A 57,671-nucleotide genomic window follows, 5' to 3' on the forward strand; every position below is an offset into this window, starting at 1 on the left:
CGACGAGCGGGACGCGGCCGAAGTCAATACCCTGTTCGACGCGCCACGTCGCGGTAGGCGGTCGGTCACGGAACCGCCTCACTGGACCGCGGGGCGAGAGCCGCTCGACCATTCCGACGTCGGTGACGTAGACGCTCTCATCGATGGCGACGCCCGCAAACCCGAACCCGTCACCCCGGTCGATTCGAAACCGCAGGTCGCCGTCGCGTGTGTACGCGACAGTGCCGCCGTTGAACGGGACGAACGGTCCGGTAGACGACGGGACGACGCAGTACGGGTTCGAGGGGATGTCGGACGACCACTTGACGCTACCGTCGTCCAACGAGACGGCTCGGAGCGTCGACCCGGCTAAATACCCGATTTCGTCACCGGGCCTGACCGTGGCGGTCACTGCGTCCGGAGCACGCCACAGTTCGGTGCCGTCGGGGTGGTGGGCGCTGGCACCTTCGTACCCCGCCACGATTAGACGACCGGGTCGGCCGCCGACGACCAGTTCCGTCGCGTTGTCTACCGTCGAACGCCGCGTACTGCTCGGGTCCACCGGTGGCGAAGCACCGACGGCGTGAGCGGTGTTCTGTGGTCCGTACCGCGGCAACGGCCACGTGCCCCGCTCTGGCTCGATAGCTGCCGCCTCCCGTTCCGCGAGACAGCCCGCCAGACTGGCAGTGCCGACCGCCGAGAGAGCGCCCACCAGCTGTCTGCGCGTGCAACCGGCGACAGGGTCGGAGGGCATGTCGGTTGGTCCACAGACCACCAGCAAATCCTTTGTGACCGTCTCGGGCCCGTGCGAGTGACGTCTACCGCTCGACCACGATAGCCTCGTAGGGACGGTAGGTACGTCGCAGGGCCCGGTTCGAGGTGTCGTCGTAGTTCGAAATCAGTACCCTCGGATCGGCGACGTCGACGTCGACGGAGTCGAGCGAGGCCGCTTCGCCGGACCAGTTGAGGACGACGATGAGCGTCTCTCCCTCTAGCGTTCGGGTGTAGGCGTACACTTGTTCGTGGGCGGGACACAGCAGGTCGTAGTCGCCGTACACCAGCACGTCGCGGTCGTGCCTGAGGTCGATGAGCCGACGATAGTGGTGCCATATCGAGTCCTCGTCTGCGATTGCGGCAGCGACGTTGACGTCCGAGTAGTCGGCGTTGACCGCGAACCAGGGGTCACCCTCGGTGAAGCCAGCGTTCTCGGTGTCGTCCCACTGCACGGGGGTCCGCGCGTGGTCACGACTCACGTAGTTGACGAACTCCCGGACATCCCCGAAGGAGTCGATGGCATTGGCCTCGAGGAGGTCTTCGATAGCGCCGATCGTCTGGGGGTCGTCGAGGTCCGCCAGACTGTCGAATTCGGCGTTGGTCATCCCGATTTCGTCACCCTGATAGACGAACGGGGTCCCCCGGGAGGTCAGGAGGAAGGTCGCCAGGAGTTTCGCGCTCTCCGTGCGGTACTCGCCGTCGTCACCGAACCGAGAGACGATTCTGGGCTGGTCGTGGTTGCCGAGGTACTGCGCGTTCCACTCGTCTTCGCCGAGGTCGCGCTGCCAGCGCGACATGATTCGCTTGAACTCCGTGAGGTCCCACTCGCCCCAGCCCTCGGGGTCCCACCGACCGCCGGGACCGGCGTCGACGCCCATATGTTCGAAGTGACATATCATGTCTATCCCGTCGCCGCTCTCGCCGAGGTACTCGTGGGCCAGTTCGACGCTCGTGTCGTTCATCTCGGCGACGGTCATCACGTCGAATTTCGCGAACGTCCGCTCGTACAACTCACGCAGGTACTCGTGGATGTGTGGCCCGTGACTGAACTGCTCGACCCCGGTCGGCGACCGTTCGGGGTCGCCGTCCGGTAGTCCCTCGGGCTTCGAGATGTAGTTGATAGCGTCGATGCGAAAGCCGTCGATGCCTTTCTCCAGCCACCACTCGACGAGCGAGGCGACATCGGCACGTACGTCGGGGTTGCGCCAGTTCAGGTCGGGCTGTTTCTCGTCGAAGAGGTGGAGATACCACTGTCCGCGCATCTCGTCGTAGGTCCACGCGGACCCGCCCATGAACGACCCCCAGTTGTTCGGTGGCTCGTCCGGGTCGCCGTCCCGCCAGTAGTAGTAATCCGCGAAGCCGTCCTCGCGCCGCCGAGACTTCTGAAACCACTCGTGTTCGTCGGACGTGTGGTTGACGACGAGGTCCATGAGCAGCCGCATGTCACGGTCGTGGAGCGCATCGAGCAGTGCTTCCCAGTCGGCCATCGTCCCGAACTCGTCCATGATGGCCCGGTAGTCGCTGACGTCGTAGCCGTTGTCGGCGTTCGGAGATTCGTACACCGGACACAACCAGACGACGTCGACGCCGAGGCTATCGAGATAGCCGACCTTCTCGGTGAGACCGAGGAGGTCACCGACGCCGTCGTCGTCGCCGTCGTAGAAGCTCCGCGGGTAGACCTGATAGACGACGGCTTCCTTCCACCACTTCCGTCCCTCATCCTCGTCGGTCGGCGTGTTCCCCGATGGCATGGTCGAACAGACGGTGACCGTCCCTGTAGTGTTTTCTCACAGACCAGGCAATCCCGGTAGAGTGGCCGTCGCCCGTTCGGACCAGCTCTTTGCAGCGCACGTCCATCTCTGAGTAACATCGGCTTGCGTCTCCGTACAGACTCTTCTGGCTGACACCACGCAGTGCTAAACTTTCTCCCTCTCGTCGACACCAAACGGGGTGAGGTTCAGGTGAGTAACACGTGATTTCCGCAACCGAGACAGCCAGCGTCACCACTTGCCGACTGTCGTCTCCCAATGATCGCTTTCAGACCCGATCCTACCGGCAGTCCTGTCTTGTTTCGGCCGCGAAAACGAGCTGGGTAATTCCGACTTACCGTCGTGTTCACGGTTCGACGGCGGGGCTTACGGACAGTCTGGTCAAATAAAGGACGCAATACAAAGTGCGCAGTGGCGATTGGTCATCTCAGTCGATGGCCTCCACATATCGACGTCGCCACAGTCCGTTTTCGAGACGGAGCGCGGTTGAGGGTACGGTCCTGAGACGATGAGACGACTCCTCACTATCTCACTCACCCTGCTCCTGGTGTCGGCGCCAGTGGCAGTGGCGACCGCCGCTACCACGTCGACCACCGTCTCGGCCGGAATGTGCGGTGACGACGACTGCCACGACGACGGTGGAGACGGTGACGGCGACGAAGGAGGTGACGATAACGGAGACAGCGACGACAGTGACGATACCGACGACGAGGTGACCGAACCATCGGGCTTCCGACTGGTCGACGTCGACAGGGACCTGCAGGTCGGCGAGAACGGGACCGTGTCGGTGAAGCTAGAGAACGAGGACCTCGGCGATCTCACTGACGCGACGGTGGTCCTCCAGTCTTCGAATCCAGAGATTCGCGTTGGTGCCGGCCTGAACGGCAGCCGGTTCGTCGGCGACTGGGACGAGGGAGAGAAGGAGCGGGTCGAGTTCGCGGTGTCGGCGACGGCAGCGGCGCGGTCACAGCGGTATCCGCTCACTGTACGGGTCCGATACACCGACCCCGAGGGGAACACCACGCGGTCGGCCCCGCTCTCGTTCGGTATCAAACCCGATCGTGCACAACGGTTTTCGATAGACGACGTGGACGGGTCATTGCGGGCCGGTGACGACGGCGACATCGAGGTCACCGTCGAGAACGACGGTCCGAAAGACGTCGAGGACGCGGTACTGGTCGTCCGGGAGACGGCCGACGGCGTCACCGCCCTCAAGTCGGAAGTGGCGCTCGGTGAGTTCGATGAGGACGAGGACGAAACCGTCGAACTCCCGTTCAGAGTGGCGCGTTCGGCAGAGCCGACAAAGCGACAGTTCGAGTTCGCAGTGTTGTACACTACGAAGGACGGCAACCGTCGTGAGAGCGGCCCGCTGTTCGCCGACGTCAAGATTCGTGACCGGCAGGACGTCATCGCCGTCGAGGACGTCGCCTCGGACGCACAGGTCGGCGCGAGCGGAATAGTCGAGGTGACGCTCGTGAACGAGGGGGACGAGGAGCTGACCGACGCCAGAGTGACCTTCTCGTCGCTGGACCCCGGGCTCCGGTTCGGCACGGCTCGGAACACGTCGCGGTTCGTCGGCGAGTGGGACGCCGGCGACGAGCAGACCTTCGAACTGAAGGCGCGACTCTCGAACGACACGGTCACCGACGAGTATCCCGTGTCGGTCACCACCAGATACACCGACGAGGACGACGACGAGCGCGTCGCCGACGACGTGCAGTTCGGCGTCGAACCGGACGACGAGCAGTCGTTCGACGTCGACGACGTCGAGGGGAATCTCCGGGTGGGCGACGACGGGACCCTCGAAGGGACCGTCGAGAACGACGGTCCGAGAGACGTCGAGGACGCGGTACTTATCGTCCGGTCGCCGGAGGACGGTGTGACCCCGCTAAAGACCCAGGTCCCCCTCGGCGATTTCGAGGACGGCGAATCAGAGGACTTCGAGTTCCCGTTCCGCATCGCCGACACCGTCGAACCGACGGAGCGGCAGTTCGAGTTCGCGGTACGTTACACGAACGCTGAGGGCGACCGGCGGACGAGTGCCCCGCTGTTCGCAACAGCATCGATTCGCGAGGCGATCGACGTAGTCGAAGTCGTCGAGGTGGACTCGGACGCCCAGATAGGTGATCGCGGTACCGTGAGGGTCACGCTCGTCAACGACGGCGAGGAAGACCTGACGGAGGCCCGCGTGACGTTCTCCTCGACGGACCGCGCGCTCAGGTTCGGCACGGCGGCGAACACGTCGCGGTTCGTCGGCGAGTGGGACGCCGGCGAGGAGCGGACCTTCGAACTCCCGACGCGAGTCACCGCCGATGCCGCGACGGACGAGTATCCGATACTGGTCACGACGAGGTACACCGACGAGGACGGTGACGAACAGGTCGCAGACGACGTCCAGTTCGGCGTCACGCCGGCGGCCGAACAGCAGTTCGATGTCCGGTCGCGCGAATCCACCCTCCGTGTCGGCAGAGACGGCACCATCGAGGGCGTCGTCTTCAACGACGGCCCCCAGGACGCTGATTCGGCGGTCCTTCGGGTCGTCCCGCCGAACGATGACATCGTCGCACTCGAATCGGAGTACGTCCTCGGGAACTTCGACAGTGGAGACCGTGCGTTCTTCGAGTTCCCGACTCGCGTCCTCGACAGCGCACGACCCGGGCGCAAGCAGTTCGAGTTCGTTGTCGAGTACCGCAACCAGGACGGCGACGTCGTCGAGAGCAAGCGCCTCCCCGCACGCTACGCCGTCGTCGCCGAGAGAGGGCAGTTCCGAATCGTCGACGTGGACAGCGACGTCCAGGTCGGCGAGGACGGGACAGTGGCGCTCAGGCTCCGCAACGTCGGCGGGGAAGACTTGACCGACGCTGTGGTTCGGCTGGAGTCTGTGAGCCGTGACCTGACGGTTGGTGCGGCAGGGAGGCGCAACGACAGTCGTGCCGTGGGGACCTGGGACGCCGGCGACCGCGAGACAGTGCGGTTTCAGGTGGCCGCTCTCGCCGACGCGGCCCCACAGAATTACCCCTTCGACGTTCGGGCCGTCTACGAGGACGAGGACGGCGACCGACAGCAGTCGGACCCCATCTCCATCGCACTCACACCAGACCCAGAACAGGCGTTTTCGGTCAGTGGTGTCGGCGGAGACCTCGAAGTCGGGGCCGAACGCGATCTCACCGGACAGGTGGTCAATGACGGTCCCCGTGCAGTCGAGGACGTCGTCGTCGAGATCACCTCGACCACCGAGTCGCTGCTGCCACAGGAGACGGAGTACGCAGTCGGGAACCTGTCGACCGACGACTCGGCTCAGTTCCGACTCCCGGTCCAGATTCCGTCCGATGCCGAGGCGATTCCACGGCAGGTCCAGTTCGTCGTCCGCTACACCGATGCCGATGGGGACCGTCGGGAGAGCAAGCGCCTCTCGTCGCGACTCTCAGTCGACAGAGAGCGGGATACCTTCCGAATCGTGCGCGTCAGGCAGTCGGTGCAGGCCGGCGACGACGGCAACGTCACGCTCACACTCGAAAACGCCGACGACAGACCGGTCCAGCAGGTACTCGTCTCCTTGCGCTCCCGGAGCGGGGAACTCGACGTGGGAGACGCTGCGAACGCATCGCGGTTCGTCGAGGAACTGCGACCCGGAGAGCGGCGGACCGTCTCCTTCCGTGTCAGAGCGGCCGAGGACACGGGGGGGCAGCGTTTCCCGCTCCGTCTCAACGTCGATTACGAGGACCGGACCGGCGACAGTCAGCCAGCAGAGACCAGGCTCCTCGGGGTACAGACTGCACGGGGACAATCCTTCGCGGTCAGGAACGTAGCGGGCTCGCTCCGGGTCGGTGCAGAGGGGACCATCAGGGCGCGAATCAGGAACCGTGGCCCCGCGCCCGTGACGGGTGCGTTCGTCAGACTCGCCGTCGGCAGCGAGAACCTGAAGCTACAGGAGAGCGAGGCGCCCATCGGGCGGTTGGGTGCGGGGGAGACGTCGACTGTCACGTTCCCCGTCGAAGTACTCGACGAGACCGAGCCCGGCGAACGTCGGGTCTCGTTCGTCGTGGAGTACCAGAACGTCGAGGACGAGACGCGCGAGAGTGACTCGTTGCCGGGGTTCGTCCCCGTCGACGAGCGCCGACCCGTCTTCGTCGTCAGGGCCGGGAACGCTACGCTCGACGTCGGCGGGAGCGACGTCGTCACGCTCGTCGTCACGAACAACCTCGACATCACTCTCAGTGAGGTCGACGCGAAGGTGTTCGTCAACGACCCGCTGGGTACCGACGACGACCAGGCGTTCGTCGGTCGCCTCGAACCAAACGAGACGGTGGAACTGGAGTTCGCGATGAGCGCCGCCGGTGGCGCCACGCCCAAGGATTACCCGCTCTCGATCGACTTCCAGTATCAGGAACCGGACGCGGAGACGAAACTGTCGGACACGTACCGCGTTCCGGTCACGGTTCGGGAGCAGACCGGTGACGGAATCCCGTGGCTCCTGTTGCTGGGCCTGCTGGTACTGCTCGCCCTGATCGTCGCCGCAGTGGTTCTCTATCGGCGAAGACAGGGCGGGCGTGATGTCGGCGAAGAGGTGCCGACCGAATCGAATCCATCAGACCAGTCGGTCGAGGAGGACTCGGATACGGTGGGTGGGTGAGGCGTGGCCTCACAGGACCGCTTCTTCCGACGTGTCAACGACCTCGTCGTCGGCCGGCCCAGAGCCGTCGTCGTCGCCTTCCTGCTCGTGACGGTGCTGTTCGTCCCGGGTCTCGCGACCATCTCGACAGAGGCAGGGACGGAGCAGTTCACACAGGAGAGCCCGGCACAGACGGCACTCGAACGGGTCAACGAGGACTTCGGGCCGACCTTCGACACGTCCGGCGGCAGTACGCAATTGATCCAGCGCGGACGGAACGTGCTCGCCAAGCCCGAACTCCTGCGGATGCTCGATGCCCTCGAACAGTTGGAGTCCCGCGACGAACTGCGTGTGGCATCGACCAGCAGTGCAGCCAGCACCGTGGCCCGCACACTGGACCCGTCGGCGACCACCCTCGACGCGCAGATTCGAACACTCGAGTCCGCCTCACCCGGTGAAATCGACCGCGCGATACGGACGGCGGCAGACCAGCCCGCGTTCAGGAACCAGGTGAGTGATGACTTCAATCGGCAGTCGGCCAGCGCTTCGGCGACCATCGCTGTCGTCCAGCACCGCATCCCCGGCGGCGTCGACGAGGCTGCGGGGATGGGCGGTGAGAATCCGCTTGTTCCCATCCAGCGACAGAGCCAGCGTGTGGTCCAGTCCGTGGGTGGCAACATCGTCGTGTTCGGGTCCGGACTCGTCGCCGACGAGTTCTCCTCTGTCATCTTCGACTCGCTGTTCATCGTCGTGCCGGCCGCGGTGATACTCATATTCGTCTTCCTCATGGCGGCTTACCGGAACCCGGTGGACCTCGTTCTCGGTCTCGTGTCGTTGCTCATGACCATCGTCTGGACGATGGGGTTTCTCGGGCTGGCAGGCATCCCCTTCACACAGTTACTTATCGCTGTGCCGCCGCTGTTGCTCGCCGTCGGTATCGACTTCGGGCTCCACGCTATCAACCGCTATCGCGAGGAGCGGGCGTCGGGATTCGACATTCGCGAGTCGATGGCCACGGCGAACCGACAGTTGCTCGTCGCCTTCTTCATCGTCACTACGACGACAGTCATCGGGTTCAGCGCCAACACGATCAGCGACCTCGGACCCATCCGTGACTTCGGTATCGTCGCAGCCGTCGGCATCGTGTTCACGTTCCTCATCTTCGGCATCTTCCTGCCGGCAGCGAAGGTCTCTATCGACGAGTTGTTCGACTCACTCGGTATCCCGATGCCGTTCCAGCGACCGCTCGGGCGGTCGGGGACCCTTCTCGGGAGCGTCCTCTCGCTGGGCGTACTCATCGCTCGCCGGGCTCCAGCGGTGTTCGTCGTCCTCGTGCTTCTCGGGTCCGTCGGTGTAGGGTACTACGGTACCGGCGTCAGCACGGAGTTCTCACAGGACGACTTCCTCCCACCGGAGGAGACGCCCGACTACCTCGAGCGCCTACCGGAACCGTTCCGACCCGGGGAGTACACAGTCACCGAGCGGACGAACTTCCTCGAAGAGAACTTCGAAGCGGCGCAGGGCGAGAACGTCGTCGTCTACGTACAGGGTCCGCTGCGACAGGACGACGCACTCGAGTCGATCCAGCGCGCCAGCCAGAACCCCCCGGATACGTTCGTCACCGAGAATCGTGAAGCGGACGCCCAGAGCATCATCGGCGTCATCCGTACGCATGCGAACGAATCGGCCTCGTTCGCACGGTTGGTGGACCGCAGCGACGTCGACGACGACGGCGTCCCGGACGACAATCTCGAAGCGATATACGACGCCCTTCTCTCATCGTCCGCCCGTGACCGGGCGCTGTCGTTCATAACCAAGGACCTTCGAAGCGCTCGCGTCGTCTATTCGACAGAAGCCGACGCCGGACAGGGCGCAGTCGTCAGCGACGCACGCGTCGTCGCCGACCGCTACCGGTTCGAGGCCACCGCCACCGGCACGGCCGTAGTCTTTCAGGACGTGGCCGACACGATACTCGCATCGGCGATTCAGAGTCTCCTCATCGCTCTGGGCCTCACTGCGGTCTTCCTCGTCGTCATCTACCACGCCCTCGTCGACCGTGCATCGCTCGGTCTAGCCAACCTCGTCCCGATTCTGGTGACCATCACGGTCCTCGCAGGGACGATGCGGCTGCTCAACCTCCCGTTCAACGCGCTCACGGCGACCATACTATCCATCTCGCTTGGACTCGGCATCGACTACTCGGCGCACTTCGTGCATCGGTTCGCCGACGAGTACGAGGCGCGTCTGAACGACGACGCAACACCCGCGGACGTTCCCAACCAGGCTGTCATCTCGGCGCTCACGGCGACGGTGACCGGGACTGGCGGTGCCCTGACCGGGAGTATGGTCACCACCGTGAGCGGTATCGGCGTCCTCGTTCTGGCGATTACGCCAATACTCGGGCAGTTCGGCGTGCTCACAGCCCTCTCTATCTTCTACTCGTATCTCACCGCGATGGTGGTCACACCGAGCGTCGTCGTCCTCTGGGCCCGCTATACTCGGTGGGCGTCGAGTGTGTGAGACACTGCCGTCCGGATATCTGCTCCTGCTTTCAGTTCCGTCGTTCGAGAACGGTCCCGTCGGGTCCGACGCCGACGGCGAGCGTTTCGGTCGCTGCGACTCCGTCGATCGCGGCTGTGGCGGGGGTGAGTGCTCGCTCCCACTCCTCATCGACCACCCACTCGTAGAGCGTCCCGTCTTCGCCACCTATCAGCGAAGCTCGGTCCCCGCCAGCTATCGACAGCAGTCCACAGTCGGCCACGCTCCGAGGCGTCCACGTATCGCCATCGTAGTGGCACACGGAGCCACTGTCGGTTGTCACCCAGGATTCCTCGCCAGTCGCCGTGACGTCGGTCATGGTTCCGGGAACAGCATCAACAGGAATCTGCTCGAACGTCCGGCCACCGTCGGTAGTCCGGAAGACCTTCTGACTCGTGTCACAGGCCCACCCGACCGAGTCGTCCACCAACGTGATACCCGCGATACTGGACCCACTTCCGGGAACGGCTGGGTCGGCCCAGACCATCTCGCCGCCCTGATACACCCCCCGGCGGATACGTCCCGAACCGTCTGCGAGAACCACGACTTCACCGGTTTCCCCGGCAGTCGCCGCGACATCGACGAGGTTCGACGTATCGCTCGCCGGCTCGGAGTGGTCTGTCTGCCGCTCCGTCTCGGCATCGATACGAGCCACCGTCCCGCTCGCACCGGCCACCCAAACACCGTCGTCCCCAGCACTAGCCACCGCTCGGAGTGAACTGGATTGGGCTCTGGGTCCGTTCGACAGCAGCGACGACCAGCCCGCATCGTCGCCGACCAGAACAACGCCGTCCTCTCCGACCGCGTATGCGGACGTACCGGCGATAGCGACGTCGTGGAGATGGGCATCGGTCGGAACTGTTTCGAGCGTCCACTCCGCTGGAGGTGTCGAGCCTCCGGCGGGCTCGGACTCTGTCGACGAGGTCGACGACGTCTCGATGGTCCCACGGAAGTACAGTACGATCGGGGGCAGCGTGTACGCCGCGATTGCTACCGCGGCGAAACGCGGGTCGATGAAGGTCAACGTCCCGAAGGCAGTCAACGCTGCGGTCGCGAGGGCGTGTATCCACGTCTTGGTGTAGCGGCGGATGAACGCCGTCGGGGACGCCCGGCCGGACTGAGAGGGCATCAGCGACCGGTTGGCACTCCCGACGGTCGTGTCTTTCGCCCGCCTACTCGAGGTCGAAACGGTCGAGGGTCATCACCTTATGCCAGGCGTCGACGAAGTCCTGCACGAACTGCTCCTCGGCGTCCTCGCTCCCGTAGACTTCCGAGATGGCTCGAAGGCGGGAGTGCGAACCGAAGATGAGATCTGCGCGGGTCGCCGTCCACTCCAGTTCGCCGGTGGCACGGTCGCGGATCTCGTAGCGGTTGTCTCCGGCCTGTTCCCACTCCGAGTCCATCCCGAGGAGGTTCACGAAGAAGTCGTTGGTCAGCGTCCCCGGCCGGTCGGTGAAGACCCCGTGGTCAGCCTCGCCGTACGTAGCGTCGAGCGTTCGCATCCCGCCCACCAGCACGGTCATCTCCGAGGGCGTCAGGTTGAGCAGGTCAGCCTTATCGACCAGCAGTTCCTCGACCGGTCGGTCGGTCTCCGCACTTCGGTAGTTACGGAACCCATCAGCCTTCGGTTTGAGTGCCTGGAAGGACTCGACGTCGGTCTGCTCCTGAGAGGCGTCTGTGCGACCCGGTTCGAACGGGATCTCGACGTCGTAGCCAGCTTCCTGTGCCGCCTGCTCGACGGCCGCGTTGCCGCCCAGCACGATGAGGTCTGCCAGCGAGATTTTCGTCCCGTCGGAGCGAGAGGCGTTGAAGTCCTCCTGGATGTCCTCCAGCGTCTCCAGCACCGTCGTCAGTTTGTCGGGCTCGTTGACCTCCCAGCTTCTCTGCGGTTCGAGCCGAATCCGGGCCCCGTTCGCGCCACCGCGTTTGTCGCTGTCGCGGTACGTCGAAGCCGATGCCCACGCCGTCTTGACCAGTTCTGAGGTAGACAGGTCTGATTCGAGTACCTCGGCCTTGAGATCCGCAATCGCGTCCTCCCCAACCAGACCGTAATCTGCATCGGGTATCGGGTCCTGCCACAGCATCTCTTGGTCGGGCACCTCCGGACCGAGGAACCGGGTCGGCGGACCCATGTCTCGGTGGGTCAGCTTGTACCAGGCTTTGGCGAAGTTGATGCCGAACTCCATCGGATTGTCCTGGAACCGCTCGATAATCTCCCGGTAATCCGGATCTTTCTTCAGAGCGATGTCCGTCGTCAGCATCATCGGCGTCCGCGTCTCCGACGGGTCGTGGGCGTCAGGGACGGTGTCCTCCAGCTCGTCGTCTTTGGGCGTCCACTGCCACGCGCCGCCGGGTCCTTTCTCCGGCTCCCATTCGTAGTCGAGCAGGTTGTTGATGTAGCCCATGTCCCACTCGATGGGCGACTGCGTCCACGGGCCCTCGATGCCGCTTGTGATGGTGTCGGCACCCTTACCTGATTCGTAGTCGCTCTCCCAGCCGAGGCCCTGCTGTTCGATGGGCGCGGCTTCGGGCTCGGGACCGAGGTTCTCGGGATCGTCGGCGCCGTGGACCTTGCCGAACGTGTGACCACCAGCGATGAGCGCGGCCGTCTCCTCGTCGTTCATGGCCATCCGGCTGAACGTCTGCCGGATGTTCTTCGCCGAGGCCTCGGGGTCGGGCTGACCGTCCGGACCCTCGGGGTTCACGTAGATGAGTCCCATCACGGAGGCACCGAGGCCCTCCTGGATCTCACCGGCAGCGTCGAACCGTTCGTTGGTCTCCATCTCGTCTTCCGGGCCCCAGTCGACGGCATCGTCGGGCTCGAACGCGTCTTCTCGCCCGCCGGCGAAGCCGAACGTCTTGCCACCCATCGATTCGATCGCGACGTTCCCGGCCAACACAATCAGGTCCGCCCACGACAGCTTGCGGCCGTACTTCTGTTTGACGGGCCAGAGCAGTCGGCGAGCCTTATCCAGATTCGCGTTGTCCGGCCAGCTGTTGAGAGGGGCAAACCGCTGTCGACCGCCATCGGCGCCGCCGCGGCCATCACTCGTGCGGTACGTTCCCGCGCTGTGCCACGCCATCCGAATGAACAGCGGACCGTAGTGGCCGTAGTCGGCCGGCCACCAATCCTGCGAGGTGGTCATCACCTCTTCGATATCCGCCTTCACTTCGTCGAGATCGAGTTGCTGGAACTCCGACGCATAGTCGAACTCCTCGCCCATCGGCCCGGCCTGGCGGGCGTTCTGGTCGAGAATATCCAAGCTCAACTGATTCGGCCACCAGTCCTTGTTGGAGCCTTTCATCAACGGGGCTTGTCGCCTTCGCCTGATAAAATTGTCCACTCCGGAAATAAAATATTGCCGTACCCCAAATCGAACTTTCGCATTTATCAATATCTGTCGTCTGTAGTTCTGAATCCCTCGATCAGATAAATCCGATGTGTCCTTCCCTCGACGTACCAGCGCGGCAAACGTTTGCGATTCATGTTCTCACAGATCTCGCCTACCAGGCTTCCAACGTGCCAGACAGATGCATCGAGCAGGACCACCGCTACTACCCGGTAACACTCACGTCAGCACGTATTGAAGTAGCTTCGACGCCTACACTGCGTAATGGCAGACCCAACCCCCACACCGGGCATCCACCACGTAACGTGCATCGCTGGCGACCCACAGCGAAACATGGACTTCTGGGTCGAGACGCTCGGGCTGCGTCTCGTGAAGCGGTCCATCAATCAGGACGACCCTGGTACCTACCACTTCTTTTTCGCAGACGCCGAAGGGACGCCGGGGACGAGCATGACCTTCTTCCCGTGGGAAGACCTCACACAGGGGAAGGTCGGTTCAGGACAGGTCTCCCGGACCGCGTTCCGTGTCCCGGAGGGCAGTCTGGACTACTGGGAGAGGCGGTTCGAGGAGTACGACGTCGACTACGACGACCGCATCGAACGGTTCGGGGAGACAGTCCTCCAGTTCCGTGACCCGGACGGCCTGCCGGTCGAACTCGTCGAAAGCGACATTCCCGACGACGACCCGACCGTACCGTGGACCGAGTTCGTTCCGGAGGAGTACGCCATCCGCGGGTTCCACTCGGTGACGCTATGGCTGGCCGACCCCGAGCCCACCGAGGACCTGCTTCGGACGATGGGTCTGGAAGAGGTCGGGACGGAGCAGGCACAGGGCGACACACCGGGCGACGAGCGGACCCGATTCGCCGCCTCGGGACCCGTCGGCAAGTACGTCGACGTCCTCCCGACCATCGAAGGGGGGCGTCAGGGCCACGGGACGGTCCACCACGTCGCCTTCCAGACGCCGACCGACGAGGACCAGCAAGCCATGCGCGAAGCCGTCCAGTCCGCGGGGCTGCGACCGACCCAGCAGATAGACCGCCACTGGTTCCGGTCGGTCTACTTCCGTGAGTTCGGGGGCGTGTTGTTCGAACTCGCGACCAGCGGCCCGGGCTACACGGACGACGAACCACTCGAGGAGCTCGGGGAGCGGCTGGTCCTCCCCGGGAAGTTCGAGGCCCAGCGTGAGCAAATAGAGACAGGGCTCACCGACGTCACTGTGCCACGAGCGTCGCGAGCCGAGGCAGACGACTGAGCACCACTCGTACAGTTCAACACCAATCGTGAGGCGGTACTGTTTCGTTCAGTTCGCCAGAATCTCTGAGAGCCGCGCCTCGCCCAGCGTATCGACCAGCTGGGCGAGTTCGACGACGCGTTCTTCCCCGAGCACGTCTACCAGTTCCCGAATCTCCTCCGGGTCGAACGTCCGAGCGACGTAGCCGAGGTTCTCGACCATCTCCGTCGTCCGTTCGACCACGTCCTCGTCGGGAACGAGGCTGAGCGGCCGATTCGTGAACCGACCGTCGTCGTTGTAGTAACAGAACCGGAGTTGCGCCTCGTCGGCGTCGTCCGGTTTGACGACCTGGAGGACACCTGTTCCGTCCTCCCACTCGTCCAGTTCCACTTCGAGTAGCGTCTCGTAGCGAGTCATAGCAGGCCGTACCAATCGATTGCACGTATCTCTTGGGACTGCATCCTTGGGAACGCTGGGTTTCGTTTGGGAGACGCAACTGTTCTCCATGTATTGTTCAGGCCGCATTGCCGTCACGGTCCCCCATGCGTTGGCTCGTCGGCTGATTCCCGGAGCAGAGGTGTACTCAGTTGCCGAAGCGGTGCTGGAGAACCAACATCTTTGCCTGCCGGGGTTCACGTCAAGAGTAGATGGCCCGGACGAACACCCGGCCGCCGACGCCACCGACCACGCCGATGGTCGGGCATACGGCGGCCTTCGTGCGCGACCCTTTCGGCTTCATAAGACAGTCTGTGGACTCTACTGGCGACGCGTTCCGGATGCGGCTGCTCGGCAAGGATGTGTTCGTGTTGGCGCATCCGGACTACGTCGGGACGGCGTTGTCCGACCCGGAGAAGTTCGCCAAGCCGGACGATTTCGAGGTAGCGTTCGGAGATGCCCTCCTCGCGGTCGACGGTGACCAGTGGCGGCGGCAACGTCACTCGATGGAGCCGTTCTTCAGTCCGCGACGTATCGCCGACCACACCGATACGATGGCGGACATCGCCGAGGCGAGAATCGGTGATTGGGCCGCCGGCACGTCTGTGCGTATCGACGAGGAGATGAAGGCAGTCGCTCTACAGAATCTGTTTCAGGTGGTACTCGGACAGTCACTCACGGACAGCGAAATCGCGGAGCTTTCGACTGCCGCTCGCGACCTCAATCTGTGGTTCAAACCGACGTCGTGGGCTCTGCCCGAGTGGGTGCCGACACCGGCGCGCTGGAAGTTCAATCGCGGCAGCACAGAGTTGCGGAACCGAGCGCGAACCCTGCTGTCAGATACAGGTCAGGCGCCGCGAACGGAAAGTCTACTCGCCACGCTGGCCGAGTTGCGTGATGACCCGGACTCGGCGTACGACGAGGCGGAAGTGCTCGATCAGGTAGTCGGGATGCTGTTCGCCGGCCACGAGACGACGGCCCTCGCCATGACGTACGCGCTCCACCAGCTCGCGACACACCCACAGGTCGCCGAGCAGTTCCACGCCGAAATCGACGCTGTCGTCGATGGGTCGCCGACGTTCGACCAGTTACAGGAGTTGGAGTATCTCGACCGGATCGTCAACGAAACGCTCCGCCTGTATCCTCCCGTCCACGCGATTCCACGGGTGACGACCGAACCGGTCGAGGTCGGCGACTACACACTTCCCGAGGAATCGACCGTCTTGCTCAGCGTCTGGTGCCTCCACCGCGATGCGCGGTTCTACGACGACCCGCTCACGTTCGACCCCGAGCGATGGGCCGGAACCTCACCGAGAGACCGGGGCTACGCGTTCGTTCCGTTCGGGGCGGGGTCACGCATCTGTATCGGCCGACACTTCGCTCGCCTCGAAGCGAAGACCGTCCTGGCCGAGGTCGGCCGCCGGTATCACCTCGAGGCGGCGGACGGTATCGAGGTGAACCCCCAGATGACGACCCAACCAGCGGACCCGGTACGTCTCGGAATCTCCGACCGGACCTGAGCATCGCGACCCAGAGGTTCGACCCCGAGTCGAGAATCTGGGAGGTCCTCTACGTCTGTCGGAGGGTCCCGGGTTCGACAAGGTGACAGGCCGCTCGATGGTCGTCGGTCACCCAGACCTCCCCTGGATTCTCTTTGGCACAGACCGTCGGGAACGATGCTTCGAGACGGTGGTGTGCGCCGGACACATCGCCGTCCAGGACCTGCGACAGCGCTGTGTCAAGAACGTCCTCGGCATCCGGGTCTCCGAGCGCGTCCGGGAGGTCGAACTCCGCTCGGATGGCCGTCCGGACCTGGTCGTCGGTCACCGCCTCGACCGGTCTGTCCGATTCGGCAGCGACGAATTCCCGGACAGTGTCTGGGTCGACGCCGTCCGTGGCGAGGCGACGGCGGAAGTCGAGGACCGCCCGCCACGTCTGTTGGTCGATGTCGTATTCTGGCGGCGGGATGACCTTCGGACAGCGGGTGTGGAACCGACAGCCGCTGGGTGGGTCGCTCGCGGACGGTACATCACCACGTAGCTCGACCCGAGTGCCGCGTTTCCGGGGGTCCAGCGTCGGTATCGAGGCGACGAGCACCTGCGTGTACGGGTGCTGTGGCGAGTCGAACAGGCTGGTCGTCGAGGCACACTCGACGATCTCGCCCAGGTACATCACGGCGACTCGGTCGCAGATTTCCCGGACGATACCCATGTCGTGGGTGATGACGACGATACCGAGCCCGAACTCCCGCTGCAGGTCCTCCAGTAACCCGAGAATCGCCGACTGGACGGACACGTCGAGTGCGCTGGTCGGTTCGTCGGCGATGAGGAGGTCCGGGTTGAGCACGAGTGCTCTGGCCAGGGCGACGCGCTGTTTCTGACCGCCCGAAAACTCGTGTGGATACCGGTCGACGTCGTCCGCCGACAGACCGACGCGTTCCAGAAGGTCGGCTACCACCTCCCGCCGGAGTTCACGGTCGGTTACGCCGTGTATCACGAGCGGTTCGGCGACTGACTCGCCGATGGTCATCCGCGGATCGAAACTGGCGCTCGGGTCCTGAAATATCATCTGAGCCTTCCGGCGGAACGCCTTGAGTTCGCGTCCGGAGAGGTCGGTGACCTCCTCGCCCTCGAAGCGTATCGACCCAGCGGTGGGCTCTTCGAGGCGGAGCATCGTCCGCGCCGCGGTCGACTTCCCACAACCGGACTCGCCCACGAGGCCCACCGTCTCGCCGCGTCGGACCGAGAGGTCGATGCCGTCGACGGCTTGTACCGTCCCGACCTGTCGCCTGAGCACGCCCTCGGTGATAGGGAAGTGTTTCGTCAGGTTCTCTACCTCGAACAGTGGCGGGTCACTCATCTGAATCACCGGCGCTGTGACCGTCTCTGAGCACCGACTGGTCACCGGTGGGGCCGTAGTAGACACACGACGCGGTCTGGGACTGTGTGTCGTCGACGTGGTAGAGCGGGGGCTGGTCACCAGTGTGACACTCGTGGCGCGCGTAGTCACATCGGTCGGCGAACCGACAGCCTTCGGGAGGATTGTGGAGGTCAGGGAGCCGCCCCTGGATACTCCGCATGGGTCGGCCTCGACCGGGCAGACAATCGAACAGCACCTGCGTATACGGATGCGCCGGGGCGTCGAACACCTCGTAGACGCTCCCGCGCTCCATTACTTTCCCAGCGTACAGCACGACAACACGATCGGCGAGTTCGGCGACGACGCCGAGGTCGTGGGTGATGAGCAGGATCGACATGTCGTACTCGGTCTGCACCTCTTCGAGAAGTGCCAGTACCTGCGCTTGAATCGTGACGTCCAGCGCCGTCGTCGGTTCGTCGGCGATGAGGAGGTCCGGGTTGGCCGCGAGTGCCATGGCGACGACGATGCGCTGTTTCATGCCGCCGGAGAACTCGTGCGGGTAATCGTCGTACCGCGTCGTCGCGTCCGGAATCCCGACCTGGTCAAGGAGCGTGAGCGCCCGCTCTCTGGCCGCGCCGTCGCTCACGTCCTCGTGGACCTGTATCGCCTCGCGGATCTGCCAGCCGACGGTGAAACAGTGATTGAGCGCGTGCTGTGGGTCCTGGAAAACGTGCGCGATCCGGTCGCCCCTGACCTTTCTGAGTTCCCGTTCGGAGAGCGAAAGCAGGTCGCGGCCGTCGAGTTCGGCCACGCCGCGGACGACACGACCGGGAGGCATCCGTATCAACTTCGTGATCGTCTCGGCGGTGACGGTCTTCCCGCTGCCGCTCTCGCCGACGAGACAGACCGTCTCACCCCGCTCGACGTCGAAGTCGACGCCGTCGACCGCTCGAAGTGGCCCCATGTCGGTATCGAACTCGACGGTGAGGTCACGGACGGACAGGAGCGGGGTCCCCTGTTGGCTCTCGGTCCTTCGGTCGTGTTGCTGTCGCATCACTCTACCTCCGAACGTGGGTCGAGCGCGTCCCGCAGTGCGTCACCAACGAAATTGAACGCTAGAATCGTCAGGAACAGAAAGACACCGGGGACAGTGGAGATCCACCACGCAGTCCGGAGGTCCGAGCGCCCGGCAGCAATCGTCTGACCCCAGGAGGGTATAGTCGGATCGCCGAGCGAGAGAAACGCCAGACCCGCCTCGAACAGGATGAGGCCGGGAATCAGCAACGTCAGGTTCGTGATGACCGTTCCGGAGACGTTCGGCAGGATATGCCGCCTGATGACGTGTGCGGTGCTCGCGCCGCCACAGCGCGCTACATCGACGTACTCGTCCTCGGACCGTTGGAGGGCCGCGCTTCGCACGAGTCTGGCCGTCCCGCCCCAACTGAGGAGACCGAACACGAGGATGAACATCAATAGACTCCCGCCGAAGAGGTAGATGAGGAGGAGGTACAGCAGGAACGATGGGAAGACCTGCTGGATGTCCACGTAGCGCATCAATACCTCGTCGACGAGGCCGCCGACGTAAGCGGCGACAGTGCCGACCGTCGCACCGATACTGATGATGAGAAACGAGGTTATCAGGCCGATTCGAATCGAGACACGCATCCCGAGGACGACCAGCGAGAGGATATCCTTGCCGTCACCCGTCGTCCCGAGGGGGAACTGCCAGCTCCCGTGACAGCGACCCCCGGCCACGTCACCGACGCAGCTGAGGGGGACAGTGCTGTCGACGCCGAGGCCGACCGGCGGTTGATAGCTCTGTGGGAGCGCGACCTGTGGTTTGCCGACGAAGAGCGGCCCGACCAGTCCCAGGGCGAAAACGCCGATCAGGAACCCCAGACTGACCACGGCAGCCCGGTTCTTCCGAAACTCTCGCCAGTAGTGGGCAGTCATCCGGCGATGGGTCGCTAGCGGGACGAGCACGTAGAAGACGAACAGTGTCAGCGAGACCACGAACAACCAATCCAGCTGGGTCAGGTCCCAGCCGTCGCTGAACAGTGGGTTCGGCGAGAACAGCGGGGCCTCCCGAACGTAGTCGAACGCGAAGACGACCCCGAGGGCCGCTAACGTTGTCAGGAACCCCGCTGTCCGTCGGCCCAGGGTGATACCGTGACTCGCTTCCCAGTCGATGTCCTCGAAGCGACGGCGGGGTGGATCGGTACTCATCAACGGTCACCGTAGTCGATGCGGGGGTCCAGAACGGTGTAGGCGACGTCCTGCAATAGGTTGCCGACGACAGCGATGAACACGCCGACGAGGGTCGTCGCCAACACCAGTGGAGTGTCCTGATTCTGGATGGCCTTGAAACTCAGCTGTCCAAGTCCGGGGATGCCGAACACTACCTCGACGAGATAGGAACTCGCGATGAACAGTCCCAGCAGGTCAGCCACGAGAATCGTCGAAAGCGGCACTGCAGCGGGCCGGAGCACGTGCAACAGCAGTATTCGTCGCTCCGAGACACCCTTCGCCCTCGCGGTCTTCGTGAACGTCGCCTCGACGTACTCCAGCGCTTCTGCGCGAGTGTACCGCGTCAGACTCGCTATCGACCCCGTCGTGAGCACGAAAACCGGGAGAACCAGTTGCCTGGCGTTGGCCAGACTGAACACCGGCGCGTCCGGGTCGAAGACGATCGGGACGACGTCGAGGTGGACGCCGAAGATAACCAGGAGGACGATGCCGAACCAGAAGTTCGGAATCGCGTATCCGAAGAACGCGACGAACGTCGCCGCGTAGTCGAACCGGGAATACTGGTGGGTCGCCGAGTAGAGGCCGATAGAGAGTCCGAGTGTTACTGTGAGAATCGTCCACGGCACCGAGTACATCATCGTGTAGGGCAGGGCATCGGCGATGGCTGCAGTGACCGGTTGTCCCCGCGAGGTGCTGTACCCCCAGTTGAACGTCGCCATGTTGGTCATGTAGTCGGTGTACTGTTGCCACAGTGGCCGGTCGAGGCCGCGCTGTTGTTCGTATGCCGCTCTGGCGGCCTCCGCGTCACCACCGGAGACTGCGGCCTGGAACTGGATGCTCGTAAGCGCCTGTTGCTCTGTGACGTACAGCAGGACCCACGTAATCGAGAGGATGACGAACGTCGCGACGATGGCCCAAAGCAGCCGCCGGGCAACGTACCACCTCATGACTCGAAGTAGTACGTTTGTGAGTTCCAGCCGCTCGCGAACGTTTCTGTCGGCCCGACGAGTTCGTCCTGTGCACCGACGATGTTCGAGGGCATGAGCAGGAACCCGAACGGCTGTTCACGAGCGAGTTGTTCGAACACTTCGGCGAACAGGTCACGTCGCTGGTCCTCGTCGACAGTGCGCGAGGCCTCGGCATACAACTCGGGGATGTTCGACTCGGGGACATAGCCGTAATAGTTGATCGTCCCCCGCGTGCTGAAGAACGAAGCACTCGAACTCGGCGTTCGCGGGTAGGTGTTGAACCCGAGGACGACGGACATGTCCCACGGTTCCTGACTGACGGACAGGTCACGTGGACCACCGTTGAACGCGCCGGCGCTCCACGGGACCTCCGCCCCACTCCGGGGGCTGTTCGCAGCGTACCGCTGCTGGAACGTGTTGCCGGGAACCGTCTCGATTCCGACGCGAATACCGAGGTTTGCGTCGACCTCCTGAGCGATTAGTTCCGCCAGCGTCTGGTTTGTCCTACTGGCGGAGCTGGCGTACAACGAGAGCGTCACCGCCGACCCGTCGGGGCCGACGAGGGTGTCACCGTCGTACCGGTACTCCGTGTCTTCGATGCCCTGCCGCATTCTGTTTCTCGCCGGCTCGGATCCATAGAGGTCGCCGACCCCGAAGCGATACGGCTCGATGCCATCTTCGACGTACCACTTCGAGAAGCGAGGCTGCATCGTAAAAGCCGGTTCGGCGAACCCGCGATACAAGTTGTCAGCTAGCGTCTGCTTGTCGACGGCACAGGCGAACGCCTGCCGGACCGGTATCTTCCTGAACAGTCGCCAGCCATTCGCCCGCATGTTGTACTTTATCGCCTGTACGAACGGTTGCGGCTGGACGTACACGTCGACCGATTCGAGGTCCTGAAACTCACGGGCGTTCTGTGGGGGGATACCCGCGCTTGTCACTTCGCCTTCGCGTAACGCGTTCAATCGCGAGGACTCCTCCGCGATGATTCGTATCGTGTACGAATTGAAATACGGGACGTTGCGCCACTCCTCACCGACGTCGTCGACCTCCCGGATGTAGTACTCGTCGTTGCGCGTGGTGACGTACTGCGATTCCCGTTCCCACTCTTCGAAGGTGTACGGCCCGAGGTTGCCAGTGTACTGGAGTTCGTTGATTTCCTCGTCTTGCTGGAGCCCCTGAGTGTCCCTGTCTGGAACGTACGTCTCAAGTATCCCCCTCGGGAGACAGCTCTGCCCCCACATGACTGGTTTGAGCGGGAACGAGGGGTCGACCTCTGGCAAGCGTATCTCGAAGGTCAGCTCGTCCAGCTGCTCGACCGGAATGGGCTCGCCCTGCCGAAACCAGTCCCCGGCGTTCGTGTAACCAGCCCAGTTGTCCTCACCCTGGAAGACGTTCCGTATCATGTACACCCAGTCGCCGGCGGTCATCCGTCCGTACCCGCCGCCCCATCGGAGATTGTCACGGAGCGTGATTCGATAGGTCTGTCCGTCCTCTGTCGATGGCTCGGCCCAGAGCGGGAACACGTTCTGGTCCTCGTCGACGGCCCACGCGCCGTCAAGTGTGAGACCGACGAACGCTCCGGACGTAGTGTCGTTCGTAAAGAGCCAATTCAGCGAGTTCGCGTCGGACCCCGCAACGCCGACGAACTCACCGGACGGTCTCCGCACGCCCGTCCCGTCGATGCCACCCTCGGTCTCCGTTGCGCCGGATTGGGTATCGCTACCGTCGGTACCGAACAATCCGTTACAGCCTGCTGCCGAGCCCATGGCACCGATGCCCAAGGTTCGAAGTATATCTCGTCGAGTCGGCGTCGAAAGCGTCCGGGAAACGTCGCTTTCGCCTGACATTGACTAGCACAGAAGAACTGTGAGTAGATTAACCATTTGGATTTTTCCACCGTCTGAGTCATGCTGTTAGGTGACCCACCAGCCACGGGTTCCCCGTCAAAGCGAGTCCGAGGCCCATTTACTCCTCGACTGCGTGAACCCAGATATGGAACCGGACGACGTGCGCCGAGACTGGGCCGAACGCTCGGGTAAGTACTCGCCGACGTACTACGCAGATATCGGCCCGAACGAAGTGAGCGAGACGCTCGTCGACGTGCTGGGCCACTACGTGTCTGACGATGCCGCTATTCTGGAGATCGGGTGTGGCTCCGGGCGACACCTCGCGCATCTATTGGACCGAGGGTACGAGGACCTCACCGGCATCGACATCAACGCCGACTCTTTCGATGTGATGGCCGAGAACTATCCCCGACTCGCCGAGACTGGAACCTTCTACACTGGTGCGGTCGAAGACCTCGTAGAGGAGTTTCCGGACGACAGCTTCGACGTTGTCTACACCGTCGAGACACTCCAGCACATCCACCCGGACGACGTGTGGGTGTTCGAGGAGATTGCACGAGTCTGTGGGGACCTGCTGGTGACAGCCGAGAACGAGGGTAACAGCCCCGAACGCGGCCGAACGGACGCTGAAGTGAGCTACGTCGACGACGATTTCCCACTGTACCATCGTAACTGGAAACAGGTGTTCTCGGAGTTGGGATTCGCCCAGCTCATCCGGGAGCCGACTGCACGGGACACGATCCGCGTGTTCCGCGGCGTGTGAACCCAGCAGCTTTGCCTGCGTGTTCGCAGGGGCTCGTCCGTCGTAGTGTCCGGAGCCGGTGTCGCCGGAATACACGGATCTCGGTTCCGTCGGTTTAAGATGTGTTTAAACAGTTTTTGCAGCGTCTCGGTGGACGCCACTGAGGCCGTAAAGCGGCTAAAACCGGTCGTTTCGGTTGAACGGTTCTGAATCGGGACTAACGGTCATTCGTTTATATAGAGGTAGCAACGGATGGTCGAAGCACGCGAAGCACTCATGTCCACCGTCGACCCCTCCCTGCCACGGTTGCCCACCGCCGTCCCGTCCGTCCGGGCGCTCGTGTCGAGCGCCTCGGAGGCGTGCCTGAACGGCATCCGAGCCACGGCCTTCTGGACAGCCATCCCCCTCCCGTTGGTCATACTCGGGACCCTCGTGACCGACGTCGTCGCCACGGCCCCGCTTTTCGTTGGCGGTCTAGTCGTTCTGAACGTCCTCTGTGCGGTCATCGGACAGCAGCACTCACCGGAGAGATGAGCTTCTGACACCCTCCACCCAACACCCAGAGGAGTGCCAGTAGCCGACGAGTGGAATACACCGGCTCAACTCAGTGCGTCCATCGCAGGTTCGTGGTCGAGAGGTACACGCAAACGTTGAGAGAGACGTTCTGGCCGCCTGCCACTGTGCCGTGGTTGGCTATGGTTTCCCCTAGATCGGGGCCATGGTTGTCGGTATAGCTCGGGTGCCGAGTACGGGCCAGAGCACATGGTTAATCAACCGCGGCAGTCTAACTACCACACAATGTCAGCGGAGTCGGGCACGACGTGTAAGGTCGACCGGGTCGCCGAGAAGCGGGGGCTCACCGAACTGGACGACGAGTTGCGGGAACGCTGGGCCGACGGCGATAGCCTGCGAGAGCTCGAACGGTTCTGTAACGAGGCGATACTCCGGTCGGCGATGCGTGCTGCCGGGATGGACACTCTAGACGGTGAGGCGGCTAACCTCTACCGTCTCCTGACCGACGACGACGTCGGTCCGGGTAAGCGCATAGACGCCAAGTCCAGACTTCAACGCAACGGACTGGACCCCGAGACGCTCACTGGCGACTTCGTGAGCTACCAGACTGTCCGGACGCATCTCAACGACTGCCTCGACGTGACGACTGCTCGTGACAGCACGCTCTCAGTCGATAGCGCTCGGAACACGGTGCTCAAACTCGTCTCACGTACCGAATCCGTGACCAACCAAACCATCGCCCGACTCACCGAACAGGGGTCGGTGACGATCCCCTCGCCTTCGGTGACGTTGAGCCTACGAGTCGCTTGCGCTGAGTGTGGGGACGAGTACACGTTCTCCGGGCTCTTGGAACGGGGCGGTTGCTCCTGCCAAAACACCGAGAACGCTGCAGAGCCCTAGGAATCTGCGACGAACGACTGCGTAGAGATGGTGTCGTAGCGTCCGTCCAGTTGTGCCCGTTCCTCGGGTAAGACAGCCGTGACGACGTAGTCTGCTGACTCACCGAAGTGTTGCATGAGGCCGTGGATGCGTTCAGCGTCGAACATCTCGACGGCGTCGACGACGATAAACGGGACTTCCTCGGCGACGTCGTGAACCAGATAACCCGCCAACGCGACGATGAGGCCGATGACCTCCCGTTCGCTCTTGCTGAGGTTGTCCACGGTATCGTCATATGCCGTGCCGTCATCGGTTGCTCGGACCACGTGGATTTCGAACTCTGTCGCTGACGTCCCTCGGTCACCCGGAGAGCGACGCTCCAGCCAGATACGTTCTATCGAGTCGTACTCGAGAGTGTCGAGGACGTGCTGCATGGTCTCGTTGAACGTGCTCACGAGGTCACGTTCGAGGTCTTCTATACGTTCACGCTGAGTCCGTAGCTCCGCCGCCACGGCGTCTCTGTCTGACTCGATGTCCGCTCGCTCGGCGAGTGCTGCCTCGATGTCGGCTATCTCCGACTCGATGCGCTCTATATCGCTGGCCAGTTGCCCACGCTCGTACTCAAGGTCACTCACCTCGTCGTAGTACGTGGCCAGCTGTTCATCGTCAGCGGATGCATCGTCGATGTTACGCTGGAGGGTTTCGATTTCTGTTTCGAGCTCTCGGCGGTCGGCTTCGAGGGATTCGAGCGTCCTCTCTCGGCGCTCGATTTCGTCTTGGAGGTCGTCGTGCCGGGCGCGCAATTCTTCCCGGCTCTCTCGACGTTGCTCGAGGTCACGCTTCTGTTCGGAGAGGCGCTGGATGCGGTCGGTGACAGCATCCCGTTCGGCGCGTTTCTCCTGAACGATGCTCTTGACGGCGTCGACCTGTTCTGCTATCTCGGCGCGCTCCACGGTGGTGCCGCACGTCCAACAGGTGATGGTCTGAGAAGCCGGGTCCAGTTCAGAGACGATATCGTCGGACGTCATGGCACTCGGGATGTCGGTGGACTCATCGAGTACCTCTGAATTCATCTCCACGATGGGGCTCAGGGCGTTGATTGTCGATGTGAGGCGTTGTTTCCGCTGGTGGAGTGTCTCCAGTTCGGCGTCGAGATCCGCGACGTCAAACTCGGATTCTACATCCTCTGTCGCGTTCAACTGCTCTGTGACCGATTCTAATTCCGACTGTAGCTCCTCGATAGCAGCCTCCTGACTGGTGATTCGCTGTCGGAGATCGTTCCGCTCGGACCGTTTCTCACGCAAGGCCTCTGTTTCGCCGTTTCCGTCGTCGGCTTCCGCTTCGAGGGTTTCGATAGCGTCGCGTTTCTCCTGCAGCTCCGCCTCGACGTCGGCGAGCTGTTCCTGAAGGCTGTTCTCTCGCGTTCGAAGGCCCGGTAAGCGGTTCTCCATCGAATCGAGTTCTGCCAGACGGTCGTCCAGCGCCTCTTTCTCGTCAGTCAGGCGGCGTATCTCTGACTCGATGGCGTCGGTGTCCACGGGGCGCATCAGATACTCGTAGATGTCCTCATCGGCGAGTACCGCCTGTCGTATCGGATTCGTCTCGGTCAGCGCGACGAACAACTCACAGAGATCGTCCGCGGAGGAGTACTGATGAGCGCTTCGGACGACGGTGTCGCTCCCGTCGCGGCCGAGTTCGACGTGGTACTCCGTCTCCCCGAGCGCCATACTGACTCGCCCCTCATCCGCATCGCTCTTCAGCGGTGGCAGTGGGCCTCCTAGCACACCTGCAAGTGACCGCAGGAGTGACGACTTGTTCGAGGCATTCCGACCGGAGAGAAGCGTGACACCCTCCGTGATTGCTAACTCCGCATTCTCGATGCCGCCGACGTTCTCCACCCTAAGTTCGAGGTGATCAGCTGTCTCGCTCGTTTCCAGTGCGTCGTCGTTCGTCGTATCCATCGTAAGCTTCCCTCAGTGAGTGTTTGGCAGGTCGTGACGCTGGTCATCCGCCACGGGAGCCCAGACCCCAGATTTCCGCTGGCGGGATGGCCTGGTACGTCGCCGTCGCTTGCACTCTGTTCAAGCGCTTCCACCGTCTAGTTGTCGACTCCGCCAAGGGCGTACTCGGTGGCAGTGGGCGGGCAATCGACGTTCAATGTCGACCGCATCGTGACTGGCGTGTCCAATCGTGTACTCGAATTGTGTACGCTATCGTATGTACGTTTTGTGCTTAAAAACACGTTTCATATTCCTCATCAACACCCATGAAATACAGGTGCGCTATACAGTAACATGGGCGTAGCACGGACGGACGATTCCGACGGAACAACCCACCATCTCAGTCACCAGTGGGACGGTGATCGAAGTGTGAGCGAGACGCTTGTCGACGCGGTCGCGAGGCACGCCGGTGTGTCGCGAGAATCGTTACCACCGATAGGGGAGAGTATAAACCCCGATGCACTCGACAGTCTCTTCGAGACGGGATCGGAGAGAGCCACCGCACCCGGGTGTGTTACGTTTTCCTACTACGAATACACCGTCGTCGTTCAGAGCACCGGACAGATTTTCCTCAGAGAGAGCTGAATAGCCAGCCTGCCTCTCGATTTGACCGACACAATCGACTCACCGTCACTGTAGTTTTCGCACTCTGGACGGTCCGGAGTTCTCGAACGTTTCCAGTAGATGTCAATTTAGCCACCCCAGAGGGGTTGGTGCCGAGTCGTCTCCGCTGTGAGCCAGAGGGTCAGTATCCTACCTAATTAAAAATTGCCAATTTTTCCAACATAAAGGCCCGTAATTATACTCCTCAAGCCCTATACGGTGGGAACCGCTATACAGAAATGAGATGAACGAAATCAAAACCCAAGACGAGAAGACGACTACGACGGAGAAGTTCTACATGCCGGCCGTCACCCTCCCGCCACACCTGGACCGTATCGAGGATGTCGTCGCCGACGTCTTCGATTTCCACGGTGTGGTCCTCATCCCCGACAGTTACAACAAGTGACATACTTCCCGCGGTGAACGACGGGACTCCCTTCGTCACTCAGATGGAGCCACCTATCACCGGAATTGCGACGAGATCTATCGTCGGACTTTTCGACGTTTTCTGTGGCCATTAGTAACGACGATATCCATTCACCGTCGTTTGTGCTGGCGGGAATTCTCAGGTCGTCCCAGGCGGTGAAGCTACCGGAGGGCAGGGCGGACGCCGTCGGTCACATCTAAACACTATTGTATGCAGGTTGTGTACATCCATTTAACAGGGAACGACCGAACGCGCCACCACGTGACGGCCGATGGCCGGTTCGCTGGGTGGTGGTGCCACAACAGGTCCCGCACGTTACATGTCGATCACAGCAAAAGTACACATCGAACACGAACGACTCGCTCTCGTCCCGACGCTTCAGACCCTCGAAGACATCGACATACGAGTGATCACGCAGGGGAACACCGACCCGGGTTCGACGGTGTTCCCGTTTCTCATCGAATACGATGACAGAGACGAGTTGGAGGCGACGTTGGACGAGGACCCTACAGTCGATAGCTACGAACTCGTCGACTGGACCGACCGAACCGGAATCTACTATATCGAGCATTCGCCGGAGACCAAGCTCATCAGTACCGTCGTCACGGACGTCAACGGGTTCCTCGTCCACACCGAGACGAAGCGCCATGGCTGGCTGGTACGTCTCCTACTCCCCGACCGTGAGGCGCTGAACACTATCTGGGAGTATGCCAACGAGAACGATATCGCGCTCGACATCATAGAGATATACGGCAACAGCGACACCGGTGGCGAACAGTCCTATGGCCTGACTGAGGAACAGCGTACCGCACTGAGGATAGCCTACGAAGAGGGGTACTTCGGAGAGCCACGAGACATCTCTCTCAACGAGGTAGCGGATGAGATTGGACTGTCATCGACGGCCATGAGCGGCCGACTGCGCCGTGGGATGCGGAATCTCGTCGGGGCCACGCTCGTCGACGACGACACCGAAGAGTGACTTCACAACCAGGTCACCAATCAGTAGTGGCTACCTCTACTCTTTGGGCCTGTAGACCGGCCTGAGTGACGTCACGTCTTTGTCGTAGCCGAGCCACTTACTGAGGGCGGTTGCCACCAACACCAGATAGACTGGAAACAGGACGAGGAGTGTGTATCCAGCGACCACGGGAGTGATGGTACCGAAACTGTACAGTAACGCGACCGCTGCAAGTCCGACGACGGCACCGGCGATGATGCCGAGCCGAAACGCGTAGGCGGCGGCCGGACCTGGCTTGGTCCGAATCGCATTCATGTGGGCCTTAACAGCTACAATCCAATAAGTCGCGCGGGAAGGTAGGTATCGTGTGTCGTCCGGAATATGGTGCCGACCACCAAGAAATTCGAGGCCTCCCCAGCGTGTCATTTGAACGGCTCGTCGTGTCGTCTGCCAACGTCGAACCGGAGAGTGAAAATATATCTTGTTTTCGATACCTTTCGTTATTTCTAATTTAAGGTATGTCTTAAGCGTGGAGTCGTCGCGCTCCAAGAAATACCAGCTGAACACTGACAGAGTTATTGGAAGATACGGCGGAGCGAACGAAGTCGGCAGCGCTGTCCGACCATAAAGCAGTCAGGACCGTCTCGTCCGCACTGTTCGGTTCGGTGGAATCAACATTACTTCGCGTCGCTGAGTCCGGAGACCAATGTCAGAGCAACAGCTGCTATAGAGAATGGTACTGTAGGCCTTCATGCTGCACAGACTAATCATTTTTGTTACTATATATGGTAATTGAGAATTTTTTTCTCCGGTCCGTGCTGACAACCTCAGTTACAGAGGTCACCAGTAGAGTGACACTCGGGTGTGTTCCCGCCGTGTCTGATGAATCAAGTTTTGTGCCCAGACATCGTCCTTTTCAGACGAGATGCGAATCGCACTCGTCGCCGCCGTCGCGGCTAACGGTGTCATCGGGGCTGATGAGCGGGTTCCATGGCACTACCCTGCAGACTTACAGCACTTCAAGCAGACTACCGTCGGACATCCAGTCGTGATGGGGCGACGGACCTTCGACACTATCTATCGAGAGCTGGGCACGCCGCTTCCAGACCGTCGGAACATCGTTCTGACGCATCGTCCGGAAAGTGTTCCAGACGGCGTCGAAACTGCAGAATCCAGTACAGCGGCTCTTCGAGCAGCCGAGTCCGAGGAGGTCTCGACGACCTATATAATCGGTGGTGGAACCGTCTACGAACAGTTCCTCCCGCGCGCAGACGAACTGATTTTGACCGAACTGCACGAGAACGTCGATGGAGACACGACCTTTCCGCCAGTCGAGTGGGATTACTGGCGCGAAACAGACCGTGAGGAGCACGAAGCGTTCGATATCGTCTGGTACGCGCGGACAGGCAAGACGGCTAGGGAGTGACGAAAATCGTCAGCGAGAAGCACCAGATTGCTACCGGTACATAAATAGCAGGGGTAATCAGCGTCATCTTTTATGAGAGACACCAGTCTTTGTCCACAAGCATGTCCGGGAACGAAAGTCATCCCAATCACCCTAGTGTCGACCAGTCGGATCGGACAGTACCACGGAACTTGCGGCAGACCGGCGACCCCGGCATCGAGATGCTCGTCTCGACCCGGGTTCGCAAGTCACCGTTCTTCCACAAGTCCTTCAACGAGGAGGGTGCGTGGCGCGCAACGGTCTACAACCGACTCTATCACCCCCGCGGCCTCATCGAGGAAGAAGATGGCGGCGTCATGAAGGAGTACGATGCGCTGACCAACGACGTCACGCTCTGGGACGTCGCCGTCGAGCGTCAGATTCGAGTCAAGGGCCCCGACGCCGAGGCGCTGACGAACTACGTCGTCACCCGCGACGTGACGAGCATGGACGCGATGGACGGGAAGTACGTCATCCTCTGTAACGAGGACGGTGGCGTCCTGAACGACCCTGTTCTGCTGCGCCCCGAAGAAGACGAGTTCTGGTTCTCTATCTCGGACTCGACCCTGATGCAGTGGCTTCAGGGAGTCAACGTCGACAACGACTTCGACGTCGAAATCGACGAGATCGACGTGGCCCCGATGCAGATTCAAGGCCCCAAATCCGAGGACGTCATGGTCGACGTCGTCGGTGACGAGGTCAAGGAAATCCCGTACTACGGCCTGATGGACGCCGAAATCAACGGTGCCGAAGTCCTCATCAGCCAGACCGGGTTCTCCGGTGAAGCTGGTTTCGAGATATACGTCCGAGACGCACACGAGAACGCCGAGCGCGTCTGGGACCCCGTCATGGCGAGCGTAAAGGACCACGGCGGTCGCCAGATCGCACCGGGCCATCACCGTCGGATCGCCGCCGGTATCATGTCCTGGGGTCAGGACCTCGACCACGAGACGTCGCCGTTCCAGGTCAACCTCGGCTACCAGGTTCCCGACGACAAGGACGCCGACTACATCGGCAAAGAGGAACTCGAGCGCCAGAAGGAACTCATCGAGAACGGCGAGTACCCGTTCGAGCACAAGCTCATCGGCCTGAAGCTGGCCGGCGAGCCGATCCGGGACTACGCCCCGGACTTCTGGCTCATCTCCGACCCCGAAACGGGCGAAGAATGCGGGTACATCACCTCGCCGTGGTGGAACCCGGACCTCGAGACGAACATCGCCATGGGCTTCGTGCCGGCCGACAAACTGCAGGAAGTCACTGACACGCCGCTCAACGACGAGATCTACGACGAATCTCTCGACCTCGAGTTCCAGGTGCACCTGCCCGACGAGTACGCCGAGGAGGAAGGTGAACCCGTGTTCGCTACCGTGGCGAAGGTTCCGTTCAAGGAGTCAGTCAACCCGAGCGCACGCGAGCAGGCGAAGCTCAACGCACGCAAGGAAGCCGAAGCAGAGTCCAACGACGACTAATCGGCCCCACCCTGTCGCTCATACCATCCGCTCACTTCCTTTTTTGCGTCTAGCCCGTGCAGGGAGGGCTCTCTCGTTCTCGGCACCGTTCGCTGGCTTCGATGTGTCGTCGACCCCACCGACCGATCGCACCGGCTCTATCCAGTAATCGTGACTGGGCGCTCCGAAGACAGCAGGACGTCTTGCGCGGTGCTTCCCATGAGGACTTTCTGGACGCCGGTCCGCTTCCGGCCACCCATCACGATACCGCTCGCGTCGACGTCGGTCGCAGCATCAAGTACCTCGCGGGTAATCTCCCCGCCCACTGTGGTCCGTTCGACCGGGATGTCTCGGTCCTCGAGGTACTCCGCGGCGGCGACGGCCGCCCCGATTTCTGCGAACTCGTGGGGCGGTGCGCCAGCGTAGTCCTGATGCTCGAACACGTAGAGGACCGTCGCTCGGACCTTCTCTGCAGCCCTGGGGAGAGTTGCGACGAACTCCGCTTGACGGACAGCCCGCTCGCGGCTCTGGTCAACTGGGACCAGCATGTGGCGCTCACCCTCGCTGAACACCATGCCGGTCCCTGTAATCGTGACCGGCCGCTCAGTCGAGACGAAAACGTCGTGTACGGTGCTTCCCAGCAGGACGTTCGCCACGCCCGAGCGTTTCCGTCCGCCCATGACGAGTTCGTGGCTGTCGAAGTCGTCCGCGATGTCGAGTATCGACGCTGCCACGTCGCCCTCAACCACCCGTCTGTGCACGCTGACGGCCGCCGTCTCCAGATGCTCTGCCGCCGCGACGGCGGCGTCCACAGCTTCAAACGCGGTGGTATCGCCCCGCTCTTGTGCCCTCGGTGGGACGACGTGGAGCACTGTCGCTTCGACGTCCGTCGCCGCGTCGGACAGCCCTGTTACGTATTTCGCTTGGTGGAGTGCGCGGGTCTCGTTGTCGTCGACTGGAACGAGGACTCTATACATGTCACTAGAGATGGTGTCTCGGCGCAATTATAGCCTTTCCAACAACATATGGATGGAGCCAACGCGTGTGGCCCCGCTCCAATCCAGCAGTCGTGAAGCGCCTCTGGGTCAGGCCACGAGGCACTCGCCCTGCTCAGTCGTAGAGGGTGTACTCGTCGGTGAGTTCGTCCACGCGCTGGCTGACCTCGGCGACGACGTCGTCGTCGTGCGGGGCGTCGACCACTCGGTAGATGAGATCTGCGACCTCACGACACGCCGCTTCACCGAAGCCCCGGGTCGTGAGGCAAGGCGTGCCGGCCCGGATGCCCGAAGGGTTGAACGCGGAGCGGGTCTCGCCCGGGACGGTGTTGGCGTTCAGGACGACGCCGGCCTCTTCGAGGCTCTCCTCGACCTCCTTGCCGGTGGTGTCGGGATGGGATGGTCGGAGGTCGACCAGCACGAGGTGGTTGTCCGTGCCGCCGGAGACGAGCTCCAATCCGTGTTCCTGAAGACGGTCGCCGAGCGCTTTCGCGTTGGCAACCGTCTGTTCCGAGTAGCGTTCGAATTCGGGCTCAAGCGCCTCGCCGAAGCCGACGGCCTTGCCGGCGACGTTGTGCATCGCCGGGCCGCCCTGCGAGCCCGGGAAAACCGCACTGTCGATCTCGCTGGCGTACTCCTCGTCACACATGATGATACCACCGCGGCCTGCGCGGATGGTTTTGTGCGTGCTCCCAGTGACGAAGTCGGCAACGCCGACCGGCGACTCGTGAACGCCGGCGGCGACGAGGCCCGTGATGTGGGCGATGTCGGCGAGGTGGTAGGCGTCGACGGCGTCGGCCGCCTCCTGAATCCGCTCGAAGTCGACCTCGCGCGGGTACGCCGAGTAGCCCGAGACGATGATGTCAGGCTCGTACTCCTCTGCGTGTTCGTGGAGGCCCTCGTAGTCGATGTAGCCGGTCTCCTCGTCGACCTCGTACTGCTCGACCTCGTAGACCTGGCCCGCGAAGTTCGCCGGGTGGCCGTGCGAGAGGTGGCCCCCGTGAGTCAGATCCAGCGAGAGTATCTTGTCGCCCGGTTCGAGCGCCGCGAGATAGACGCCCATATTCGCCTGGGAGCCGGAGTGGGGCTGGACGTTGACGTGGTCGGCACCCCAGAGTTCCTTGGCTCGGTCGATGGCCAACTGTTCGACGTCGTCGGCGTACTCACAGCCGCCGTAGTAGCGCTCGCCAGGATACCCCTCAGCGTAGTTGTTGGTCAACTCTGAACTCTGGGCCTCCATGACGGCCTCGGAGACGTGGTTCTCGCTCGCGATCATCGCCAACGTGTCGTTCTGACGCTGTCGCTCACCTTCGAGAGCCTCGGCTACGGCTGGGTCTGTCGCTCTGACAGTTTCGTACGTCATGCCAAAAGACACGAGCCAGAGCGGCAATAAACTGGCTCTCGACAGAACATATACGTATTTTTATACGTCGTGTCGACCCTCCTCGACGACCGTTCCTCCTCGGGTGGGTGAGAATCCGAGGTGTCTGTCGATCTACTTTTCGAGGCGTTCGTACCGCCAGGATTCCGTATCGGGCGTCTGGTTGAACGTGTATATGTGAACGCCCTTGATGTTGTACTCCTCGTCGTCGACATACGGGGCCAGACCGTCGATGAGGTCGTCGGGCTTGTACGTTCCCCGCGAGCCCACGAGTTGTTTGATGAAGCCGAGGACGCCGGTCGTCTTCTTGAGGAACTTGATGGAGTCCCCGACACCGACCTTCTGTGATATCTGTAGCAGTCGCTGGTACTTCATGACCCCCGGGATGCCGATTTCGACGGGAAGGTCCACACCCCGGGCACGAATCTCCTCGATCCACTCCAGCACAGTCTCGGGGTCATAACAGAGCTGCGTGACGATGTACGTGGCATACGGTGCCTTCTTCTCCATGGATTCGGCCAGCGTCTCGTCGTCGATGAAGTCGTGGCCTTCGGGGTAGCCCGTGATGCCAACCTCCTCGAACGAGTACTCCATACCGTCTAGTGTCGACAAGAGATCGTATGCCGACTCGAACTCGCCCTCCGGTTCCTCTCGGTCGCCGCCCGGGACGAAGATGTCAGTAATCCCGGCCTCGGTGAGACGCTCGGCGATCTCGGCGAGGTGTTCCCGGTCGCGGACGTATCGCGCGGCGATGTGCGGGACGACCTCGAACCCCTGTTCGACGGCGTCTTCGGTCCGTTCGAGCGTCGCCTCGATACCCAGTTGCGGAGACGTCGTGATGGCGATAGTCGCGCCATCGGGGAGATGCGTTATCTCCTCGTCGAAACTGTCGAACGGCATCAACTCGAAGCGAGCATTCTCGAGGAGGTTCTCGACCCCGTCCTCCGGCGTCATGGTAGGACTTCGCAAGGACATTACTTACCGACCAGAGGTATCGGGGACACTTTTGTTTGTGGGTGATTCACCGAACCCGTTTAAGTTGTGTCCGAGGAACTCAGGCCGCGCGGGGGGTGCACTCCCGGATGCGCGTTGCGACTTCCTCGTAGGAGACGGTCTTTTCGGGGTCGTCGGACAACTGCCGCATGACGAGATTCAGCAGGTTCAGTTCTTCCAGTAGTTCCTGCGTTTGCTGGCGCCCCAAGTCGAGGTGCCGTTGGACTTCGTAGACGGTGACCGAATCGACGACGGCGTCGGCGATGTCTTCCAACTGGACGTTCTCGGGGAGGCCGAGGCCGTCGGTGACGAGCTGCTCGTCCGGGATCGTCTCCATCGGGTCCTCGGCCGTCGCCGCCACTGCCGCGTCGACGTCCGTCGCGGTATCCGTCGAACCGGCCTCTGTATCGGCGTCCGTCGTTTCGACAGTGGATGAGGTGTCGTATGAGGTCGGGTCGTGGACGTCGGCCTCGATCATGTATCGCCGAACCGTCTCCGAAGAGACGTCCATCTCGATTCGCTCGCTCATCTCGGTGAAGTTTTCACAGGCCTCGTAGAGGTGCTGGAGATACGCCGTGTCCTCGTAGGCCGGCACGTCCTCGTCACGGACGGCTGCGAGTTCGTCAGGTTCGTCCTGGGTCTGCTCCTCGTCACTATCGGAGCGCCACGCGGGGGACGCGGTGTGGTCGGCGTCGTCGACTGTCTGTTCGTCCTGCGACGTACCCGGTTCCTGTGAGTCCTGGGCACCCTCTTCCGCGTCGCGTGTGTCGGTCGTCGTCTCTCCAGTCGGGTCGATAGTGAGCTCGACGCCCAGGACGATACTTCCGTCTTCGACGTGAACGGCCTCTTCGCTCGCCGAGATAGATGCCGCAGTCGTCGGGGGTAGCGAAGCGAGAGTGGAAGAGGAGAACTCGACCTGCAAACCACCGCCGTTGGTCAGCGTCGCCGTCTGCGGCGTCAGGTCAGAATGAACGTCGTCACTGCCCGCCGCACACAGTGACACTGGAACCTCCATAGAGACGTTCAGCGAGCCGTCGTCGCTATCGCTCGCGGTCGCTTCGACGTGTCGGACGGTCCGGCCACGCGACTCATACTGGTCGACGATTTCGGAGAGGACACCGAACGCGGTTTGTAGACCCATGTTATTGCTTATCTATGACACGTTATGGACGATAACGATATGTGAGTAATAATTAACCTATTTAAATACCCGAAATACAGGCCTCGTCGTCTTACCACCGATCACACGGTCGAGTGTGAGGCAGATCGACCGCCGCCCGGATAGAGATGTCTGTGCTATCGGTCGGCATCACAGCGGTGACGCGAGGCCGGCGATTCGCTCACCGGCGACGACCACGGCCTCTCGGGCCAGCGAGTAGGCGACCCCGCCTTCGTCGGCGGTAGGCGTCTGGAGTTTTTCGAACGTCGACGGCGAGTAGACAGTTCCCAGTTTCTCACCGGGCCTGATGTGGTCACCCACAGAGAGGTCTGGACGGAGTTCGAACAATCCCGACTCCGCGGCCGTGATGGTTGCTCCGTCGTTACGGAGTCGTGTCTGGTCGGGTGGTATGGCGGGGTCGTCCGGCAGGACATCGAGTTCGCGAAGTACGTTCTCGACGCCGGCGACGCCGGTGTCGATGGCCGAGTGAGTGACTGTCCTGCTGTTCGCGAGTTCGACGGTTATCGCGGGGATGCCAGCGCGTGCGGCCGCTGTTCTGAACGTCCCGCTGAACTCGTCGTCCGCCGGTGTCTCGTCGCTGTCCACGACGAGGTACTCCGTTCCGAACGCTTCAGCCAGTGACTCGGCTCCCTCCTCTCCGTCCTGGTAGCGGACGTGTTCGAGCATGTCAGCCGTCCCGGTGTGAAGGTCGATGGCGGCGTCGGCCTCTATCACGAGGTCCCACAACCGGGCGGCCAGTCGCTCTTGCAGACTCCCGTCGTCGTCGCCCGGCCAGACGCGGTTGAGATTCGGGTTCATCACGTCGTACTCCGCAGGAGTCATGTACGAGCGGTGATCGAACGCCAGCGGGTTCACCACCGGAACGACGACGATGGTCCCCGCCATATCTGTCCCCACCAGCCGTTCGTGGAGACGCCGCAGAGCCGCGGGGCCGTTGAGTTCGATACCGTGTTGAGCACCCTGTACGTAGACGGTCGGACCGGGGCCGCCCTCGTACCGGTGGAGCGTCACCGATACCTCGCTGCCGGACGGGAGGCGACCGAGTCGGCGGTCGCTCGTCGAGTGCGTGACAGACGCGTATTCCATACCTCGCCACTGCGGCGCAGGTGTAAAAAACACCGGGAGTAGGGGCTTTATTCTGGTCCGGACAGAGGGGGCGCGTATGCACATCGAAGCGGAATCGTGGACAGACCTCGACGAGGCCGATACGAACCTGGCCCTGCTTCCGGTCGGAAGCACGGAGCAACACGGGCCGCACGCCCCACTGGGAACGGACACACTCAACGCGGAGACTGTAGCCGAACAGGCGGCACAGGAGTATAGTGGGGAAGTGGTCGTAGCGCCCGCAGTACCGGTCGGCGTCGCGGAGGAACACCGCGCGTTCACCGGGACGCTATGGGTTTCCGAGTCGACGTTCCGGGAGTACGTCCGTGATGTCGTGGGAAGTCTGGCCCACCACGGATGGGACCGAGTCGTGCTCGTCAACGGTCATGGTGGCAACATCGCCGCCCTACGAGAAGTCGCCGGTCGTATTTCGAGACACGACGAGGCGTACGCGGTACCGTTCACCTGGTTCGACGAGGTAGGAGAGCACAGCTCGGACATGGGCCACGGCGGCCCGCTCGAAACGTCCCTCCTCCAACATTCGAACCCCCAGACTGTCCACGAGGACCGCCTCGATTCGGCCGCGGAGAACGGCAGTGACCGCTGGGGTGACTGGCAGGGTCGAGTCAACCTCGCCTTCGATTCGGAGGAGTTTACCGAGAACGGGGTGGTCGGCGACCCCCGCGAAGGGAGCGCCGAGCTGGGTGAGAAGCTTCTGACTTCGGCCGCGGACGCGCTCACGGACCTCCTGGACGCCGTCGAAGGGCGCCAGCCCGGTCCCCGAGTGGACTGAGTCGTTACTCGGCGAGTTCGTTCCAGCGCTCGACGCCCGCTTCTGCCACTGTCCGATCCTGTGAAACGGCGCCCCCGGAGACGCCGATGGTGCCGACGATGTCGCCGTCGCGTTCGAGGGGGTACCCGCCGCCGAAGATGACGATACGCCCCTCATCCGTCGTCTGGAGGCCGTAGAGGGAGTTGCCTGGTTCCGACGGCTCTGCGAGTTCGTGCGTCGGTGTCTCGAGAGCGGCCGAGGTGTAGGCCTTGTTTCGGGAGATGCTGACCGATGCCAGCCAGGCACCGTCCATGCGGTGTTGGGCTACGAGGTTGCCCTCGCTGTTTGCCACGGTGACGACCATCGGGTTGTCTATCTCTTCGGCTTTCGCTTCGGCGGCGGCTATCAGTTCCGTCGCTGTCTCCAGCGAGATGGAGTCGACCATGCACGTGAGGTCGGACCCGAGTATCGGAAAAACGTTGTTACCAGCTTCTCACTGAACTTTCAGCGATGCGGCGGTAATCGGGACGCAGCGGCCTCATCGCGGACTGTTTGCTCATAGGTGGGAGCCACATCACTCACCCTCTCCGATTACCCTTCAGACACAGTTTCACAGTACTATCGCTGTGAAGTCCGAAACCTCTACCAGACAGCGAAGTGACTGGTTGAAAACCACCGGGGAGACAGGGGATAACTATATTTGACCGCCAGAGTCACCTTCGAATCAGGATTCATGGAGACGACAGACAGTCTGCCGACCGAAGCTGGTACCGTCATCGTCGGTGCCGGCATCGTCGGCTGTAATCTGGCGTATCAACTCACAGAACTAGGCCGAGATGACGTGGTCGTCGTCGATCAGGGACCGATGCCGACGACTGGTGGTTCGTCGACCCACGCTCCCGGCATCATGTTCCAGACGGCCGAGCCGAAGGTACTCAGTCAGTTCGCGGATTACAGCCGTCGGCTGTACTCGGAACTCGAAGGCGCCGACGGGCAACAGGCCTACAACGAAGTGGGCGGTATCGAAGTCGCCCGGAGCGAGGAACGGATGGACTTCCTCCAGCGCAGGGTCGAACACGCCAAGGCGTGGGGTATCGACGACCCACAGCTCCTCTCACCTGAGGAAGTCACCGACCACCTACCGCTCGTCGACGCCGACCAGATACTGGGCGGGTACTACTCGCCGACGGACGGGCAGGTGTCGGGCGTCGTAGCCTGTGACGCGCTCGCTCGGGAAGCGATGGACAACGGCGCACAGTTCGTCCCGCACACCCGCACTGAAGACGTTGTGACGGACGGGGACTCCATCGAGGGTGTCGTCACCGAACACGGCACCATCGACTGTGACGAAGTCGTCGTTGCGACGAACATCTGGGCTCGACAGTTGGGCGAAAAGCTCGACGTTCACCTGCCAGTCACGCCCGTCGAGCATCAGTACACGATGACGGAATCGCTCGACGAACTCTCGGACAGCGCCGTCGACATCACGGACCATCCGCTGTTCGAGAACTACGAGAACGTCTCGGGCGAGAAGGCCAAACGCCTGCTCGTCGGCCCCGACCGACCCATCCTCCGGGACCAGGACAACGCGATGTACTACCGGAATCACGGAGATTCCTACGGTATCGGCTCGTACAACCACGAGCCGATCGTCCCTGACCCACAGGAGCTTGGTGGGAACGATCCGGACGGTGAACAGGGCTCTGTCCACGAGTTCACCGATTACCACATGAACACCGCGACGCACCCGGACCGTCCGGACAAGGCGCCGCGACAGGCCAGCGACGAACTCATCCCGGCTACGAAGGACAAGAAGCTCGAACACAAGTACAACGGGATGTTCGCCGAGTCGCCAAACGGCCTCCCGGTCATGGGACCCGTACAGGAGTACGACGGCCTCTGGACGGCGGCGGCCATCTGGGTCACGCACGCCGGAGGCGCCGGCAAGGCACTGGCAGAGTGGATGGAAAACGGCGTGCCGCGACTTCCCGAAGGACCCATCGATCTGGCGCACTGCGACGTCAACCGCTTCGACGAGCACGAGGGGAGTTGGGACTTCGCCCGCGACATCGGCGGCGAGGAGTACCGTATCGTCTACAACATCATGCACCCGAAGTGGGTGTGGACGGACAAACAGCGGGACATCCGTCGGACACCCATGTATCATTCCCACGAGGAGTGGAACGCGGAACTGTGGGCGGAGGCCGGTTGGGAAGAGCCCCAGTGGTTCGACGACAACGCCGATTTACTGTCGAAGTACGGTGAGCAGATTCCCGAGCGTGAAGGCTGGGAAGGCAAGTACTACTCGCCCATCGAAGGCGCCGAGGCGCTGAACGTCCGCGAGAACGTCGGCCTGCACGACATGACCTCGTTCAACAAGATGGAGGTCGTCGGCGACGAGGCTGGCGAGTTCATACAGTACCTCTGTACGAACGATATGGACCTCGACGTTGGCGACGTCAAATACACTCTCATGTGTAACGAGGGTGGCGGCGTCCGCGCGGACATCACCGTCACGCGCACCGACGAGGACCGCTACTTGCTCCTGACTACCGGTCGCGAGGTGGGGAACAACCACGTCGCGTGGGTCCGCGAGCAGTCGCCCGAGGACGTCCTCGTCAACGACGTCACCTCGAACCTCGCCGCCATGGTCTGTACGGGCCCCAACGCGCGGAAGGTGCTGTCGAAGATCACCGACGTAGACCTCTCGGACGACGCCTTCCCGTTCTTCACCAGCCAGCAGTTCTTCGTGAAGAACGTGCCCGTGACGGCGCTTCGGGTGTCCTACGCCGGCGAACTTGGCTGGGAACTGTACACGCCCGCCGAGTACGGCGAACGACTGTGGGAGCACATCCTGGAGGCCGGCGAGGAGTACGACATCAGGCCGTACGGCAACGGCGCGCTCGACGCACTGCGCATCGAGAAGGGCTTCCGCCTGTGGGGCGAGGACCTCCACACCGAACACAACCCGTACGAGGCCGGTCTCGGCTGGGCCGTTGACCTGGACACCGACTTCATCGGGAAGGAGGCTGTCGCCGCGGCCGCGAACGGCGACAACATCGACCACAAGGTGGCATGCCTGACGTTGGACGACCCGGAGGCAGTGGTGCTGGACGACCGGCCAGTGCTCGATGGTGACGAGGTGCTCGGCTATCTCCACAGTGCAGAGTACGGGTACACTGAGGGAGCGTGCGTCGCCTACACCTACCTCCCACCGGAGTACGCCGAACCGGGCACCGACGTCGAGATCCTCTACGAAGGCGAGCGCTACGACGCGACGGTTCGCGAGGAACCGCTCGTCTCCTGACGTCACAGAGACGAGCATCAAATCGTATCGCGTTCTTGTCACGCTGTGGTTCGGGGGACACACGTTCTATTCGACCGTCTCTGGGCGCGTTTTGCCCAGTAACCAAATAACGTGATATCGGCCTACACAAGACCTCTCGATTGGTTTTCGTGTAGACCCAAATCGAGTTCGTCGGTGTATTTAAGAGAGTGACAGAAGGACCTCGATACGAGATACATGAGCACAGAGGCTCCCCCATCACGGGCGGATACCGTCATCATCGGTGCCGGTGCCGTCGGGTGTAGCGTCGCGTACCACCTGACGGAACTCGGTGCCGAAGACGTAACGGTCATCGACCAGGGACCGCTGCCGGTCACGGGCGGGTCGTCCGTCCACGCTCCCGGCATCATGTTCCAGACGTCACCGTCGAAGATTCAGACGAAGACAGCGTACTACACGAGCCGGTTGCTCTCGGACGCCGGCGTTTACGACGAGGTGGGCGGTATCGAACTCGCCCGCAGCGAGGACCGGATGGACTTCCTCCGTCGTCGCAAGGAGTGGGCGACGTCATACGGGTTGCCCGAACCCGAACTCCTCTCGCCAGACGAGGTCACCGACCACCTGCCGATGGTCGACGAAGACGAGATTCTCGGCGGGTACTACTCACCGACCGACGGCCGTGTCGACGGGATCGCCGCCCTACAGTGGTATATCGGCGAGTCTTCAGCGGACTTCTACGGCAACACCGAGGTCACGGACCTCGACGTTTCTGGCGGCGAGATACAGGCTGTCGAGACCGACAAGGGACGCATCGAGTGTGGGCGCTGTGTCATCGCGACGAACAACTGGGGCTACCAGACTGGGCAGCTGGCTGGTCTGGACCTGCCTATCGCGCCCGTCGAGCACCAGTACGTCGTCACCGAACCGATGGAAGAACTTGCTGACGCTGGTTCCTCCGTCGGTGACAACACCACCGGCCTGGACGTGCCGGGCGAGCGGTCCATCGCGGAGTACATGAGCGAGGGGCCACACCAACCGGTCGGTCGCGACCAAGACCACTCGCTGTACTTCCGGACCCACGGCGACTCGCTGGGGATGGGGTCGTACAACCACGAGACGCTCTCGGTCGACCCCGAAGAGATGGGGAAGAACTCCGAGGAACGGCAGGCGTCGGTCCGCGGGTTCACAGAGGAACACTGGACCCAGCCGACCCACCGCAACCGGGACAAGTCCGCGAAGCAGGCGTTCGACGAACTGCTTCCGGACACACAGGACGTGGACTACGAGGTCACCGAGAACGGCATCTTCGTTTTCACACCGGACGGGATGCCCGCCGTCGGCGAGACGGCGCAGGTGGACAACCTCTGGACGGCGCTCGCAATCTGGTGGACCCACTCGGGCGGCTACGGCCGCATCCTCGCCGAGTGGATGGAGAACGGGACGCCTCGCCTCCCGTCCGGTCCCGTCGACACCGGCGGCATCCACGTCCGACGGTTCGAACCCCACGCAGGCGAGAAGGACTACTTCGTCGACCGGGGTGCGAAGCGCTACGAGCAGGTCTACAGCATCGTAGAACCGCGCTGGCAACCCGACGACCACCGCCGCCTGCGAACCAGCCCGTTCTATCATCAGGAGAAGGAACTGGGCGCTGAGTTCTACCAGAGCGGCGGGTGGGAGTCGCCGCAGTACTACGAGTCCAACGAGGACCTCGTGGACAGGTACGAGGACCAGATACCCGAACAGGACGGCTGGCAGGGCATCAACCGCTCGCAGATCGAGGCCGCCGAGCACCTCCACACCCGCGAGAACGTGTCGATGTTCGACATGACCTCGTTCAGTTCCATCATGGTCGAGGGCGAGGGGAGCGGCGAGTTCCTCCAGCGGGTGTGTAGCAACGACATGGACATCGACATCGGCCAGGTCCGTTACTCCCTGCTGCTCAACGAGGGCGGCGGCATCCTCGCGGACATCACCGTCGTCCGCCTAGACGACGAGGAGTACATGGTCACCACCGGTGGCGGTAACTCGCCAGGTATCCACGGTGGGTGGCTCGAAGACCACGCACCCGAGACGGTGTCCGTCCATATCGAGGAGGGCGCGAAGTCGACGATTGGCCTCTGGGGTCCCAAATCGCGGCTCCTGCTGCAGCGGTGTACGGACGCCGACGTGACCGACGACGGCTTCCCGTACTTCCGCGCGAAGCAGATGTACGTGGGCGAGGTGCCCGTCATCGCCCTGCGCGTCTCCTACGTGGGTGAACTGGGCTGGGAGCTGTGGACGCCCACGGAGTACGGGCAGCGCCTTTGGGAGACGCTCTGGGAGGCCGGTCAGGACCTCGACGTCCGCCCGATGGGCGGCGGCGCCCTCAGTTCGATGCGACTTGAAAAAGGCTTCAGGCTCTGGGGCACGGACATCGATACCGACTCGAACCCGTTCGAGGCCGGTCTGCCATTCGCCGTCGACATGGACACTGACTTCATCGGGAAGGAGGCCCTCGAATCGGCGAAGGCCGACGGCATCGACAACCGCATCACACCGCTCACCCTCGACGACTCGGCTGACATCATGCTCTCGGGACGTCCAGTCTTGAAGGACGGCGAGGCCATCGGCTACGTGCAGGCCGGCGACTACGGCTACAGTATCGGCGAGTCGATCGCCTACACGTACGTCCCGAGCGAGTACGCCGAGGCAGGCACGTCGGTCCAGATCCAGTGCGAAGGCGAGACCTACGACGCGACGGTCCGGGACGAACCGCTGTTCGATCCCGGCCGGGAGAAGATACTCCGATGAGCCGGCGCCGGCATCGCTCGACGACCGACCGGGGGTAAGTCCCGGTACCGACAATCCACTCATGACAACGTCAGAATCCTCGGAACTGCCCGTCACATACGCCGACATCGAGCGGGCGCGTGAACGCCTCGACGACGACTCCGTCGTCAAGAAGACGCCCGTCGAACGGAGCTCGTCTCTCGACGAGTTCGTCGGCGGCGAGGTGTACCTCAAGATGGAGCACCTCCAGTGGACGGGGTCGTTCAAGACCAGAGGTGCGTACAACAAGATTTCACAGGACGTCGCAGCGGGCGTCGACGAGTTCGTCGCCGCCAGCGCGGGCAACCACGCACAGGGTGTCGCGCTCGCGGCGACGAAGTGTGGAGCGAACTCGACCATCTTCATGCCGGTCAACGCTCCGCAGGCCAAGGTCGACGCGACCCGGGGCTACGGTGCGACGGTCGAACTCGTCGGGAAGGACTTCCAGGAGACGATGGCCCACGCGCAGGCCGCCGTCGAGGAGACGGATGCCGCGTTCGTCCACGCCTACGACGATACTGACATAATCGCTGGACAGGGCACCCTCGGCGCCGAGATGTACCACGACTGCCCCGACGTGGACACGGTAGTCGTACCTATCGGCGGTGGCGGCCTCATCAGCGGTGTCTCGACAGCTATCAAACACCTCTCTCCCGAGACGCGCGTCGTCGGTGTGCAGGCCACTGGGGCCGAGACGGTCCACGAGAGCCTCGACAAGGGGATGCCCGTGACGTTGGACGAGGTGGACACAATCGCCGACGGTATCGCGACCGGCGGCATCTCCGAGACCACGTTGAGCATCATCCAGCAGAACGTCGACGACGTCGTAACCGTGAACGACACCGAGATCGCTCGAGCGATTCTCCTGTTGATGGAGCGAGCGAAACAGGTCGTCGAGGGTGCGGCCGCCGCCTCCGTCGCCGCCATCCTGAGCGACGACCTCGACGTCACCGACGAGACGGTGATGCCGCTGCTCTGTGGCGGAAATCTCGATATGACGCAGCTCCGAACGGTGCTCATCCACGCGCTCACGAAGCGCCGTCAGCTCATGCGCCTGCGGGTCCGGATCGACGACCGGCCCGGTGTCATGGAGGACATCTCCGGGACTATCGCTGACCAGGGCGCGAACATCCACGACGTCCGGCACGAACGCTCCGTCGAAGACCTGGACGTGGGCGAGGCGTACCTCGTCTTCAACGTCGAGACCAGTGGAGAGGAGCACGCGACCGCCATCGTCGAGGCCATCCGGGAAACGGGGTATCCCGTCGAAGACATCGCTAGAATGGTCTGACAGGTGTCACAGCCCCCTGCAGTTCGGCGGGGTATGAACCGGTTTTCCGACGGGTTTTTCGACGGGAGTATTTGCCGAATACTGATATTTCGCGGGGGAAATTATTTCAGCGCAGTCGTGGAACTACGATTGCACCGTAGGGTATGTACGAACACATATTAATTCCGTACGATGGGAGTGCTGAATCGAAAAAGGGGGCCACACACGGTATCGAACTCGCGGCCGAACTCGGATCGACCGTTCACGCCCTCTACGTCATGGACCTCCCCGGCGTCCCCCGGGCGATGTCACTACGTGACGACGAGGAAACAATCCGTCAAGAGTACGAGGAGTACGGCGAAGAAACACTCGACGAGATAGCCGAAGTCGCCGCCGAATATGGCGTCGAGTGTGAGCGTGCGCTCCGGACCGGCACGCCGAGCGAGGAAATCGTCGACTACGCGGAGCAGGAAGGCCTGGATGTAATCGTGATGGGCTCTGCGTACCGGGGTAAGATAGGATCGATACTCGGCGGGACGACGGACAAAGTGGTCCGGACAGCAACAGTCCCGGTCATCACACAGCGGATGGAGATGGACGAGCTGTAGTGCCAGAAACGTGACGTTGTCGGACTCTATTTTTACCTGAGGCTCAGGTGTCGATGAGCCTGGTCTCCCGCAGATAGATGACGAGGCTCGCACAAAGGAAACTGAACCCCGCTATCCGTAGGTCGCCGTTCGACATCGCAAGCAACGCCGTTCCGATCAGCAGGACTGCCAGACCCGCCGCGACGGTCGCTGCCAGATTTGCCATAGAGACGAGATGGTCGGCTGATAAATAAAGGCACCCGGAACTCGGTGTCAGGTCAGTACGAGTGCTTGAACTCCCAGTGATACCGGCAATTGTGGCAGGTCGCCCACTCTGGGACGTCGAACGCCTGTGGGTGTCGCTGACCGTGTTCCATCTGCTCGCCGCACACTGGGCAGACGAAGCACTCTACCTCCAGTTCGGGGAACTCTTCGTGAGTGAACTCGGCGACACAACGAGGACAGTCGATGTCTGCACGCGGGTCCGTGTGGTCGATGTCGGCACTGCAACGTGGACACCGGACAATCGCCGGAGGTCGATGTCCCCACCCCACGTCGCCATCGATGGTGGTCGTGTGTGTCTCCGGGCTCGAGAGCCGGAAACTGGTGGACTCGGGGTCGGCCCGCAGTGGATCGACAATCATCTCGAAGGCCGCTCTGAGCCGACCAAACACGACCTTCAGGAATTCCTTCATTATTGGTTACTAGAGGTTCACCGTCTTAATTCGCGTTGGTCGACACCATCGATGGCGGCTCGACCGAGGACTGCTACCGAAGCCGGCACGATTTCACGGTCGAATCGGGCGAGGACGAGAGAGCTGTGCGCAAATGGAGCGGGTGAGGTACGGATTAGTACGTTCCTACCCGTAGTATATAGGCGAAGTTTTAATATATTCCACTCGTTTTTTCGGGGTGAGGTAGTCTAACACACCACGGAGGCTCGGACACCGATGGCCAGACTACCGGTCCGACGTTTGTCGAACCGCTACGATGGCCCGGTGAGCATCCCAGAGTCGGCCGAGACGACGTCTTGGCCGAGTGCTCAGACGAAATGGGGAATCGGGCGGAGTGAACGACCCGACTCGAAGGGAAACCGAGAATGAAATCACACGTAACGCGGATACGCACGACGGGGGTAACGTATGTCAGACAGTGACGATACTAGTGGAGCGATGTCCGACGGTCTTCAGGTAGAGCTGTTCCACCCTGAGTCCGACCGGGAACCCGGAGACACCAACATACAGCGGTTTGGGTTCGACGTACATCCGATCGTCTTCCCGGTATCGCTGGTCATCATCGTCGCCTTCGTCGCGGCTACGATCGGTCTCGGCGAGCAGGCGTCGACGGTGTACACGAACATATTCAATTTCATCAACGGAACCTTCGGATGGTTCTACATCCTGGCGGTGAACCTGTTCATCGTCACGATACTGTACTTCGCCATCAGTAAGTACGGGAACATCAGAATCGGAGGGGTAGAGGCGGAAAAGGAATTCAGCGACTTCTCGTGGATGGCGATGCTGTTCAGCGCAGGCATGGGTATCGGACTCATGTTCTTCAGTGTCGCCGAACCGATGTGGCACTTCGGTTCCAGCGCCTCGGACTTCATGGTCGTGCCGCCGACTTTCGGCGCTGAGGGCGGTACAGCGGGCGCGGCCAGTGCAGCGATGGCACAGACGTTCTTCCACTGGGGATTCCACCCGTGGGCCATCTACGGACTGGTCGGCCTCGGACTGGCGTTCTTCTCGTTCAACCGTGGGCTCCCACTGACGTTCCGGTCGATTTTCTGGCCGCTCCTCGGTGAGCGTATCTACGGGTGGCCGGGCCACGTCATCGACCTCGTGACCGTCTTCGCGACCCTATTCGGCCTGTCGACGTCGCTGGGCCTCGGGGTGGCACAGGTGAACACCGGTCTGTCGTACGTCGGGGGCGATATCCTCGGGCTCGTCAGCGTCCCGACGGGGACAGTGCCACAGGTGATACTCATCGCGATTATCACCGGCATCGCGACGGCTTCGGTCGCGGCAGGGTTGGAAGGTGGCGTCAAGCGCCTCAGTACCCTGAACCTCTACCTGATGTTCGCGATGCTCGCGTTCCTGCTGGTGGTCGGTCCGACCGTGTACATCTTCGGGACGTTCGCCGACGGGCTCGGTGCCTACCTCGGCAACTTCCTGACGCTGTCGTTCTTCACCGGCACCATCGGTGGCTCTGCAGCTCTGGGCGGGTACACCGTCAAGGGCTGGATGGGCAGCTGGACCGTGTTCTACTGGGGCTGGTGGATCGCGTGGTCGCCGTTCGTCGGGATGTTCATCGCACGCATCTCGAAGGGACGCACCGTTCGTGAGTTCGTGCTCGGCGTGCTGTTCCTGCCGGCCATGTTCTCGTTCCTCTGGCTGGCGACGTTCGGCGGCTCCGCACTGTGGGTCGAACTCATCGGAAGCGGCGGTATCGCCTCTGCAGTTGCGAATCAGGGCCAAACCGTCGCGATGTTCGCGATGTTGAATCAGTTCCCACTGGGGGCCGTCACGGGCCTGCTCGCGACGTTGCTCGTCGTCACCTTCTTCGTGACGTCCTCTGACTCGGGGTCGCTGGTCGTCGACCACCTGACCTCCGGTGGCAAGCACGACGTGCCGAAGGTCCAGCGGATCTTCTGGGCAGTTACGGAGGGCGCTGTCGCCGCGACGCTCCTCATCGGCGGCGGTCTCGGCGCCCTGCAGACGGCCGCGATTACCACCGGATTGCCCTTCGCGGTGATCCTCTGCCTGATGTGTTACACCGTCTATCTGGGGCTGGACAACGAGTACGAGATTCTCGAATCCGAACAGTTCCAGGAGCGCATCCAGGACATGACCGCCGAAGAAGAGGTCGACATCACCAAAGCCGGCGGCGACGTCGTGACAGACGTCAAAGGCGGTGCGGACGCCGAAGGTAGCGACTGACTCTTTTTCCGTTTCCTCTTTCGGTCCGAGCTCGGCGGATAGTCGGTGGTACATCCACACCCCGAAACAAATAGTACAGTTCCACACCGTGGGCCTACTTTTAGAAGGTTCTCGATTTACTCGAGTATAAAACAACGATTAGTCTATTTTAGCCGTCTCGATGAGGACACTTGAACGTGTGTCATATAGAATCTCAGGATTGACCATGGGCCCTGAAAATTGAGGAATGCATGCGGACGATACGCACCACCGTACAACAGTTCGTCGACGAGCTCGACCTCTCCGTGTTCGGGGTCGGGTTCTCGGTATCGTTGCTGGCGATTCTGGTGTTCTTCCTGAACCCGGAAGCGTCGGCAACGCGGATGGGAGAGATAAACGAGTACCTCTGGACGGAGTTCATGTGGGTCTACGTCGGGACGATGTTCCTGATGGTCGTCTTCAGCCTGTGGCTGATGTTCGGCCGATGGGGGTCCATCAAGCTCGGGAAGCCCGAGGACGATCCCGAATTCAGCCTCCTCTCGTTCTTCTCGATGATGTTCTCGGCCGGTATCGCGGCCGGCATCGTCTTCTGGGGGCCTGCAGAGGCGCTGAGTCACTACGAGACCGTGCCTCCGCTCGTCGGAGCCGACCCAAAGACGCCGGCAGCAGCCGTCGGTGCTATCCAGTACACGCTGTTTCACTGGGGGATTTCCTACTGGGTTCCGTACCTGATCGTCGCCATTCCGATAGCCTACTACGCGTTCCGGAAAGACGCACCGATGCGCGTCTCGACGCTCATCGCGCCGTTCGTCGGGGTCGACAACCTCGATGGGTTCTGGGCGAAGACGATCGATATTCTCGCAGTTTTCGCGACGATCGGCGGCATAGCGACGACCCTCGGTTTCGTCGGCAAGCAGTTCCTCACGGGACTCACCTACACCCTCGGTGTCTCGCTGGGTGACGGGGGGACAGTCCTGATGATAACTGGGCTGACGGTGGCGTTCACCGTCTCCGTCACCCTCGGCGTCAAGAAGGGCATCGCCAGGGTATCACTGTTCAACATGGTCGTCTTCGCACTGTTAGCCGCCGCTACCTTCCTACTGGGCCCGACGAACTACATCATGAACACGGGCCTGCAAGCGGTCGGGGGCTACTTCGGTCAGTTCCTGACGATGAGCCTCTACACCAACGCGGCTGGCACCGGTGAATGGGTCGGGAATTGGACCGTGTTCTACTGGGCATGGGTTTTCTCGTGGGCTCCGTTCGGCGGGCTGTTCGTCGCCAGGATTTCGAAGGGACGAACCATCCGGCAGGTCGTGGCGACGGCGCTCGTCGGTGCGACGGCATCCACGATTCCGTGGTTCCTGACGATGGGCGGGAGCGCCATCTACTTCGAGCGAAATAACATCGCACCGATGCTGGAGATGGTCGACCAGTACGGCGTCTCAGTCTCGGGGTTCCCGTTGTTCGCCAGTCTCCCGTTCGGTGAGGTGTTGGCAGCAGTGTTCATGCTACTGGTCGTGACGTTCTTCGTCACCTCCGCGGACTCATCGACGCTCGCACTGGGGATGCTCACGACGGGCGGCAAGCAACACCCATCGACGGTCAACCGGGTCATCTGGGGCGGCCTGATGGGCGGGCTCGCCTCACTGCTCATCGTCGGCGGGGGCATCAGTGCGCTCCGTTCGTCTGCCATCATCACCGGCTTCCCGTTCGCACTCATCTCCGTCGTCGCCATCGTCGGCATGACGTTGGAGTTCCAGTCCGTCCGACCGCTACTGCGCGCCGAACGGGACCAGCGGGTTGCCAAATCAGGTCGCTCGGTGGCCGGCACCGACGACGATTAACGGTCCTCAGTAGTACTTCCAGTCGTCCTCGTCAGACCCTCGCCTGACCCCGTCCTCCCCCTCCTCGTCGTCCTCCATCTCGTCCGGCCAGCGGATGCCGTCGCCTGCGAGGCTCTTGTAGGCGAACGCACCGAACGCGACGAGGAGCATGAGTAAGACGAGTGCACCGATGGCGCCGATGAGTTGTGCAGCGACTTCTCCGAAACCGAAGTCGAACGGGAGTTGGAACAGGAGCATACAGGAACCTATGGGCCCCGAGGGTTTCAGAGTTCGTAGGGCTATGCCGGATCGGCAGGGGGGCCGCTCCCGTGAACCCAGCGGCGGGCCGGTCCGCCGAGGCCGATAGCAGCGATAGCCAGCCAGACGGCCACACTCAGCACGGCTGGGAGGACCAGCCAGGCGAGGGCACTTACCGCCCCCACACCGACCAGTCCGGCCCAGGGGTCCCGCCCGCCGAACGATTCGGTAATCCAGACGCCGACGACGGCGAATCCGAGACCGCCAAGCGAGAGGAGTGCGACGGCGAAGACGACGGCACCGATGACGGTCAGAACCCCCGTCCCGATCCCGAGGTTCGCGAGTTGACTGAACGCATAGACGACGAAGAACGTCACGATACCGAATGCCATCAGACCGTACACGACGGCGGCAAGCGGCCGCTCGCTGGAAGCCTCGACGGCCCCGTCGAGGCGGCCGCCACCCCGATAGATGACGGCACCACCGAACAGGATTGTCAGCAGGAACGAGACCGCGGCCCGAACCGGCGGGGACGCCTCGGTGACCATCGACACGTCGAACGCCTGTATCGGGAGTGGCGAGGGCGGCCCGAAGAGTGGAAAACCGATAGCTGACGTGGTGGCTGCTAGCATGGTACGGGATTTCGGGAGGGCCTGTGAAAAACTGTCGGTCGGTGTCTTGCCCTGCACAGCCGTCGGTGCCCGGGCTAGACGTCCCTGGCCGCCGAGACGGTACGCACCGCGGCTGCGTTCTCTTCGACGTCGTGGACCCGAACCACGTCGACGTCTCGCTCGGCGGCCATGGTCGTCACCGCGATGGTGGGCGGTAAGCGGTCGCCACTCGAACAGTCGACACGTTCGAACATCGACTTCCGAGAGTGGCCGACCATAATCGGGCACCCGAGGGCCCGCAGTTCTGCGAGGCGGTCGACCAGCGCGAACGATTCGGCCGCGTCCTTGCCGAACCCACATCCCGGGTCGACGATAATCTGCTCCCTGGCGATACCCGCCTGTTCGGCGAGCAGGACTTGCTCGCGGAGGTCCGAGACGACATCCGCGACCACGTCGTCGTACGTCGCTGTCCGGTCCGGATCGACGGGGGCCGACAGGCTGTGCATGAGTATCAGCGCCGCGTCGTGGTCGGCGACCACGAACCGCATGTCGGGATCCGAGAGGCCCGAGACGTCGTTGACGATGTCCGCTCCCGCCTCCAGTGCGGCGTCAGCGACGGCCGCCTTCCGGGTGTCGACAGAGAGTGGGACGTCGAGTGATGAGAGCGCCTCGATGACCGGGACGACGCGATCGATCTCCTCGGCTACTGGAACTGGGTCGGCGCCAGGACGTGTGCTCTCACCACCAACGTCCACGATGTCCGCACCTGCCGCGATCATCTCCTCGGCTCGTTCGACAGCCGCGTCGAGACGATTGTACTCACCGCCGTCGTGGAAACTGTCGGGTGTGACGTTCAGTATCCCCATCACGGCAGTCCCCTCGGTATCGATAGCAGGGGCCGCTGTGGGGCCCTCGAGTACCGCACCGAGTTGCTCCGCGAAGCGGCCGAGACCGTGGCCCTCCTCTTCGAGTGTACTCGCAAGAGCACGTAGCTGGTTCGGAGCGCCGGAGAGCGTCGTCGAGACCAATTTCTCCGGCGCGTCACGGTCGGTTCGCACACACGTTCCGCCGATCGCCTCCAGACGGTCGCCGACGACCGCCGCCTGTTGAGGCCTGAGGGTTGTCGAGAAGACACGGCTGTCGACGCCGTCGGCAGTCCGACCCCCGTCGGCTCTGGCCGACAGTGTCACCGAGCTAGACGGGCCGGCGTCTTTGGGCACGACCGTCCGCGTCCAGCGGTCCCGCGCCTCCGCGACGGCGTACAGCGACCCGGCGACGAGGACGCAGTCGGACTCGTCGGCGGCGGCTATCGCTCGCTCGGTCGCCTCGGGGACGGAGTCGATAGGCTGGACGGCCTCGGCGTGACCGTCGAGGGCGTCGACGAGCGTCTCGACGGACGCCGCCCGGTCGACCGCGGGACGTGTCGCGTAAGCGGTATCGACGGCCGGGAGTTCGGCCACCATATCGCCGATGTCCTTCCCACCCATGGCAGCGAAGACGAGGTGGAGGTCGTCGTAGTCGTACCGTGAGAGCAGGTCGGAGAGCGTCGCTACGGCGCCGGGATTGTGTGATCCGTCGAGAACGACCAGCGGCTCCGTCGAGCGGACTTCGAACCGGCCGGGCCAGGTCGCCTTTCGTAACCCGTCCGCTATCGTCTGCTCGTCTACCGACGTGACCTGTCTGGCGAGCGTCGCCGCGACACCCGCGTTCGTCGCCTGATGCTGACCTAACAGTTTGAGGTTCGTCTCGACGGTCCAGTCCGGCCCGGTTATCGAGACGCGATTCTCGACCGGCGACGACATGCCCGTCTCCACTGCGGAGACGTCCGCAGCGTCGTCACCGACTCGTATCACGTCTGACTCCGAACGGATGGCCGCAAGCGCTCCACCAGAGGTTCCAGTAACGAGCGGTCGGTCCGCGGGCGCGACCTGCGCTTTATCACGAGCGATTTCCTCGACAGTGTCACCGAGCAGGTCGGTGTGTTCCAGGCTGACGCTCGTAACGGCACTCGCGACTGGGTCGACAGCGCTCGTCGCGTCGTATCGGCCACCGATGCCGACTTCGAGGACGGCGACGTCCACCTCCTCGGCGCCGAAGTGATACAGTGCCAGAGCGGTGAGGACTTCGAAGTGCGTCGGCATGTCGTCGTCAGCTCGCAACCGCTCGAGACAGGGGTCGATTCGGTCGACGAACTCCGTGACCCGCGCTTTGGGGACCTTCCGGCCGTTGACCGTCACCTGCTCGCGGAAGTCGTTCAGGGCCGGCGACGTGAACAAACCTACGTCCAGGCCGGCGGTCCGCAGGACGCTCTCCAGCATGCGGGCGGTACTCCCCTTGCCGTTCGACCCCGCTATCTGGATGCAGTCGACGGATGCCTGTGGAGTCCCGAGGTGTGAGAGCATCCGCGCCGTCGTCTCCGTCCCGAGTTTGGGACGACGGCGCTGTAGTGACTGCAGATAGTCGGCAGACTCGTGGTACTCCATAGCACATATGGTCGGCTTCGGCCTGATTAAGCTATCGCCGTCCCACGGAGCATGGTCAAGCGCGTGATTTATTGGCACGGCCCCCCAGGCGGCGTGCATGACCGTGGAAGCGACGGCCAACCTCGCCAGCGACCAGCCATACGTCACCTCCTTCGACGCGACGGTGCGTGCCGTCGACGGATGTGACGTGACGCTGAACCGGACGTACTTCTACGCCGAGGGCGGTGGACAGCCGGCGGATAAGGGTACACTTGCCGGCGTCGACGTCGTCGACGTCCAGAAACGCGATGGTGAAACGGTCCACACCCTCGCCCAGCCACCCGAAGTCGACGTCGGCGAGAGTGTAAGCGGCGAGATAGACGAGCAGTTCCGGACGTACAGCATGCGGGCACATACTGCGAGTCACGTGGTCTACGGCGTCGGCCGGAGACTGTTCGACAGTCATGGCTACGGTGGGTTCGACATCGGTGAAGATAGCATCCGCCTCGACTTCGACGCCGAGGCGGACGCCGACGAGGTCAACGCGCTTACCTTCCAGCGGATGGCCAACGAGGCAGTCTGGGACAGTCGGTCGGTGGAGTGGTACGAGATGGACGTGGAGGAGGCCCGAACAGACGACGACATCGTGTTCAACCTCGGTGACGCCGACCCGACGGACAGCGTCCGAATCGTGGAAATCGAGGGCTGGGACATCTCAGCCTGTGGGGGCACGCACGTACGGAGTACGAACGAGATCGGGCCGATCGAGGTCGTCGACGTCTCGAACCCAGGTGCAGACCTCGTGCGCGTCGAGTACGCGGTCGGACCCGCGGCGATTCAACGGCAGTTGAACCGGCGGCGGAGTGCGTCTCGGGCCGCTGACACGCTCGATACGAGCGTCGCGGACCTCGCACGGCGGGCACAGGGACTGTTGGAGGAGAAGAAGTCCTTACAGGCCGAGGTCGATGACCTCCATGAGCGACTGCTGGACGCCCGCATCTCGTCGCTGGCGGCCGACACCATAGCCAAAGGGGGACAGGAGTGGCTGGTCGGCACTGTCGACGGCGTCGGACCGAACACTGTCGCCGACCGCGTGGGAGCGCTGGACGACGACATGGCGGACGTGGTCGTCCTCGTCGGGCGAGACGGGGGAACGTTCGTCGTCGTCGGTACGAGCGGTGAGACGGACGCCAACACCGTGATTGACGACGTGACGGGTGAGTTCGGCGGGGGCGGTGGCGGGCAACCTACGCTGGCCCAGGGAGGCGGCCTCGACGCCCGACCCGATTCGGTCGTCGAATATCTTCGGAGTGACTGATGTGAGCCCACCCCGGTACCTCAATCTCGTCACGTTGCCTGACAGACACGACGAGCGAGAAACGTAGCTACGAACACATCCTATCCCCCACTTGTCAGCTACACTAACATTATTACGGTGGTGCGGGGAAGGTGCGGGTGAGATGTCTTTAGACGACGACCCACAGGACCCGATTCCAACGGACTACGATATCGCACAGGCGACCGACATGGAGCCGATCTGGGAGCTCGTAGAACCGTGGGGTCTCGGTCTCGACGACCTCCAATACTTCGGAGAGTACACCGCGAAGGTCAAACACCACGCCATAGACCGCCTCCGTGAGAACGCCGAGAACAAGGAAGAGAATCTGGTACTGGTGACGGGCATGACGCCGACGCCGAAAGGCGAGGGTAAGACCGTCACCACAGTCGGTCTGGGCCAGACCCTCAACCATCTGGGCGAGGACGCGATGATTGCCATCCGAGAGCCGTCGCTCGGGCCCGTGTTCGGCGTCAAAGGTGGCGCAGCAGGTGGTGGCCGTTCACAGGTGCTCCCGATGGAGGACATCAATCTCCACTTCACCGGTGACCTGCACGCACTGACGGCGGCACACAACCTCATCGCGGCGATGCTCGACGCGCGCCTCTCGCAGGGCAACGACCTCGACATCAACGTCAACGACGTCGCGTGGAAGCGCGCACTGGACATGAACGACCGCGCGCTTCGTGAGACGGTGGTCGGCCTCGGCGGCGAGAGCGGTGGTACTCCGCGTGAGGACGGCTTCAAGCTGACGGCGGCCTCCGAGTTGATGGCTGTCCTCTGTCTGGCGTCGGACCTCGAAGACCTCAAGGAGCGCATCTCGCGTATCATCGTCGCCTACGGCGAAGACGGCGAGACCATCACCGTCGACGACATCGAGGCGACGGGGCCGGTCACGATGCTCCTGCGCGACGCGATCAAGCCCAACGTCGTCCAGACTATCGAGGGAACGCCCGCGTTCGTCCACGGGGGTCCGTTCGCGAACATCGCCCACGGGACGAACTCGCTCATCGCCGACAAGGCCGCCTTCGGCATGGGCGACTACCTCGTCACAGAGGCCGGCTTCGGGTCGGACCTCGGCGCCGAGAAGTTCATGAACATCGTCTGCCGGTTGGGCGACATGACCCCAAACGCCGTCGTCCTCGTGTCGTCGGTCCGGGCGCTGCAGTACCACGGGCTGGACCAGTGGCCGGTCGACTTCGACGAGATCGACGAGTCCGGCGTCGACGCGGTCGAGGCCGGCTTCGAGAACCTCGACAAGCACGTCTCGAACCTCCAGAAGTTCGGCGTCCCGGTCGTCGTCGCTCTCAACCGCTTCCCGGACGACACCGAAGAAGAGGTGCAGGCCGTCATCGACCACTGTGAGGAGGACCTCGGGGTCAGAGTCGCTGAATCCGAAGTGTTCGAGAAGGGCAGCGAGGGTGGCGAAGACCTCGGCAACCACGTCATCGACGCCGTCGAGGAGAGCGACGAGGACGAGTTCGAGTACCTCTACGACGAGGAGGCCCCCATCAAGGAGAAGATAGAGACCGTCGCCACCGAGATCTACGGAGCCGACGGTGTGAAGTTCACCGGGGGCGCACTGGACGACATCGACCGCATGCAGGACCTCGGCTTCGACGACGTGCCGGTGTGCATGTCCAAGACGTTCCACTCCTTCAGCGACGACGCCAGCAAGAAGGGCGCTCCGGAGGGCTGGGAACTGGAGATTAGCGAGGTGTACCCGTCGGCCGGTGCGGGCTTCATCGTCGCACTGACCGCCGACGCGCTGACGATGCCGGGACTCCCCCAGCGACCGGCCGCCGCCGACATGGACATCGACGAGGACGGTAACATCTCCGGTCTGTTCTGAGAGGCACGGTCCGCCGCTTCAGCTCTTGTCTGTCCCGAGACGTGTTTTCACTGCCGGTAGGGTGGCTCACCCGCTCAGTTCAGCGTGCGAGGGAGTCGGAGTCGTGCGCCGAATCGGACCCGGAAAAACACTGCCCGGCACGCTTCTGGACCGTCCTTTAATTGTCCAGAGAATAGTGGAGGGGGGTTCTTCCACGACTGAGTGGAATCAATCCGTGTCGGTCGCGGGGAGAGCACCGCGTCTCGAACTCGGAGAGCAGACCATGACACCGTTAGCTGGATTACTACTCCAGTCGGGAGCCGAAGTGACCCGACCAACGTTCTGGCGCATCGGGCCGATAGGAAAAGTGCTGTTCTACTATCTCGCTGCCCTCGCCGTCGGCGTCTTTCTCGTCGGGAGCTACC

The 57,671-nt window shown here is 62.5% G+C and carries 44 protein-coding genes and 1 pseudogene (2 of these 45 running past the window's edge); 22 read left to right on the forward strand and 23 right to left on the reverse strand.

The features are described from left to right. Both ACV7GQ_RS19830 and ACV7GQ_RS19835 read right to left on the reverse strand, forming a co-directional pair. Nucleotides 1–733 carry the 5' portion of an outer membrane protein assembly factor BamB family protein gene (locus ACV7GQ_RS19830; RefSeq protein ID WP_470313402.1) on the reverse strand. 461 nt of this gene lie to the left of the window's left edge, so only the first 733 of its 1,194 coding nucleotides appear in the window; its start codon is at nt 731–733; the stop codon falls past the left edge of the window. Between the two features lie 64 nt (nt 734–797). After that, a complete protein-coding gene (locus ACV7GQ_RS19835; protein ID WP_470313403.1) occupies nt 798–2,504 on the reverse strand; it encodes a glycoside hydrolase family 13 protein in 1,707 nt (568 codons plus the stop codon). A gap of 526 nt (nt 2,505–3,030) precedes the next feature. On the opposite strand from ACV7GQ_RS19835, the gene ACV7GQ_RS19840 reads away from it, so the two are divergent. Then, nucleotides 3,031–7,155 (forward strand): COG1361 S-layer family protein, encoded by a 4,125-nt coding sequence (locus ACV7GQ_RS19840; protein WP_470313404.1) that lies wholly within the window; start codon nt 3,031–3,033, stop codon nt 7,153–7,155. 3 nt (nt 7,156–7,158) lie between these two features. After that, nucleotides 7,159–9,654, forward strand: a complete 2,496-nt coding sequence (locus ACV7GQ_RS19845) for an efflux RND transporter permease subunit (protein WP_470313405.1) — start codon at nt 7,159–7,161, stop codon at nt 9,652–9,654. A gap of 31 nt (nt 9,655–9,685) precedes the next feature. Here ACV7GQ_RS19845 and ACV7GQ_RS19850 read toward each other — a convergent pair whose 3' ends face one another. Next, nucleotides 9,686–10,696: a WD40/YVTN/BNR-like repeat-containing protein gene (locus tag ACV7GQ_RS19850; protein ID WP_470313406.1), complete on the reverse strand. Its 1,011-nt coding sequence runs from the start codon at nt 10,694–10,696 to the stop codon at nt 9,686–9,688. A 148-nt stretch (nt 10,697–10,844) separates the two neighbouring features. Continuing rightward, nucleotides 10,845–12,977 carry a catalase/peroxidase HPI gene (gene katG / locus ACV7GQ_RS19855; RefSeq protein ID WP_470313407.1) on the reverse strand — a complete coding sequence of 711 codons (2,133 nt, stop codon included), beginning with the start codon at nt 12,975–12,977 and terminating at the stop codon, nt 10,845–10,847. 309 nt (nt 12,978–13,286) lie between these two features. On the opposite strand from katG, the gene ACV7GQ_RS19860 reads away from it, so the two are divergent. Next, nucleotides 13,287–14,276: a ring-cleaving dioxygenase gene (locus ACV7GQ_RS19860; protein WP_470313408.1), complete on the forward strand. Its 990-nt coding sequence runs from the start codon at nt 13,287–13,289 to the stop codon at nt 14,274–14,276. Nucleotides 14,277–14,324: 48 nt separating this feature from the next. On the opposite strand, the gene ACV7GQ_RS19865 is transcribed toward ACV7GQ_RS19860, so the two are convergent. Next, nucleotides 14,325–14,672, reverse strand: a complete 348-nt coding sequence (locus ACV7GQ_RS19865; protein WP_470313409.1) for a DUF8109 family protein — start codon at nt 14,670–14,672, stop codon at nt 14,325–14,327. A gap of 230 nt (nt 14,673–14,902) precedes the next feature. Here ACV7GQ_RS19865 and ACV7GQ_RS19870 point away from each other — a divergent pair, with 230 nt between their 5' ends. Beyond that, on the forward strand, nt 14,903–16,210 hold the full coding sequence (locus ACV7GQ_RS19870) for a cytochrome P450 (protein WP_470313410.1): 1,308 nt from the start codon (nt 14,903–14,905) through the stop codon (nt 16,208–16,210). A 49-nt stretch (nt 16,211–16,259) separates the two neighbouring features. On the opposite strand, the gene ACV7GQ_RS19875 is transcribed toward ACV7GQ_RS19870, so the two are convergent. Genes ACV7GQ_RS19875 through ACV7GQ_RS19895 form a run of 5 tightly spaced genes read right to left on the reverse strand, consistent with a single transcriptional unit; the run spans nt 16,260 to nt 22,533 of the window. Beyond that, nucleotides 16,260–17,549 (reverse strand): ABC transporter ATP-binding protein, encoded by a 1,290-nt coding sequence (locus ACV7GQ_RS19875; protein WP_470313411.1) that lies wholly within the window; start codon nt 17,547–17,549, stop codon nt 16,260–16,262. Continuing rightward, nucleotides 17,542–18,603 carry an ABC transporter ATP-binding protein gene (locus ACV7GQ_RS19880; RefSeq protein ID WP_470313412.1) on the reverse strand — a complete coding sequence of 354 codons (1,062 nt, stop codon included), beginning with the start codon at nt 18,601–18,603 and terminating at the stop codon, nt 17,542–17,544. Before ACV7GQ_RS19880 ends, ACV7GQ_RS19875 begins: the two co-directional genes overlap by 8 nt. Further along, nucleotides 18,603–19,775 carry an ABC transporter permease gene (locus tag ACV7GQ_RS19885; protein WP_470313413.1) on the reverse strand — a complete coding sequence of 391 codons (1,173 nt, stop codon included), beginning with the start codon at nt 19,773–19,775 and terminating at the stop codon, nt 18,603–18,605. The genes ACV7GQ_RS19880 and ACV7GQ_RS19885 overlap by 1 nt, the downstream gene beginning before the upstream one ends. Then, entirely contained in the window at nt 19,775–20,743 is a 969-nt protein-coding gene (locus tag ACV7GQ_RS19890) for an ABC transporter permease (protein ID WP_470313414.1), read from the reverse strand. Before ACV7GQ_RS19890 ends, ACV7GQ_RS19885 begins: the two co-directional genes overlap by 1 nt. After that, nucleotides 20,740–22,533, reverse strand: coding sequence for an ABC transporter substrate-binding protein (locus tag ACV7GQ_RS19895; RefSeq protein ID WP_470313415.1), 1,794 nt, complete (start codon nt 22,531–22,533; stop codon nt 20,740–20,742). The genes ACV7GQ_RS19890 and ACV7GQ_RS19895 overlap by 4 nt, the downstream gene beginning before the upstream one ends. 226 nt (nt 22,534–22,759) lie before the next feature. Between ACV7GQ_RS19895 and ACV7GQ_RS19900 the strand changes: the two genes are divergently transcribed. From ACV7GQ_RS19900 to rdfA, 3 genes and pseudogenes are all read left to right on the forward strand, one after another. After that, a complete protein-coding gene (locus tag ACV7GQ_RS19900) occupies nt 22,760–23,377 on the forward strand; it encodes a class I SAM-dependent methyltransferase (RefSeq protein WP_470313416.1) in 618 nt (205 codons plus the stop codon). 231 nt (nt 23,378–23,608) lie between these two features. Continuing rightward, nucleotides 23,609–23,890, forward strand: coding sequence for a DUF8028 family protein (locus tag ACV7GQ_RS19905; RefSeq protein WP_470313417.1), 282 nt, complete (start codon nt 23,609–23,611; stop codon nt 23,888–23,890). A gap of 264 nt (nt 23,891–24,154) precedes the next feature. Continuing rightward, nucleotides 24,155–24,730: pseudogene (rdfA, locus tag ACV7GQ_RS19910) on the forward strand (rod-determining factor RdfA); the annotation flags it as partial. Nucleotides 24,731–24,765: 35 nt separating this feature from the next. Here the strand turns inward: rdfA and ACV7GQ_RS19915 are convergent. Next, nucleotides 24,766–26,709, reverse strand: a complete 1,944-nt coding sequence (locus tag ACV7GQ_RS19915) for an archaea-specific SMC-related protein (RefSeq protein WP_470313418.1) — start codon at nt 26,707–26,709, stop codon at nt 24,766–24,768. A 408-nt stretch (nt 26,710–27,117) separates the two neighbouring features. Between ACV7GQ_RS19915 and ACV7GQ_RS19920 the strand changes: the two genes are divergently transcribed. From ACV7GQ_RS19920 to ACV7GQ_RS19930, 3 genes are all read left to right on the forward strand, one after another. Beyond that, on the forward strand, nt 27,118–27,333 hold the full coding sequence (locus ACV7GQ_RS19920) for a HalOD1 output domain-containing protein (protein ID WP_470313419.1): 216 nt from the start codon (nt 27,118–27,120) through the stop codon (nt 27,331–27,333). Between the two features lie 262 nt (nt 27,334–27,595). Continuing rightward, complete coding sequence (locus ACV7GQ_RS19925; protein ID WP_470313420.1) at nt 27,596–27,757, forward strand: hypothetical protein; 162 nt, start codon at nt 27,596–27,598, stop codon at nt 27,755–27,757. A 340-nt stretch (nt 27,758–28,097) separates the two neighbouring features. After that, a complete protein-coding gene (locus tag ACV7GQ_RS19930; protein WP_470313421.1) occupies nt 28,098–28,757 on the forward strand; it encodes a helix-turn-helix domain-containing protein in 660 nt (219 codons plus the stop codon). A 36-nt stretch (nt 28,758–28,793) separates the two neighbouring features. Here the strand turns inward: ACV7GQ_RS19930 and ACV7GQ_RS19935 are convergent, their stop codons facing one another. Next, nucleotides 28,794–29,051: a hypothetical protein gene (locus ACV7GQ_RS19935; protein ID WP_470313422.1), complete on the reverse strand. Its 258-nt coding sequence runs from the start codon at nt 29,049–29,051 to the stop codon at nt 28,794–28,796. 610 nt (nt 29,052–29,661) lie between these two features. On the opposite strand from ACV7GQ_RS19935, the gene ACV7GQ_RS19940 reads away from it, so the two are divergent. Both ACV7GQ_RS19940 and ACV7GQ_RS19945 read left to right on the forward strand, forming a co-directional pair. Continuing rightward, nucleotides 29,662–30,162: a dihydrofolate reductase gene (locus ACV7GQ_RS19940; RefSeq protein WP_470313423.1), complete on the forward strand. Its 501-nt coding sequence runs from the start codon at nt 29,662–29,664 to the stop codon at nt 30,160–30,162. Nucleotides 30,163–30,263: 101 nt separating this feature from the next. Then, the gene (locus ACV7GQ_RS19945; protein WP_470313424.1) at nt 30,264–31,649 is read left to right on the forward strand and encodes an aminomethyltransferase family protein; all 1,386 of its coding nucleotides are present in this window, start codon (nt 30,264–30,266) and stop codon (nt 31,647–31,649) included. Between the two features lie 137 nt (nt 31,650–31,786). Here the strand turns inward: ACV7GQ_RS19945 and ACV7GQ_RS19950 are convergent, their stop codons facing one another. The 5 genes from ACV7GQ_RS19950 to ACV7GQ_RS19970 all read right to left on the reverse strand — a co-directional run bounded on the left by ACV7GQ_RS19950 (nt 31,787) and on the right by ACV7GQ_RS19970 (nt 37,263). Beyond that, on the reverse strand, nt 31,787–32,632 hold the full coding sequence (locus ACV7GQ_RS19950) for a universal stress protein (protein WP_470313425.1): 846 nt from the start codon (nt 32,630–32,632) through the stop codon (nt 31,787–31,789). A 106-nt stretch (nt 32,633–32,738) separates the two neighbouring features. Continuing rightward, entirely contained in the window at nt 32,739–33,986 is a 1,248-nt protein-coding gene (gene glyA, locus ACV7GQ_RS19955; RefSeq protein WP_470313426.1) for a serine hydroxymethyltransferase, read from the reverse strand. A gap of 132 nt (nt 33,987–34,118) precedes the next feature. After that, nucleotides 34,119–34,958 carry a methylenetetrahydrofolate reductase gene (locus ACV7GQ_RS19960; RefSeq protein ID WP_470313427.1) on the reverse strand — a complete coding sequence of 280 codons (840 nt, stop codon included), beginning with the start codon at nt 34,956–34,958 and terminating at the stop codon, nt 34,119–34,121. Between the two features lie 100 nt (nt 34,959–35,058). Beyond that, nucleotides 35,059–36,138, reverse strand: coding sequence for a DUF8073 domain-containing protein (locus ACV7GQ_RS19965; protein WP_470313428.1), 1,080 nt, complete (start codon nt 36,136–36,138; stop codon nt 35,059–35,061). Between the two features lie 168 nt (nt 36,139–36,306). Continuing rightward, a complete protein-coding gene (locus ACV7GQ_RS19970; protein WP_470313429.1) occupies nt 36,307–37,263 on the reverse strand; it encodes a succinylglutamate desuccinylase/aspartoacylase family protein in 957 nt (318 codons plus the stop codon). 76 nt (nt 37,264–37,339) lie between these two features. Here ACV7GQ_RS19970 and ACV7GQ_RS19975 point away from each other — a divergent pair, with 76 nt between their 5' ends. Continuing rightward, complete coding sequence (locus ACV7GQ_RS19975; protein ID WP_470313430.1) at nt 37,340–38,074, forward strand: creatininase family protein; 735 nt, start codon at nt 37,340–37,342, stop codon at nt 38,072–38,074. A gap of 4 nt (nt 38,075–38,078) precedes the next feature. Here ACV7GQ_RS19975 and ACV7GQ_RS19980 read toward each other — a convergent pair whose 3' ends face one another. Then, nucleotides 38,079–38,498, reverse strand: a complete 420-nt coding sequence (locus tag ACV7GQ_RS19980; protein ID WP_470313431.1) for a GlcG/HbpS family heme-binding protein — start codon at nt 38,496–38,498, stop codon at nt 38,079–38,081. Nucleotides 38,499–38,786: 288 nt separating this feature from the next. Between ACV7GQ_RS19980 and ACV7GQ_RS19985 the strand changes: the two genes are divergently transcribed. The 4 genes from ACV7GQ_RS19985 (at nt 38,787) to ACV7GQ_RS20000 (ending at nt 46,025) form a co-directional block, all read left to right on the forward strand. After that, complete coding sequence (locus tag ACV7GQ_RS19985; RefSeq protein ID WP_470313432.1) at nt 38,787–41,360, forward strand: GcvT family protein; 2,574 nt, start codon at nt 38,787–38,789, stop codon at nt 41,358–41,360. Nucleotides 41,361–41,576: 216 nt separating this feature from the next. After that, complete coding sequence (locus ACV7GQ_RS19990) at nt 41,577–44,129, forward strand: GcvT family protein (protein ID WP_470313433.1); 2,553 nt, start codon at nt 41,577–41,579, stop codon at nt 44,127–44,129. 61 nt (nt 44,130–44,190) lie between these two features. Continuing rightward, nucleotides 44,191–45,438 (forward strand): threonine ammonia-lyase, encoded by a 1,248-nt coding sequence (ilvA, locus tag ACV7GQ_RS19995; protein WP_470313434.1) that lies wholly within the window; start codon nt 44,191–44,193, stop codon nt 45,436–45,438. Nucleotides 45,439–45,581: 143 nt separating this feature from the next. Next, on the forward strand, nt 45,582–46,025 hold the full coding sequence (locus ACV7GQ_RS20000) for a universal stress protein (RefSeq protein ID WP_470313435.1): 444 nt from the start codon (nt 45,582–45,584) through the stop codon (nt 46,023–46,025). A 43-nt stretch (nt 46,026–46,068) separates the two neighbouring features. On the opposite strand, the gene ACV7GQ_RS20005 is transcribed toward ACV7GQ_RS20000, so the two are convergent. Together ACV7GQ_RS20005 and ACV7GQ_RS20010 are read right to left on the reverse strand one after the other, a co-directional pair. Then, nucleotides 46,069–46,230, reverse strand: coding sequence for a hypothetical protein (locus ACV7GQ_RS20005; protein WP_470313436.1), 162 nt, complete (start codon nt 46,228–46,230; stop codon nt 46,069–46,071). A 52-nt stretch (nt 46,231–46,282) separates the two neighbouring features. Further along, nucleotides 46,283–46,699 carry a hypothetical protein gene (locus tag ACV7GQ_RS20010; protein ID WP_470313437.1) on the reverse strand — a complete coding sequence of 139 codons (417 nt, stop codon included), beginning with the start codon at nt 46,697–46,699 and terminating at the stop codon, nt 46,283–46,285. A 447-nt stretch (nt 46,700–47,146) separates the two neighbouring features. Here ACV7GQ_RS20010 and ACV7GQ_RS20015 point away from each other — a divergent pair, with 447 nt between their 5' ends. Together ACV7GQ_RS20015 and ACV7GQ_RS20020 are read left to right on the forward strand one after the other, a co-directional pair. After that, the gene (locus tag ACV7GQ_RS20015) at nt 47,147–48,943 is read left to right on the forward strand and encodes a BCCT family transporter (RefSeq protein WP_470313438.1); all 1,797 of its coding nucleotides are present in this window, start codon (nt 47,147–47,149) and stop codon (nt 48,941–48,943) included. Between the two features lie 230 nt (nt 48,944–49,173). Next, a complete protein-coding gene (locus ACV7GQ_RS20020) occupies nt 49,174–50,769 on the forward strand; it encodes a BCCT family transporter (protein WP_470313439.1) in 1,596 nt (531 codons plus the stop codon). Between the two features lie 6 nt (nt 50,770–50,775). Here ACV7GQ_RS20020 and ACV7GQ_RS20025 read toward each other — a convergent pair whose 3' ends face one another. The 3 genes from ACV7GQ_RS20025 to folP all read right to left on the reverse strand — a co-directional run bounded on the left by ACV7GQ_RS20025 (nt 50,776) and on the right by folP (nt 54,100). Beyond that, entirely contained in the window at nt 50,776–51,006 is a 231-nt protein-coding gene (locus ACV7GQ_RS20025) for a hypothetical protein (protein ID WP_470313440.1), read from the reverse strand. A gap of 41 nt (nt 51,007–51,047) precedes the next feature. Next, nucleotides 51,048–51,638 carry a hypothetical protein gene (locus tag ACV7GQ_RS20030; protein ID WP_470313441.1) on the reverse strand — a complete coding sequence of 197 codons (591 nt, stop codon included), beginning with the start codon at nt 51,636–51,638 and terminating at the stop codon, nt 51,048–51,050. Between the two features lie 74 nt (nt 51,639–51,712). Further along, nucleotides 51,713–54,100, reverse strand: a complete 2,388-nt coding sequence (gene folP, locus ACV7GQ_RS20035) for a dihydropteroate synthase (RefSeq protein ID WP_470313442.1) — start codon at nt 54,098–54,100, stop codon at nt 51,713–51,715. A 97-nt stretch (nt 54,101–54,197) separates the two neighbouring features. Here folP and ACV7GQ_RS20040 point away from each other — a divergent pair, with 97 nt between their 5' ends. The 3 genes from ACV7GQ_RS20040 to ACV7GQ_RS20050 form a co-directional block, all read left to right on the forward strand. Next, on the forward strand, nt 54,198–55,397 hold the full coding sequence (locus ACV7GQ_RS20040) for an alanyl-tRNA editing protein (RefSeq protein WP_470313443.1): 1,200 nt from the start codon (nt 54,198–54,200) through the stop codon (nt 55,395–55,397). Between the two features lie 142 nt (nt 55,398–55,539). Then, nucleotides 55,540–57,267 (forward strand): formate--tetrahydrofolate ligase, encoded by a 1,728-nt coding sequence (locus ACV7GQ_RS20045; RefSeq protein ID WP_470313444.1) that lies wholly within the window; start codon nt 55,540–55,542, stop codon nt 57,265–57,267. Nucleotides 57,268–57,529: 262 nt separating this feature from the next. Continuing rightward, nucleotides 57,530–57,671, forward strand: partial view of a (Fe-S)-binding protein gene (locus tag ACV7GQ_RS20050; protein ID WP_470313445.1) — the beginning only. Its footprint extends 2,030 nt past the window's final position; 142 of the gene's 2,172 nt are visible here — the first part of the coding sequence; its start codon is at nt 57,530–57,532; the stop codon falls past the right edge of the window.

It is taken from the genome of Haloarcula sp. MBLA0163 (assembly GCF_055632435.1).

Coding starts and splice junctions, on each gene's coding strand:
- ACV7GQ_RS19835 (WP_470313403.1), bottom strand. CDS start 2,504: ATGCCATCGGGGAACACGCCGACCGACGAGGATGAGGGACGGAAGTGG.
- ACV7GQ_RS19840 (WP_470313404.1), top strand. CDS start 3,031: ATGAGACGACTCCTCACTATCTCACTCACCCTGCTCCTGGTGTCGGCG.
- katG (WP_470313407.1), bottom strand. CDS start 12,977: ATGAAAGGCTCCAACAAGGACTGGTGGCCGAATCAGTTGAGCTTGGAT.
- ACV7GQ_RS19860 (WP_470313408.1), top strand. CDS start 13,287: ATGGCAGACCCAACCCCCACACCGGGCATCCACCACGTAACGTGCATC.
- ACV7GQ_RS19865 (WP_470313409.1), bottom strand. CDS start 14,672: ATGACTCGCTACGAGACGCTACTCGAAGTGGAACTGGACGAGTGGGAG.
- ACV7GQ_RS19870 (WP_470313410.1), top strand. CDS start 14,903: ATGGCCCGGACGAACACCCGGCCGCCGACGCCACCGACCACGCCGATG.
- ACV7GQ_RS19875 (WP_470313411.1), bottom strand. CDS start 17,549: ATGAGTGACCCGCCACTGTTCGAGGTAGAGAACCTGACGAAACACTTC.
- ACV7GQ_RS19880 (WP_470313412.1), bottom strand. CDS start 18,603: ATGCGACAGCAACACGACCGAAGGACCGAGAGCCAACAGGGGACCCCG.
- ACV7GQ_RS19885 (WP_470313413.1), bottom strand. CDS start 19,775: ATGAGTACCGATCCACCCCGCCGTCGCTTCGAGGACATCGACTGGGAA.
- ACV7GQ_RS19890 (WP_470313414.1), bottom strand. CDS start 20,743: ATGAGGTGGTACGTTGCCCGGCGGCTGCTTTGGGCCATCGTCGCGACG.
- ACV7GQ_RS19895 (WP_470313415.1), bottom strand. CDS start 22,533: ATGGGCTCGGCAGCAGGCTGTAACGGATTGTTCGGTACCGACGGTAGC.
- ACV7GQ_RS19900 (WP_470313416.1), top strand. CDS start 22,760: ATGGAACCGGACGACGTGCGCCGAGACTGGGCCGAACGCTCGGGTAAG.
- ACV7GQ_RS19905 (WP_470313417.1), top strand. CDS start 23,609: ATGGTCGAAGCACGCGAAGCACTCATGTCCACCGTCGACCCCTCCCTG.
- ACV7GQ_RS19915 (WP_470313418.1), bottom strand. CDS start 26,709: ATGGATACGACGAACGACGACGCACTGGAAACGAGCGAGACAGCTGAT.
- ACV7GQ_RS19925 (WP_470313420.1), top strand. CDS start 27,596: ATGAACGAAATCAAAACCCAAGACGAGAAGACGACTACGACGGAGAAG.
- ACV7GQ_RS19930 (WP_470313421.1), top strand. CDS start 28,098: ATGTCGATCACAGCAAAAGTACACATCGAACACGAACGACTCGCTCTC.
- ACV7GQ_RS19935 (WP_470313422.1), bottom strand. CDS start 29,051: ATGAATGCGATTCGGACCAAGCCAGGTCCGGCCGCCGCCTACGCGTTT.
- ACV7GQ_RS19940 (WP_470313423.1), top strand. CDS start 29,662: ATGCGAATCGCACTCGTCGCCGCCGTCGCGGCTAACGGTGTCATCGGG.
- ACV7GQ_RS19945 (WP_470313424.1), top strand. CDS start 30,264: ATGTCCGGGAACGAAAGTCATCCCAATCACCCTAGTGTCGACCAGTCG.
- glyA (WP_470313426.1), bottom strand. CDS start 33,986: ATGACGTACGAAACTGTCAGAGCGACAGACCCAGCCGTAGCCGAGGCT.
- ACV7GQ_RS19960 (WP_470313427.1), bottom strand. CDS start 34,958: ATGACGCCGGAGGACGGGGTCGAGAACCTCCTCGAGAATGCTCGCTTC.
- ACV7GQ_RS19965 (WP_470313428.1), bottom strand. CDS start 36,138: ATGGGTCTACAAACCGCGTTCGGTGTCCTCTCCGAAATCGTCGACCAG.
- ACV7GQ_RS19970 (WP_470313429.1), bottom strand. CDS start 37,263: ATGGAATACGCGTCTGTCACGCACTCGACGAGCGACCGCCGACTCGGT.
- ACV7GQ_RS19975 (WP_470313430.1), top strand. CDS start 37,340: ATGCACATCGAAGCGGAATCGTGGACAGACCTCGACGAGGCCGATACG.
- ACV7GQ_RS19980 (WP_470313431.1), bottom strand. CDS start 38,498: ATGGTCGACTCCATCTCGCTGGAGACAGCGACGGAACTGATAGCCGCC.
- ACV7GQ_RS19985 (WP_470313432.1), top strand. CDS start 38,787: ATGGAGACGACAGACAGTCTGCCGACCGAAGCTGGTACCGTCATCGTC.
- ACV7GQ_RS19990 (WP_470313433.1), top strand. CDS start 41,577: ATGAGCACAGAGGCTCCCCCATCACGGGCGGATACCGTCATCATCGGT.
- ilvA (WP_470313434.1), top strand. CDS start 44,191: ATGACAACGTCAGAATCCTCGGAACTGCCCGTCACATACGCCGACATC.
- ACV7GQ_RS20000 (WP_470313435.1), top strand. CDS start 45,582: ATGTACGAACACATATTAATTCCGTACGATGGGAGTGCTGAATCGAAA.
- ACV7GQ_RS20005 (WP_470313436.1), bottom strand. CDS start 46,230: ATGGCAAATCTGGCAGCGACCGTCGCGGCGGGTCTGGCAGTCCTGCTG.
- ACV7GQ_RS20010 (WP_470313437.1), bottom strand. CDS start 46,699: ATGAAGGAATTCCTGAAGGTCGTGTTTGGTCGGCTCAGAGCGGCCTTC.
- ACV7GQ_RS20015 (WP_470313438.1), top strand. CDS start 47,147: ATGTCAGACAGTGACGATACTAGTGGAGCGATGTCCGACGGTCTTCAG.
- ACV7GQ_RS20020 (WP_470313439.1), top strand. CDS start 49,174: ATGCGGACGATACGCACCACCGTACAACAGTTCGTCGACGAGCTCGAC.
- ACV7GQ_RS20025 (WP_470313440.1), bottom strand. CDS start 51,006: ATGCTCCTGTTCCAACTCCCGTTCGACTTCGGTTTCGGAGAAGTCGCT.
- ACV7GQ_RS20030 (WP_470313441.1), bottom strand. CDS start 51,638: ATGCTAGCAGCCACCACGTCAGCTATCGGTTTTCCACTCTTCGGGCCG.
- folP (WP_470313442.1), bottom strand. CDS start 54,100: ATGGAGTACCACGAGTCTGCCGACTATCTGCAGTCACTACAGCGCCGT.
- ACV7GQ_RS20040 (WP_470313443.1), top strand. CDS start 54,198: ATGACCGTGGAAGCGACGGCCAACCTCGCCAGCGACCAGCCATACGTC.
- ACV7GQ_RS20045 (WP_470313444.1), top strand. CDS start 55,540: ATGTCTTTAGACGACGACCCACAGGACCCGATTCCAACGGACTACGAT.